The organism is Hydrogenophaga sp. UC242_50 (assembly GCF_042697355.1).
Classification (GTDB): domain Bacteria; phylum Pseudomonadota; class Gammaproteobacteria; order Burkholderiales; family Burkholderiaceae_C; genus Hydrogenophaga.
Genome location: NZ_CP170553.1, coordinates 299967 through 356647, shown reverse-complemented (window position 1 = coordinate 356647; position 56681 = coordinate 299967). Strand labels below are relative to the sequence as shown.

General features: G+C 68.2%; 48 protein-coding genes, 4 tRNA genes and 7 pseudogenes (1 of these 59 only partly in view). 45 read left to right on the top strand and 14 right to left on the bottom strand.

Annotated features, from left to right (window positions below):
* Both ACFJGX_RS01805 and ACFJGX_RS01800 read right to left on the bottom strand, forming a co-directional pair.
* Window positions 1-114, bottom strand: partial view of a molybdopterin guanine dinucleotide-containing S/N-oxide reductase gene (locus ACFJGX_RS01805; protein ID WP_382322916.1) — the 5' portion only. The gene continues 2193 nt to the left of window position 1, outside the view; only the first 114 of its 2307 coding nucleotides appear in the window; the start codon lies at window positions 112-114; the stop codon falls past the left edge of the window.
* A gap of 34 nt (window positions 115-148) precedes the next feature.
* Window positions 149-610, bottom strand: coding sequence for an Lrp/AsnC family transcriptional regulator (locus tag ACFJGX_RS01800; protein WP_382162782.1), 462 nt, complete (start codon window positions 608-610; stop codon window positions 149-151).
* 126 nt (window positions 611-736) lie between these two features.
* Between ACFJGX_RS01800 and metC the strand changes: the two genes are divergently transcribed.
* From metC to ACFJGX_RS01715, 17 genes and pseudogenes are all read left to right on the top strand, one after another.
* Window positions 737-1924, top strand: a complete 1188-nt coding sequence (metC, locus tag ACFJGX_RS01795) for a cystathionine beta-lyase (RefSeq protein ID WP_382327617.1) — start codon at window positions 737-739, stop codon at window positions 1922-1924.
* 125 nt (window positions 1925-2049) lie between these two features.
* Window positions 2050-2984, top strand: a pseudogene (locus tag ACFJGX_RS01790) (4-hydroxy-tetrahydrodipicolinate synthase family protein).
* Between the two features lies 1 nt (window position 2985).
* Window positions 2986-3766, top strand: a pseudogene (locus ACFJGX_RS01785) (SDR family oxidoreductase).
* A gap of 86 nt (window positions 3767-3852) precedes the next feature.
* Complete coding sequence (locus ACFJGX_RS01780; RefSeq protein WP_382322918.1) at window positions 3853-4866, top strand: Bug family tripartite tricarboxylate transporter substrate binding protein; 1014 nt, start codon at window positions 3853-3855, stop codon at window positions 4864-4866.
* A gap of 64 nt (window positions 4867-4930) precedes the next feature.
* The gene (locus ACFJGX_RS01775) at window positions 4931-6199 is read left to right on the top strand and encodes a D-amino acid dehydrogenase (protein ID WP_382327615.1); all 1269 of its coding nucleotides are present in this window, start codon (window positions 4931-4933) and stop codon (window positions 6197-6199) included.
* 78 nt (window positions 6200-6277) lie between these two features.
* A pseudogene (argS, locus tag ACFJGX_RS01770) lies at window positions 6278-7952 on the top strand (arginine--tRNA ligase).
* A 14-nt stretch (window positions 7953-7966) separates the two neighbouring features.
* On the top strand, window positions 7967-8668 hold the full coding sequence (locus tag ACFJGX_RS01765; RefSeq protein ID WP_382322920.1) for an SPOR domain-containing protein: 702 nt from the start codon (window positions 7967-7969) through the stop codon (window positions 8666-8668).
* Window positions 8669-8741: 73 nt separating this feature from the next.
* Window positions 8742-9395, top strand: a complete 654-nt coding sequence (locus ACFJGX_RS01760) for a thiol:disulfide interchange protein DsbA/DsbL (RefSeq protein ID WP_382322921.1) — start codon at window positions 8742-8744, stop codon at window positions 9393-9395.
* 122 nt (window positions 9396-9517) lie between these two features.
* The gene (lptA, locus tag ACFJGX_RS01755; RefSeq protein WP_382327613.1) at window positions 9518-10153 is read left to right on the top strand and encodes a lipopolysaccharide transport periplasmic protein LptA; all 636 of its coding nucleotides are present in this window, start codon (window positions 9518-9520) and stop codon (window positions 10151-10153) included.
* A pseudogene (gene lptB, locus ACFJGX_RS01750) lies at window positions 10150-10947 on the top strand (LPS export ABC transporter ATP-binding protein). The gene lptA and the pseudogene lptB overlap by 4 nt, the downstream one beginning before the upstream one ends.
* 4 nt (window positions 10948-10951) lie before the next feature.
* Window positions 10952-12567, top strand: a pseudogene (gene rpoN / locus ACFJGX_RS01745) (RNA polymerase factor sigma-54).
* Window positions 12564-13979 carry a class I SAM-dependent RNA methyltransferase gene (locus tag ACFJGX_RS01740; protein ID WP_382322923.1) on the top strand — a complete coding sequence of 472 codons (1416 nt, stop codon included), beginning with the start codon at window positions 12564-12566 and terminating at the stop codon, window positions 13977-13979. The pseudogene rpoN and the gene ACFJGX_RS01740 overlap by 4 nt, the downstream one beginning before the upstream one ends.
* Window positions 13980-13989: 10 nt before the next feature.
* Window positions 13990-14433, top strand: coding sequence for a putative toxin-antitoxin system toxin component, PIN family (locus tag ACFJGX_RS01735; protein ID WP_382322924.1), 444 nt, complete (start codon window positions 13990-13992; stop codon window positions 14431-14433).
* The gene (locus ACFJGX_RS01730) at window positions 14423-15547 is read left to right on the top strand and encodes a hypothetical protein (RefSeq protein ID WP_382322925.1); all 1125 of its coding nucleotides are present in this window, start codon (window positions 14423-14425) and stop codon (window positions 15545-15547) included. The genes ACFJGX_RS01735 and ACFJGX_RS01730 overlap by 11 nt, the downstream gene beginning before the upstream one ends.
* Before the next feature lie 20 nt (window positions 15548-15567).
* The gene (locus tag ACFJGX_RS01725) at window positions 15568-15957 is read left to right on the top strand and encodes a DUF488 domain-containing protein (protein ID WP_382162739.1); all 390 of its coding nucleotides are present in this window, start codon (window positions 15568-15570) and stop codon (window positions 15955-15957) included.
* Complete coding sequence (locus ACFJGX_RS01720; protein WP_382322926.1) at window positions 15954-16418, top strand: DUF1772 domain-containing protein; 465 nt, start codon at window positions 15954-15956, stop codon at window positions 16416-16418. The genes ACFJGX_RS01725 and ACFJGX_RS01720 overlap by 4 nt, the downstream gene beginning before the upstream one ends.
* 31 nt (window positions 16419-16449) lie before the next feature.
* Entirely contained in the window at window positions 16450-16806 is a 357-nt protein-coding gene (locus ACFJGX_RS01715) for a GFA family protein (protein WP_382322927.1), read from the top strand.
* A 6-nt stretch (window positions 16807-16812) separates the two neighbouring features.
* Here ACFJGX_RS01715 and ACFJGX_RS01710 read toward each other — a convergent pair whose 3' ends face one another.
* Window positions 16813-18432 carry an FMN-binding glutamate synthase family protein gene (locus ACFJGX_RS01710; protein WP_382322928.1) on the bottom strand — a complete coding sequence of 540 codons (1620 nt, stop codon included), beginning with the start codon at window positions 18430-18432 and terminating at the stop codon, window positions 16813-16815.
* A 67-nt stretch (window positions 18433-18499) separates the two neighbouring features.
* On the opposite strand from ACFJGX_RS01710, the gene ACFJGX_RS01705 reads away from it, so the two are divergent.
* The 4 genes from ACFJGX_RS01705 to ACFJGX_RS01690 all read left to right on the top strand — a co-directional run bounded on the left by ACFJGX_RS01705 (window position 18500) and on the right by ACFJGX_RS01690 (window position 22774).
* Window positions 18500-19309, top strand: a complete 810-nt coding sequence (locus ACFJGX_RS01705) for a UPF0149 family protein (RefSeq protein WP_382322929.1) — start codon at window positions 18500-18502, stop codon at window positions 19307-19309.
* A gap of 56 nt (window positions 19310-19365) precedes the next feature.
* Window positions 19366-19938 (top strand): TetR/AcrR family transcriptional regulator, encoded by a 573-nt coding sequence (locus ACFJGX_RS01700; protein ID WP_382322930.1) that lies wholly within the window; start codon window positions 19366-19368, stop codon window positions 19936-19938.
* A 98-nt stretch (window positions 19939-20036) separates the two neighbouring features.
* A complete protein-coding gene (locus ACFJGX_RS01695; RefSeq protein WP_382322931.1) occupies window positions 20037-20498 on the top strand; it encodes a (2Fe-2S)-binding protein in 462 nt (153 codons plus the stop codon).
* A gap of 11 nt (window positions 20499-20509) precedes the next feature.
* A complete protein-coding gene (locus ACFJGX_RS01690) occupies window positions 20510-22774 on the top strand; it encodes a molybdopterin cofactor-binding domain-containing protein (RefSeq protein ID WP_382327611.1) in 2265 nt (754 codons plus the stop codon).
* Window positions 22775-22784: 10 nt separating this feature from the next.
* On the opposite strand, the gene ACFJGX_RS01685 is transcribed toward ACFJGX_RS01690, so the two are convergent.
* A complete protein-coding gene (locus ACFJGX_RS01685) occupies window positions 22785-23456 on the bottom strand; it encodes a glutathione S-transferase family protein (protein ID WP_382162718.1) in 672 nt (223 codons plus the stop codon).
* 52 nt (window positions 23457-23508) lie between these two features.
* Window positions 23509-24399, bottom strand: coding sequence for a LysR family transcriptional regulator (locus ACFJGX_RS01680; protein ID WP_382322933.1), 891 nt, complete (start codon window positions 24397-24399; stop codon window positions 23509-23511).
* 102 nt (window positions 24400-24501) lie between these two features.
* Between ACFJGX_RS01680 and ACFJGX_RS01675 the strand changes: the two genes are divergently transcribed.
* Window positions 24502-25551: an NAD-dependent epimerase/dehydratase family protein gene (locus ACFJGX_RS01675; RefSeq protein WP_382327609.1), complete on the top strand. Its 1050-nt coding sequence runs from the start codon at window positions 24502-24504 to the stop codon at window positions 25549-25551.
* A complete protein-coding gene (locus ACFJGX_RS01670) occupies window positions 25551-26705 on the top strand; it encodes an Acg family FMN-binding oxidoreductase (protein WP_382322936.1) in 1155 nt (384 codons plus the stop codon). Before ACFJGX_RS01675 ends, ACFJGX_RS01670 begins: the two co-directional genes overlap by 1 nt.
* On the opposite strand, the gene ACFJGX_RS01665 is transcribed toward ACFJGX_RS01670, so the two are convergent.
* The 7 genes from ACFJGX_RS01665 to apaG form a co-directional block, all read right to left on the bottom strand.
* The gene (locus ACFJGX_RS01665; RefSeq protein WP_382322937.1) at window positions 26695-27207 is read right to left on the bottom strand and encodes a hypothetical protein; all 513 of its coding nucleotides are present in this window, start codon (window positions 27205-27207) and stop codon (window positions 26695-26697) included. The two genes, ACFJGX_RS01670 and ACFJGX_RS01665, sit on opposite strands and share 11 nt — an antisense overlap.
* Before the next feature lie 204 nt (window positions 27208-27411).
* Window positions 27412-27846: a hypothetical protein gene (locus tag ACFJGX_RS01660; RefSeq protein WP_382327607.1), complete on the bottom strand. Its 435-nt coding sequence runs from the start codon at window positions 27844-27846 to the stop codon at window positions 27412-27414.
* A gap of 5 nt (window positions 27847-27851) precedes the next feature.
* Complete coding sequence (locus ACFJGX_RS01655; RefSeq protein WP_382322938.1) at window positions 27852-28340, bottom strand: CinA family protein; 489 nt, start codon at window positions 28338-28340, stop codon at window positions 27852-27854.
* 2 nt (window positions 28341-28342) lie between these two features.
* Entirely contained in the window at window positions 28343-28861 is a 519-nt protein-coding gene (locus tag ACFJGX_RS01650; protein ID WP_382162700.1) for a phosphatidylglycerophosphatase A, read from the bottom strand.
* Window positions 28862-28883: 22 nt separating this feature from the next.
* On the bottom strand, window positions 28884-29855 hold the full coding sequence (gene thiL / locus ACFJGX_RS01645) for a thiamine-phosphate kinase (RefSeq protein ID WP_382327605.1): 972 nt from the start codon (window positions 29853-29855) through the stop codon (window positions 28884-28886).
* A complete protein-coding gene (locus tag ACFJGX_RS01640; RefSeq protein ID WP_382327603.1) occupies window positions 29848-31896 on the bottom strand; it encodes a site-specific recombinase in 2049 nt (682 codons plus the stop codon). Before ACFJGX_RS01640 ends, thiL begins: the two co-directional genes overlap by 8 nt.
* 41 nt (window positions 31897-31937) lie before the next feature.
* The gene (gene apaG / locus ACFJGX_RS01635) at window positions 31938-32333 is read right to left on the bottom strand and encodes a Co2+/Mg2+ efflux protein ApaG (protein ID WP_291117488.1); all 396 of its coding nucleotides are present in this window, start codon (window positions 32331-32333) and stop codon (window positions 31938-31940) included.
* Between the two features lie 104 nt (window positions 32334-32437).
* On the opposite strand from apaG, the gene rpe reads away from it, so the two are divergent.
* Window positions 32438-33127 carry a ribulose-phosphate 3-epimerase gene (gene rpe, locus ACFJGX_RS01630; protein WP_382322939.1) on the top strand — a complete coding sequence of 230 codons (690 nt, stop codon included), beginning with the start codon at window positions 32438-32440 and terminating at the stop codon, window positions 33125-33127.
* 122 nt (window positions 33128-33249) lie between these two features.
* A complete protein-coding gene (gene gph, locus ACFJGX_RS01625; protein WP_382325845.1) occupies window positions 33250-33885 on the top strand; it encodes a phosphoglycolate phosphatase in 636 nt (211 codons plus the stop codon).
* Between the two features lie 6 nt (window positions 33886-33891).
* Here gph and ACFJGX_RS01620 read toward each other — a convergent pair whose 3' ends face one another.
* Window positions 33892-35016, bottom strand: coding sequence for an ABC transporter substrate-binding protein (locus ACFJGX_RS01620; RefSeq protein WP_382322940.1), 1125 nt, complete (start codon window positions 35014-35016; stop codon window positions 33892-33894).
* 91 nt (window positions 35017-35107) lie between these two features.
* A complete protein-coding gene (locus ACFJGX_RS01615) occupies window positions 35108-35701 on the bottom strand; it encodes a chalcone isomerase family protein (protein WP_382162686.1) in 594 nt (197 codons plus the stop codon).
* 417 nt (window positions 35702-36118) lie between these two features.
* Here ACFJGX_RS01615 and trpE point away from each other — a divergent pair, with 417 nt between their 5' ends.
* From trpE to rpoC, 20 genes and pseudogenes are all read left to right on the top strand, one after another.
* On the top strand, window positions 36119-37633 hold the full coding sequence (gene trpE, locus ACFJGX_RS01610; protein ID WP_382322941.1) for an anthranilate synthase component I: 1515 nt from the start codon (window positions 36119-36121) through the stop codon (window positions 37631-37633).
* Entirely contained in the window at window positions 37630-38220 is a 591-nt protein-coding gene (locus ACFJGX_RS01605; RefSeq protein ID WP_382162681.1) for an anthranilate synthase component II, read from the top strand. Before trpE ends, ACFJGX_RS01605 begins: the two co-directional genes overlap by 4 nt.
* Window positions 38217-39374 (top strand): GntG family PLP-dependent aldolase, encoded by a 1158-nt coding sequence (locus ACFJGX_RS01600; protein WP_382322942.1) that lies wholly within the window; start codon window positions 38217-38219, stop codon window positions 39372-39374. Before ACFJGX_RS01605 ends, ACFJGX_RS01600 begins: the two co-directional genes overlap by 4 nt.
* Before the next feature lie 13 nt (window positions 39375-39387).
* On the top strand, window positions 39388-40026 hold the full coding sequence (locus ACFJGX_RS01595) for a LysE family translocator (RefSeq protein ID WP_382322943.1): 639 nt from the start codon (window positions 39388-39390) through the stop codon (window positions 40024-40026).
* A 20-nt stretch (window positions 40027-40046) separates the two neighbouring features.
* Window positions 40047-41096: an anthranilate phosphoribosyltransferase gene (gene trpD / locus ACFJGX_RS01590; protein WP_382162676.1), complete on the top strand. Its 1050-nt coding sequence runs from the start codon at window positions 40047-40049 to the stop codon at window positions 41094-41096.
* A gap of 14 nt (window positions 41097-41110) precedes the next feature.
* On the top strand, window positions 41111-41911 hold the full coding sequence (trpC, locus tag ACFJGX_RS01585; protein ID WP_382322945.1) for an indole-3-glycerol phosphate synthase TrpC: 801 nt from the start codon (window positions 41111-41113) through the stop codon (window positions 41909-41911).
* Window positions 41912-41918: 7 nt separating this feature from the next.
* Window positions 41919-42650 (top strand): uracil-DNA glycosylase, encoded by a 732-nt coding sequence (locus ACFJGX_RS01580; protein WP_382322946.1) that lies wholly within the window; start codon window positions 41919-41921, stop codon window positions 42648-42650.
* Window positions 42651-42717: 67 nt separating this feature from the next.
* Window positions 42718-42803: transfer RNA gene (locus ACFJGX_RS01575), tRNA-Tyr, on the top strand.
* Window positions 42804-42878: 75 nt separating this feature from the next.
* A tRNA-Gly gene (locus ACFJGX_RS01570) sits at window positions 42879-42952 on the top strand.
* Between the two features lie 75 nt (window positions 42953-43027).
* Window positions 43028-43102, top strand: a tRNA-Thr gene (locus tag ACFJGX_RS01565).
* Window positions 43103-43157: 55 nt separating this feature from the next.
* Complete coding sequence (gene tuf / locus ACFJGX_RS01560) at window positions 43158-44348, top strand: elongation factor Tu (protein WP_382162668.1); 1191 nt, start codon at window positions 43158-43160, stop codon at window positions 44346-44348.
* A 29-nt stretch (window positions 44349-44377) separates the two neighbouring features.
* A tRNA-Trp gene (locus ACFJGX_RS01555) sits at window positions 44378-44453 on the top strand.
* 158 nt (window positions 44454-44611) lie between these two features.
* Window positions 44612-44995 (top strand): preprotein translocase subunit SecE, encoded by a 384-nt coding sequence (gene secE, locus ACFJGX_RS01550; RefSeq protein ID WP_291121849.1) that lies wholly within the window; start codon window positions 44612-44614, stop codon window positions 44993-44995.
* Complete coding sequence (gene nusG, locus ACFJGX_RS01545; protein WP_291121848.1) at window positions 44992-45558, top strand: transcription termination/antitermination protein NusG; 567 nt, start codon at window positions 44992-44994, stop codon at window positions 45556-45558. The genes secE and nusG overlap by 4 nt, the downstream gene beginning before the upstream one ends.
* A 116-nt stretch (window positions 45559-45674) precedes the next feature.
* Entirely contained in the window at window positions 45675-46106 is a 432-nt protein-coding gene (gene rplK, locus ACFJGX_RS01540) for a 50S ribosomal protein L11 (protein ID WP_137922451.1), read from the top strand.
* A complete protein-coding gene (gene rplA, locus ACFJGX_RS01535) occupies window positions 46107-46802 on the top strand; it encodes a 50S ribosomal protein L1 (RefSeq protein ID WP_291121847.1) in 696 nt (231 codons plus the stop codon).
* A gap of 232 nt (window positions 46803-47034) precedes the next feature.
* Window positions 47035-47562 (top strand): 50S ribosomal protein L10, encoded by a 528-nt coding sequence (gene rplJ / locus ACFJGX_RS01530; protein WP_291121846.1) that lies wholly within the window; start codon window positions 47035-47037, stop codon window positions 47560-47562.
* 43 nt (window positions 47563-47605) lie between these two features.
* Window positions 47606-47986 carry a 50S ribosomal protein L7/L12 gene (gene rplL, locus ACFJGX_RS01525; RefSeq protein ID WP_291121845.1) on the top strand — a complete coding sequence of 127 codons (381 nt, stop codon included), beginning with the start codon at window positions 47606-47608 and terminating at the stop codon, window positions 47984-47986.
* A 308-nt stretch (window positions 47987-48294) separates the two neighbouring features.
* Window positions 48295-52419 (top strand): annotated as a pseudogene (gene rpoB, locus ACFJGX_RS01520) (DNA-directed RNA polymerase subunit beta).
* A 26-nt stretch (window positions 52420-52445) separates the two neighbouring features.
* Window positions 52446-56667: pseudogene (gene rpoC, locus ACFJGX_RS01515) on the top strand (DNA-directed RNA polymerase subunit beta').
* Window positions 56668-56681: the final 14 nt, after the last annotated feature.

Below are 56681 nucleotides of genomic sequence, written 5' to 3'. Positions count from 1 at the left end.
GGGGACCGGGTCGCGCGCGAAGGGCAGGCAGTCGACCACACGGCCGTTCTCGACCACGGCGGTGAAGGCGCCCCAGTGGGACAGGGAAGGAAAGTGCTGGCGCGGGTGTTGCATGGTCGGAAATGGAGGCCGCGTCTGGCACGGGAGGTCAGACGGCGTAGTTGAGCGGCAGCGCGGTGGTGTACTTGATCTCTTCCATCGCGAAGCTGGAGCTGACGTCGAACAGCTCCACGATCTGGATCAGTTTCTTGTAGACGACGTCGAAGCCCGCGATGTCGGGCACCACCACCTTGAGCAGGTAGTCGGTGTCGCCGCTCATGCGGTAGAACTCGACCACCTCGGGCAGGTCGCGCACGCCCAGGGCGAAGCGGCGCAGCCACTGCAGATCGTGGTGGCTGGTCTTGATGGACACGAACACCGTCACGCCCAGGCCGAGCTTGGCGCTGTCGAGCAGGCACACCTGCTGGCGGATGTAGCCCTGTTCGTGCAGGCGCTGCACGCGCTTCCAGCAGGCGGTGGTCGACAGGCTCACGCGCTCGGCGATCTCGCTGACGGGCAGCCGCGCATCGGTTTGCAGCAGGGCGAGGATGGCTCGGTCTTTCTTGTCCATGGGTGCTTCCGAGTGTCGGGTCGGCAATGGTAAATTTTTTTCACTTGCAAGGCGGATTGAGCGCCCATTTGGAAAAAAACGTCCCCGCCCCCGCTCCTAGACTGGCCGCTCAAGGAGTTCCCTCACATGCAAGAAAGCACCCGCCTGGCCTCCCTCGGCCGAGACCCCCAGCGCTTCGGCGGCCTGGTCAATACGCCCATCTTTCGCGGCTCGACGATCCTCTCGTCCAGCATGGCCGAATGGGAGCAGCGCAAGGCCGATCGCGCCGCCGACGTGCCGGGTGCCACCACCTACGGCCGTTTCGGCACCCCCACCACGCACGCGCTGGAAGACGCCATCGCGCAGCTCGAAGGCGGTCACCGTGCCCAGCTGTTTCCCTCGGGGCTGGCGGCCATCACCACCGTGCTCACCGGCCTGCTGCGCCAGGGTGACCACATCCTGGTGACCGACAGCGCCTACGGCCCCACGCGCGGTTTTCTCTCGCGCGTGCTGGCCCGCTTCGGTGTCGAGACGACGCTGTACGACCCGCGCATCGGCGCCGGCATCGCCGCGCTGATGCGGCCCAACACCCGGGTCGTGTACGTGGAATCGCCGGGCTCCGAGACCTTCGAGATCCAGGACATCCCGGCCATTGCGGAGGTCGCGCACCGCCAGGGCGCCCATGTGGTGATGGACAACACCTGGGGCACGCCGCTGTTCTACAAGCCCTTCGAGCACGGCGTGGACGTGTCCATCCAGGCCGCCACCAAGTACATCGTCGGCCACTCGGATGCGATGCTGGGCATCGCCACCTGCACCGCGCAGACCTGGCCGCTGATCAAGCAGGCGGCCCAGGACCTGGGCCAGACCACCAGCCCCGACGATGCCTACCTGGCGCTGCGCGGCCTGCGCACGCTGGGCGTGCGCCTGCGCCAGCACCACAGCGCCGGCCTGGAGGTGGCGCGCTGGCTGGAAGGCCACGACGCCATCGAGGCCGTGTTGCACCCGGCCCTGCCCAGCCACCCGGGCCACGCCCTGTGGCAACGCGATTTCCTGGGCGCCTGCGGGCTGTTCTCGGTGGTGCTCAAGACCACCTCGGTGCAGGACATGCACGGCTTCGTCGACGCGCTGCAGCTGTTCGGCCTGGGTGTGTCCTGGGGCGGCTTCGAAAGCCTGGTCATCCCCTTCACGCCAGGCGGCGACCACACCGCCGCGCGCTGGCCCTGGCGCGGCCAGGCCCTGCGCCTGCACGTGGGCCTGGAAGACCCGCGGGACCTGATCGCGGACCTCGATCAGGCCCTGGTGCGCATGTCGCGGCGCCTGCGCGCGGCCTGACATAAGCTTCTTTCCAATCTGTCTAAACGATCGGCTTCAAATGACCTTTCGGCGACTACCATCGTTCCCCTTGGGACATACTGGTTCGCCTTTTTTCTGTTCCACCCCATCCCAGGTATCTCCCCATGAGCAAGATGAAAATTGAGGGCTCCTTCGTCGCCCTGATCACGCCGTTCAACCAGGACGGCAGCCCCGACTTCGGCGCCTTTCGCAGCCTGCTGAAATTCCAGGAAGACCACGGCACCAGCGCGGTGCTCATCATGGGATCGACCGGCGAAGTCTCCATGCTCTCGCAGAAGGAGCGCGAAACCATCATCGCCGAGACCGCGCGTTTCAAGACCGGGAAGATGAAGTTCTTCTACGGTTGCACTGGCAACAACACCCAGACCACCATCGACTACCTGAAGTTCGCCCGTGCCAACGGCGCCGACGGTGCGATCCTGGCCGCACCGGCCTACATCTGCGGCCCCGAGGCCGATCTGGAAGACTATTTCCTGGAAGTGGCCGACGCCACCGACCTGCCGCTGGGCCTCTACAACAACCCGCCGCGCGTCAAGACCGACCTGCACTGGGACAACCTGCTGCGCATCTTCAAGCACCCCAACTACGTGGTGCACAAGGAGTCGACCACCCGCGTGGGTCAGGTCGCGCAGGTGCTCAAGGCACGCCCGGACGTGTCGGTGATGTGCTGCGACTCGCCCAACCTGGGCCTGGTCGTGCCGACCATGAGCCTGGGCGGCCACGGCACCGCGAACATGACCGGCAACATCGCCCCCGCCGAGCTGGTCACCATTTCCAAGCCCTGGACCACGCCGGACGTGTCGGTCAGCTTCCGCGACGCCTACCTCGGCCTGCTGCCCATGCTGCATTACTCCTACTCCGCCATCAACCCGGTGGCGTCAAGTCCCTCATGAAGGCCGTCGGCCTGCCCTCCGGCATCCTGCGCAAGCCGCTCAAGAACCTGGAAGGCGAAGCGCTGCTCAAGGGCCTGCGCATCGTCAAGGAGCTGGAGCTGGACAAGAAGTACGGCTGGAGCTCGCCCGAGCTGAAGGCGGTCTGACATGGACCTGGGCATCGCAGGGCGCAAGGCGCTCGTGTTTGGCGGCAGCAAGGGCATGGGCCGCGCCTGCGCGCGCGAGCTGTCGGCCGAGGGCGTCGAGGTGGTGATCGCCGCCCGCACGCCGGCCACGCTGGAACAGGCGGCGGCGGAGATCGCGGCCGAAACGGGCACCCCGGTGCGCTGGGTGTCGGCCGACATCACCACCGATGCCGGGCGCGACGCGGCCTTGGCCGCCTGCCCGGCGCCCGACATCCTGATCAACAACGCCGACGGCATGCCGCCCGGCGATTTCCGCGAGTGGACGCCGGCCGACTGGCACCGCGCGGTGGACTCGATGATGGTCGGCCCGATCGAAATGATGCGCCGCACCGTGGACGGCATGATCGAGCGGCGCTTCGGCCGCATCGTCAACATCGTCTCGCGCAGCGTCAAGACGCCACAGCTGGAGCTCGGCCTGTCCAACGGCGCGCGCTCGGGCCTGGTGGGTTTTCGTGGCCGGTCTGGCGCGCCAGACCGTGCGCCACAACGTGACCATCAACAACCTGCTGCCCGGTGTGTTCGCCACCGACGCGCAGCGCCACCACATCCTGGGCATGCTCGACACCACGGGCAAGACCTTCGACCAGCTCTGGCACGAACGCGGCACGCAGAACCCGGCCGGCCGCTATGGCGAGGCCCATGAGCTCGGAGCGCTGTGCGGCTTCATCTGCTCGGCGCGCGCGGGCTACATCACCGGTCAGAACCTCTTGATCGACGGAGGCGCCTACCCAGGCACCTTCTGACATCCGTTTTGCAAGCCGGCACCCGACCGGCGTCACCGGAGACAGCGTCCCCACCACCGTCCCATCGCCAACCATCCGAGGTCTCCATGAAATCGATCCATCGCCGCGCTTTCACCCGTTATGGCGTCGCCCTGGCCAGCCTGGCCGCCGCTGGTGCGCTTCACGCGCCCCTGGCCCAGGCCCAGGCGCCGTACCCCACCGCCAAGCCCATCGTCATCGTCGTGCCGCACGCGGCCGGTGGCGCGGTGGACGGTGTGGCCCGCACCCTGGCCGAGCGCCTGGCCGAGGATCTGAAACAAAGCGTGGTGGTGGAGAACCGCCCGGGGGCCTCGGGCCTGATCGGCGCCGCATCGGTGGCGCGTGCCGAGGCCGACGGCTACACGCTGTACTTCAACGCCTCCATCCACGCCGCGGCGCCCCTGCTCTACAAGAGCCAGGTCAAGTTCGACGCGATCAAGGACTTCACGCCGATCGGCATGGTGGCCGAAGGCGCGCTGATCTTCAGCGTCAACCCGCAGGTGCCGGCGAACACGGTGATCGACCTGGTCAACGTGGTCAAGGCCAACCCCAACAAGTACAGCTTCGTCACCAGCGGTTATGGCTCCGCGGGCCACCTGGGCATGGCGCAGTTCGTGTCCGACGTCGGCCTGGCCGACAAGGGCATCCCGATCGCGCTGTACAAGGGCGCCGCGCCCGCGCTGCAGGACCTGATCGGCGGCCAGGTGCACGCCATGATGGACCCCTTCCTGTCCTCGCTGCCCCATGTGCAGAGTGGTCGCTTGCGCGCCCTGGCCCAGACCGGCCGCGTGCGCAGCCCGCTGCTGCCCGATGTGCCCACCATGCGCGAAGCCGGCCTGCGCGACTTCGAGTTCTATTCCTGGTACGGCCTGTGGGCGCCGGCCAAGCTGCCCGCACCCGTGTTGAAGGCGCTGGAGTCCGCCACCGAGCGCTCCACGAAGTCGGCCGCGTTCAAGACCAAGCTCAACGGTCTGGGCTTCGACGCCACCTTCCGCAACTCGGCCGACTTCAACAAGTACATCATCAGCGAGACGGCCAAGTACCAGGCCATCATCGAGAAGGCCGGCATCAAGATCGAGTGACCACCCGGTCTTGCGCGGCCCCGGGCCGCGGAGCCGGTGGGCGCGCGAGCGGGCCGATCCGACGATGAGAGTCCTGGTGCTGGGCGCGGGCGTGGTCGGCATCGCCACGGCCTACTACCTCTGGCGCGATCGCCACGAAGTGACCGTGGTCGAGCGCAACGCCGGCGCGGCCGGCGAGACCAGCTTCGGCAATGCCGGCGGCCTGTGCCCCAGCTTCGCCGGCCCCTGGGCCGCGCCCGGCATGGTGTCCAAGGTGATGCGCATGCTGCTGCAGGCGGACGCCCCCATCCGCTTCCGGCCGCAGGCCAGCCTGCCCCAGTGGCGCTGGATCGCCCGCTGGGTGGCCGAATGCAACCCGGAGAGCTTTCGCCGCAACAAGCTGCGCATGCAGCGCGTGGCGCACTACAGCCTGGCCTGCCTGCGCAGCCTGGCCGACGAGGCGGGCCTGCACGACTTCGACTTCCACGCCGACGGCACCCTGTGGCTGTTCCGCACACCGCAGGAGGCCGAGCTGGGGCGGCTGGCCGCGCGGGCGCTGGACAGCTTCGGCGTGCCCTGGCGCTGGCTGGAGCCGCACGAGGTCGATGCCTGCGAACCCGCGCTGGCGCAGCGCAGCGCCCGCATCGCCGGCGCGCTGCAGCTGCCCGCCGACGCCTCGGGCGACAGCCACCGGTTCGCCCAGTCGCTGGCGCAGCTGCTGCGCGACCAGGGCGTGGCGCTGCGCTTCAACACCACGGTCGAGGCGCTGGAGACCGAAGGGGACCGCGTCACCGGCGTGCGCAGCTCGGCCGGGCGGCTGACGGCCGACGCCTGCGTGGTGGCCCTGGGCAACCAGGCCCCCTTCCTGCTGCGCCCGCTGGGGCTGAACCTGCCGGTCTACCCGCTCAAGGGTTATTCGATCACCGTGCCGCTCCTGGCGGACGCGCCCGACATCCGTCCCGCGCTGATGGACGAGCACAACAAGGTCATGATCTCGCGCCTGGGCGGGCGCATCCGCGCGGCGGGCATGGCCGAGCTGGGCGGCTATGGCCTGAGCGCCGACCCGGCCCAGCGCGAGATGCTGCTGCGCGTGGTGCGCGAGTTCATCCCGCGCGGCATGGACGAACAGCGGGTGGATTTCTGGGCCGGCCTGCGCCCCATGACGCCCGATGGCCCGCCTATCCTGGGGCCCACGCGCTGGCGCGGCCTGTTCCTCAACAGCGGACATGGCTCCAACGGCTGGACCCAGGCCTGCGGCACCAGCCGCATCGTGGCCAGCCTGGTGGCCGGGCGCACACCCGAGATCGACCTCGAAGGCCTCACCGGCGAGCGCTTCGGCATCAGCGCGCGCTGAGGCGGTGTGACCCCGACAGGGCGCCGCCAGGGCGCCGATCCCGCCGAGAAAGGCGGCCCCCGTAAAAATTCCGCCCCTATGCTCAAGATCAAACAGGAACTGTTGGACGGCCTCGCCGCCGCGCTGGAAAGCCTCTCGCCCGGTGCCGGCGCCAAGGCGGCGTTCGAATCGCCCAAGGTGGCGGCCCATGGCGACTTCGCCAGCACCGCGGCCATGCAGCTGGCGCAAACCGCTCAAGCTCAACCCGCGCCAGCTCGGCGAGAACCTGCGCGCCCTGCTGCTGGCGCAGCCGGTGTACCAGCGCTGGGTGTCGGAGATCGACCTGGCCGGCCCGGGTTTCCTCAACATCCGCCTCAAGCCCGAGGCCAAGCAGCAGATCGTGCGCGAGGTGCTGCAGGGCGGTGACGCGTTCGGCGTGCAGCCTTCCAACGGCCAGCGCCTGATGGTGGAGTTCGTCTCGGCCAACCCCACCGGCCCGCTGCACGTGGGCCACGGCCGCCAGGCCGCGCTGGGCGACGCGATCTGCAACCTCTACGGCACCCAGGGCTGGAGCGTGCACCGCGAGTTCTATTACAACGACGCGGGCGTGCAGATCGGCACCCTCGCCACCTCCACGCAGCTGCGCGCCCAGGGCGTCAAGCCAGGCGATGCGGGCTGGCCCGAGGCGGCCTACAACGGCGACTACATCCAGGACATCGCCAACGACTTCCTCGCGAAGCAGACCGTGAAGGCCGACGACCGCGAGTTCACCGCCAGCGGCGACGTGAACGACCTCGACGGCATCCGCCAGTTCGCCGTGGCCTACCTGCGCCACGAGCAGGACCTGGACCTGCAGGCCTTCGCGGTGAAGTTCGACCACTACTACCTGGAGTCCAGCCTGTACACCAGCGGGCGCGTGGCGGCCACGGTGCAGAAGCTGATCGACGCCGGCAAGACCTACGAGCAGGACGGCGCGCTCTGGCTCAAGTCGACCGAGTACGGCGACGACAAGGACCGCGTGATGCGCAAGTCCGACGGCTCGTTCACCTACTTCGTGCCCGACGTGGCGTACCACATCGCCAAATGGGAGCGCGGCTTCAGCAAGGTCATCAACATCCAGGGCACGGACCACCACGGCACCATCGCGCGCGTGCGCGCCGGCCTGCAGGCCGCGGGCGTGGGCATTCCCCAGGGCTACCCCGACTACGTGCTGCACACCATGGTGCGGGTGGTGCGCGGCGGCGAAGAGGTCAAGATCAGCAAGCGCGCGGGCAGCTACGTCACGCTGCGCGACCTGATCGAATGGACCAGCAAGGACGCGGTGCGCTTCTTCCTGCTCAGCCGCAAGCCCGACACCGAGTACACCTTCGACGTCGACCTCGCGGTGCAGAAGAACAACGACAACCCGGTGTACTACGTGCAGTACGCGCACGCGCGCATCTGCTCGGTGCTGGCCTCGTGGGGCGGCGATGCCGCCTCGCTGGCCGACGCCGACCTGTCCGCGCTCGACAGCGCGCCGGCCCAGGCCCTGATGCTGCTGCTGGCCAAGTACCCGGCGATGCTGAGCGACGCCGCGCGCGACTTCGCGCCGCACGACGTCACCTTCTACCTGCGCGAGCTTGCGGCCAGTTACCACAGTTACTACGACGCCGAGCGCATCCTGGTCGATGATGAGGCGGTGAAAAAAGCCCGCCTGGCGCTGGTGAAGGCCACCGCGCAGGTGTTGCACAATGGCCTGGCCGTGCTGGGCGTCAGTGCCCCGCAGAAGATGTGATGGTGAAACAAGCGATGAAAAAGAAATCCTCCACCAACCGAAGCAGCTTCGGCGGCACCCTCATGGGTTTCGTCATCGGCCTGCTCGTGGGCCTGGGCGCCGCGCTGGCCGTGGCGGTGTACGTGACGCGCGTGCCGATCCCGTTCGTGGACCGCAACGTCTCGCGCAACCCCGATCAGGACGCGCTCGAGGCCGAGCGCAACAAGGGCTGGAACCCGAACCGCAGCCTGGGTGGCGCCCCCGTGCCGGCCACCCCCGCGCCCGCCGTGCCGGCCGCGCAGGCGCCGGGCGCCATCGTGGTGCCCCCTGCCGATCGCCAGCCCCTGCCGGCGCCGGCCGCGCCCGCCACCGGCGCGGCCACCCGCCCGGCCGCCGACCCGCTGGGCGACCTGGTGCAGTCGCGCCTGGGCCAGCCCGGGGCCGCCGCGCCAGCGCCCACCGCGCCGGCCACCACGGCCGCCGCCGCCCCTGGGGCCGACCCGTTCACCTACTTCGTGCAGGCCGGTGCCTTCCGCACGCCGGAAGACGCCGAGGCCCAGCGCGCCAAGCTCGCCATGCTGGGCATCGATGCCGCGATCAGCGAGCGCGAGCAGAACGGCCGCACGGTGTTCCGCGTGCGCGTGGGCCCCTTCAACCAGAAGGCCCTGGCCGACCTGACGCTGGAGCAGTTGCAGGTCAACCACATCGAGTCGGCCCTGGTGCGCGTGCAGCGCTGAGGCGAACCTCCGGCGGGAACTTTTGCGGCTCCGGCCAGCCCCAACCGGGCCTGTTCCCCTGGAGTTTCATTTCATGCAACGTCGCGATTTCTCCCGTTCCCTGCTGGCCGCCGGCACCGCCGCCCTGGGCGCCGCCAGTGGCCTGACCCTCACGCCCGCCCTGGCGCAGCGCGTGGGCCCCAAGGAGGGCGTGGACTTCATGCGCCTGGCCCAGCCGGCCCCGGTGCAGAGCCCGGCGAGCCAGGTCGAGGTGCTGGAGTTCTTTGCCTACAGCTGCATCCACTGTTTCAACTTCGAGCCGATCTTCGAGGACTGGATCCAGAAGAAGCCGGCGCATGTGACGGTCAGGCGCATGCCGGTCGCCTTCAGCCCGCAGTTCGTGCCCATGCAGCGCCTGTACTTCACGCTGGAGGCCATGAACCTGGTCGACAAGCTGCACGCCAAGGTCTTCCAGGCCATCCATGTGGAGCGCCTGCCGCTGACCACGCCGCCGGCCATCATCGACTGGGTGCGCAAGCAGGGCGTGGACCGCGCGAAGTTCACCGAGATCTTCGACATCGCCGCGACCGGCCAGAAGGCCCAGCAAGCCGTGAACCTGCAGGATGCCTACGGGGTGGAGGGCACGCCCGCGCTGGGCATCGGTGGCCGCTACTACTTGCCTGGGCAGGGCCCGCGCACCCTGGTGGTGGCCAATGCCCTGATCGCCGAGCTGCGCGCCAAGGCCTGAAACCACCGCTTGCCCTGCTCCCAAGGCCCGCCCCGTGCGGGCCTTGTGGTTTGTGCGGCGCTTCCCCCGGGAAGCAGGTTGTCGCCGCTACAATGAATGCAAGTTTCGTGCCCTCAAATCCCATGCCCCTCCTTTCCACTTCCCGCCGCGCCGTTCCCTGGGCCCTCTGCCTGTCCGCCGCGCTGTGGTGCGCGGGCCCTGCCCAGGCCGAGAAAGCCGACCGCAACCTGCCCTTGAACGCCGAGGCCGATGCGCTGCGCCACGACGACGCGCGCCAGACCAGCGTGTTCACCGGCAACGTGGTCATCACCAAGGGGACCATCATCATCCGCGGCGACCAGGTCGAGGTGCGGCAGGACGCCCAGGGCAACCAGTTCGGCATCGTGCACGGCAAACCCGGCTTCTTTCGCCAGAAGCGCGACCTGGTCGACGAGTTCATCGAAGGCACGGGCCAGCGCATCGATTACGACGGCAAGGCCGACACCGTGCGCTTCACCGGCAACGCGGTGCTCAAGCGCTTCAAGGGCACGCAGCTGAACGACGAGACCACGGGCAACGTGATCGTCTACAACAACACCACCGACGTGTTCACCGTGGACGGTGGCGTGCGCAACCGCACGCCGCAGAACCCCACCGGCCGCGTGCGCGCCATGCTCACGCCCGTGCCCAAGGAGGGCGGCGCCCCCGCCACCCCACCGCCGCCCGCCCCGCCGGCCACGCTCAAACCCAGTCCCCAGCTCGAAGAGGGCCGCCAGTGACGGATGCCTCTCCCAGCCCGGCGGCCACCCCCAGGGGCCGCCCCGCCCCGGTGGTCAGCCGCCTCGAGGCGCGCGGCCTGCAGAAGTCCTACGGCAGCCGCAAGGTGGTCAAGGACGTGTCGCTCGCGGTCTTCAAGGGCGAGGTGGTCGGCCTGCTCGGCCCCAACGGCGCGGGCAAGACCACGTCCTTCTACATGCTGGTCGGCCTGCTGCGCTCCGACGCGGGCCAGATCCTGCTGGACAACCAGCCGATCGAGAGCCTGCCAATCCACCGCCGCGCGCGCCTGGGGCTGGGCTACCTGCCGCAGGAGGCCTCGATCTTCCGCAAGCTCAGCGTGGCCGACAACGTGCGCGCCGTGCTGGAGCTGCAGGAGGACGAGCAGGGCAAGTCGCTGGACCGCGCCACCATCGAAAGCCGGCTCGACGCCCTGCTGCAGGACCTGCACGTGGAGCACCTGCGCGATTCGCCCGCGCCGGCGCTCTCCGGCGGTGAACGCCGGCGCGTGGAAATCGCTCGCGCCCTGGCGCCGAGCCGCGCTTCATCCTGCTCGACGAGCCCTTCGCCGGCATCGACCCCATCGCCGTGATCGAGATCCAGCGCATCATCGGTTTTCTCAAATCGCGTGGCATCGGTGTGCTGATCACCGACCACAACGTGCGCGAAACGCTGGGCATCTGCGACCGCGCCTACATCATCAACGACGGCCACGTGCTCACCAGCGGCACCCCCCGCCGAGATCGTGGAAAACGCCGACGTCCGCCGGGTGTATCTCGGCGAACACTTCAGGATGTGAGGCCGTGAAACAAGGCCTTTCCCTGCGCGTCTCGCAGCACCTGGCGCTCACGCCCCAGCTGCAGCAGTCGATCCGGCTGCTGCAGCTGTCCACGCTGGAGATGGCGCAGGAAGTCGAGCAGATGCTCGACGACAACCCCTTCCTCGAACGCGCGGAGGAAATCGCCGAGCGCGAGACCTTCGGGCTGGAGCAGACCGATGTGCCGGTGAGCGCCGGCGAGCAGATCGCCGAGGCGGCCCTGCCCGAGGCGCCGGTGCCCTTGTCCTCATCCCTCGAATCCTCCAGCGCGAGCACCGACAGCGGTGACGGCGATGGCCTGGAAAGCAAGCTCGACGGCGCCACCCCGGTGGAGGAAAGCTGGGAGGGCGACGGCACGGTGGAGATGGCGCCCGACGACAGCGAGTGGGGCGGCGACGCGCCCGCGCGCAACAGCGGTTCGGGCGACAACGACGAGACCGCCAGCGCCGCCGACCTGGCGCGCGCCCCGGTCAGCCTGCAGGACCACCTGCACGACCAGGCGCGCTGCCTGCGCCTGTCGGACGAGGACCGCGCCGCGCTCTACTTCCTGATCGAGTCGCTCAACGACGACGGTTACCTGGAGGAAGACCTGGCCGAACTGGCCGACGCCTGGCTGCACCTCTCGGGCACGCCCCAGCTCGCGGGCGACCCGAACGACGCGCTGGAGGCGCGCGAGGCGCTGGAACAGCGCCTCGCGGTGGCGCTCCAGCTGCTGCAGCACATGGAGCCCTCGGGCGTGGGCGCGCGCGACCTGGGCGAATGCCTGCGCCTGCAGATCCTGGAGCTGCGCAACACAGCCGAGGCGCGCGCCGCGCTCGCCATCTGCAACCAGCCGTTGGAGCTCATGGCCAAGCGCGACGTGAAGCGCCTGTGCAACCTCTGCGGCATCGACGACGAGACCGCGCGCGCCGCGCTCGGCCTGATCGCGCGCCTCGAACCCAAGCCGGGCCGCCGCTTCGTCGACGTGGAGCGCAACGTGGTCGTGCCCGACGTGATCGTCACGCGCGCCGGCCGGGGCTTCAAGGTCATCCTCAATCCCGACGTGATGCCGCGCCTGCGCGTGCACGATGTCTACGCCAACGCCATGCGACAGAACCGCGGCGGTGGCGAGGCCGGCCACGCCGCCATGCAGCAGCGCCTGCAGGAGGCGCGCTGGTTCATCAAGAACATCCAGCAGCGCTTCGACACCATCCTGCGCGTCTCCAGCGCCATCGTCGAGCGCCAGCGCAACTTCTTCATGCACGGCGAACTCGCGATGCGCCCGCTGGTGCTGCGTGAGATCGCCGACGAACTCGGCCTGCACGAATCCACCATCAGCCGCGTGACCACCGCCAAGTACATCGCACGCCCTTCGGCACCTACGAGCTCAAGTACTTCTTCGGCTCTTCGCTGGGCACCGAGACCGGCGGCAACGCCTCCAGCACGGCCGTGCGTGCGCTGCTCAAGCAGTTCATCGCCGCCGAGGAGCCCGCCAAGCCGCTGTCGGACAACCAGCTCTCCGACCTGCTGCGCGAGCAGGGTATCGAGTGCGCGCGCCGCACCGTCGCCAAATACCGCGAGGCGCTGCGCATCGCGCCCGCGAACCTGCGCAAAGCACTGTGAACCAACTTCAAGTTTTTCTGCCCTGCGCCGCCGGCGTGGAGGACATGCTCGCCGCCGAGGTGCAGCGCATCACCGGCGAGGCTTCGCCCTACAAGGCGCGCGGCGGTGTCGCGCTCAACGCCTCGTGGCGCGATGCCCTGCGCCTGAACCTGCACAGCCGCCTCACGCAGCGCGTGCTGGTGCAGCTCTGGCACGGCGGCTACCGCAACGAGCAGGACCTCTACAACGCCGCCGGCGAGGTGGCATGGGAAATCTGGTTCACGCCGGCCGAGACCATCAAGGTCGAGATCACCGCGCAGCACAGCCCGTTGACCTCGCTGAACTTCGCCGCGCTCAAGGTGAAGGACGCGATCTGCGACCGCTTCCGCGCCAAGCGCGGCGAGCGGCCCAGCGTGAACACCACCTGGCCCGACGTGCGCATCTACGTGCACCTGACCACCGAGACGGTGAGCCTGTACATCGACACCTCGGGCGAGCCGCTGTTCAAGCGCGGCTGGCGCGAAGACAAGGGCGACGCACCGCTGAAGGAAACCCTGGCCGCCGCGATGATCGCGGCCACCGGCTGGGAAGCCGGCATCGACACGCCGCTGGACGCCATCGCGCCGCTGTACGACCCCTGCTGCGGCAGCGGCACGGTGGTGATCGAGGCCGCGCAGATCGCGCTGAACATCGCGCCCGGCCAGCTGCGCCGTTTCGCGTTCGAGAAGCTGCTGCCGTTCCAGCCGCACGTGTGGCAGGCCATCAAGGCCGATGCCGTGAAGCAGCAGCGCGAATGGCCGGCGGGCCATGCGCCCATCGTCTTCGGCAGCGACGTGTCGTTCCGCATGGTCGATTTCGCGCAGCGCAACGCCGAGCGCGCCGGTGTGGCCCATGCGGTGGAGCTGCGCGGCGGCGACGCGCTGCAGCGCACGCCGCCCACCGCGCGCCCCGGTGTGCTGCTGCTCAACCCGCCCTACGGCGAGCGCATCGCCGCCGCCGGCGTGGCCGGTGAAAACGCCAGTGCGCGCGCCCAGCGCATGGCCCCGCGCGCGCCGCGCACTTTCACCGTGGGCGCCCCGCCGCCACCCACCGCCGGCCAGGGCCGCGAGAGCGCCCAGATGGCAGATGGCGGCGACGGCAGCGACTTCTTCAACCAGCTCGCCGCGCACTGGAAGACCCACTACGCGGGCTGGAGCGCCTGGCTGCTCACGCCCGACCTCAAGCTGCCCGGCAAGATGCGCTTCAAGGAATCGCGCCGCGTGCCGTTGTGGAACGGCCCGATCGAATGCCGGCTGTTCCGCTTCGACCTGACCCCTCGCAAAAGTGAGGCACCCCCCGCCGCGCTCCGCGCGTCCCCCTCAAGGGGGCGATGCCTAGGACCGGCGGAGCCGGATCCTCGACATCTCTGGACTGAGACACTTCTTTCAACGTGAGAGGACTGCAGTGAGCGAGAACGTTGAAATGAACACGGTGGTGCTCGACACCAATATCACGCTCGACCTGTTCGTCTTCCAGGACCCGGTCACCGCGCCCTTGCGCGAGGCGCTGGAGCGGTCGGCCGGCGTCTGGCTGGCCACCGCCGCCATGCGCGAAGAGCTGGTGCGCGTGCTGGCCTACCCGCAGATCGCGCGCCGCCTGGCGGCGCAGGCCCGGCCCGCGCAGGACGTGCTCGATGCGTTCGACCGTTGCACCCGGCTCGTGCCCGAAGCCCCCAAGGCGGCCTTCACCTGCAAGGACGCCGATGATCAGAAGTTCATCGACCTCGCCGCCGCGCACCGTGCCACGCTGGTCAGCAAGGACGACGCCGTGCTCTGCATGGCCCGGCGCATGGAGCGCATCGGCGTGACCATCTGCCGCGAATGGAGGAGTCCTGCCCATGCGGTTTGAACGCCAGCTCCTGGGACTGAGCATCGCGCTGATGGTCTGTGCCCCGTCCTGGGCCGTGCAGCGCTGCGAACTCAACGGCGAGAGCGTGAACCCGAACAACGGCCACACCACGGCCGGCAAGAGCGGCGTGATGCGCTGCACCGACGAGGACGGCCAGGTGCGCCGGCGCGAGCAGACCCTGCGCGAGGGTCGTTTCGTCGGCCCGGTGGTGATGGTGCTGGCGGATGGCGAGCGGCGCGAGTACAGCGTCAACGAACGTGGCAACCGCCACGGTCTGGCGCGCACCTTCGATGCCAAGGGCACGTTGCGCAAGGAGGAGAACCTCGACAACGGCAGCAACGTGGGCGTGCAGAAGCACTTTGCCGAAGCCGGTTACCTGCAGGAGCTGCACTTCTCCGACGAGCGCCGCACGGTGCTCACCATCGCCTACCTGGCCGACGGCACGCTGAAGGAACTGCGTTGCGCGCCGACCAGCGTGCTGCCGCAGGACCGCGAGGTCTGCGGCCACGGCGGGCGCGCGAGCGAGGTCACGCTGTACCGCGAACCCGGCAAACCCTCGGGCACCGTGAGCCACCTCAAGGGCCAGATGCAGCGCCTGAGCGTGCTCGACCGCGAAGGCCGGCTGGTGCGCAACGAGGAGCTCAAGGATGGCCGGCGCATCAAGCGCGTGTTCTACACCTCGGGCCAGCCGCGTTCCGAAACCGACTTCATCGAACGCGACCCCAACGGCCCGGGCGGCCGCGAAGGCACGGCGCGCGAATGGGCCGAGAGCGGCCAGCTCACGCAGGAGACCACCTGGGCCCAGGGTTACGAGCAGCGCATCCAGCAGTGGTACCTGAACGGGAAACCGAAAATGCGCCAACAGATCCGGCGCGAAGGCCGCGAGCTCGAGCGCAACATCGAGAGTTTCTGGGACAACGGCAAGCCCGCGGCCGTCAACGCCGAGCGCAACGGCCGCCTCTGGGGCTGGCAGAAGTACTTCAACGAAGAAGGCGTGCTCGTGCGCGAGGACGAACACGGCGAACGCGGGCTGCTGCAGCGCCGCAAGCGGTACAACGAGCAGGGTGGGCTGGAGCGCGAAGAGCGCTTCCTGGAAGACGGCTCGCGCATCTGAAGTTTCACAAGGAGACGGCCATCGCCATTCGGGTGGTTCGACTGGGCAGCGACAGGGCGGCGGGCGAGGGCACCCGCATCGGCACGGTGCGGCGGCCGCCGCGCGGCGTGCCCAAGACCGAGTTCGCCTCGGGCAACTGGTACGACGTGTGGTACCCCAACCTCGCGCCCAGCGTGGAGACCATGAAGCTCGGCCAGTCCGCCGAGACAGCCGCGCAGTGGAGCGCCTTCACGCGGACATACCGCGCCGAGATGGCCGCGCCCGAGAACGCGCGCAACCTGGAGCTGCTCGCCGCGCTGTCGCACCGCTCGGATTTTTCCGTCGGCTGTTACTGCGAGGACGAATCGCACTGCCACCGTTCGGTGCTGCGCGAGCTGCTGCGGGAAAAGGGCGCGAAGGTCGAGCCATGAGCGGCACGGACCTGCTGGCCCTGCTCACCGCGCTCGGCGCGGCCACGGTGGGGGGCGTGTTCTACGGCTTCTCCACATTCGTGATGAAGGCCCTGGCGCAGTTGCCCGCCGCGCAGGGCGTGGCCGCCATGCAGCGCATCAACATCGTGGTGATCAACCCCTGGTTCATGGGGGCGTTCATGGGCACGCTGCTGCTGTCCATCGCCTGCGTGGTGGTGGCCGTGATGGCCGGGTCGGCCGCGCTGCTCGCCGGGGGCCTGCTCTACGCGCTCGGCACCTTCGGCGTGACCATGGCTTTCAACGTGCCGCGCAACAACCGCCTAGCGCGCCTGGAGGCGGCGTCGTCCGACGCGGCGGCTTACTGGCCGACCTACGTGCGCGAATGGACGCGCTGGAACCACGTGCGCACCGCGGCGGCGCTGGTGGCCGCGGCGTGTGCGGTCCTGGTTTGCTACAACTGACATCCCCCAACCATCACCGAGCGAGGTTCCCATGGCCAGCACACGCTATTCCGGCAGTTGCCATTGCGGCAAGGTCGCGTTCGACGTCGAGGGCGAGATCGGCAGCGCCCTGTCTTGCAACTGCTCGATCTGTTCCCGCAAAGGGTCCTTGCTCTGGTTCGTGCCCCGCGACCAGTTCACGCTGAAAACCCCCGAGGACGCGGCCAGCACCTACCTGTTCAACAAACACCTCATCAAGCACCGCTTCTGCCCCACCTGCGGCATGCACCCCTACGCCGAGGGGGTGGACCCCAAGGGCAACGCCATGGCGGCCGTGAACCTGCGCTGCATCGAGGGGCTGGACCTGAGCACGGTGCCGGTCCACGAGTACAACGGCCGGGACGCGTGACGGGCCTCAGGCCAGGCTGAACCGCTCCGCGCTGGCCCGCTCCCAATAGGTCGTGAACACCGCGTGCTGCGCCGCCAGGTCGGTCAGCAGCGCGCCGGGGGGCGTGGAGGGCAGCAGGTTGGCCAGCAGGCGCACCTCGTTCTCGCTCACGCGGCGCACCAGGTGGTGCGAGGTGATCTGGCGCGGGTGCTGCAGCCCGGCGGCCTGCACCAGTTCCTGCAGCGCCATCAGCGTGCTCTGGTGGAAATGGAACACGCGCTGGGCCTTGTCGGGCACCACCAGCGCCTGCTGGCGCACCGGGTCCTGCGTGGTCACGCCGGTGGGGCAGTGGCCGGTGTGGCAGCTCTGCGCCTGGATGCAACCCAGCGCGAACATGAAGCCTCGCGCGCTGTTGCACCAGTCCGCGCCGATGGCCATGGCGCGCACGATGTCGAAGGCGCTCACCACCTTGCCGGCACAGCCCACCTTGATGTGTTCCCGCAGGTTCACGCCCACCAGGGTGTTGTGCACCAGGCGCAGGCCTTCCTGCAGCGGTGCGCCCACGTGGTCGGTGAACTCCAGCGGCGCCGCGCCGGTGCCGCCCTCGGCGCCATCGACCACGATGAAGTCGGGCCGCACGCCGGTCTGCAGCATGGCCTTGACGATGGCGAACCATTCCCAGGGGTGGCCGATGCACAGCTTGAAGCCCACCGGCTTGCCGCCCGAGAGTTCACGCAACTGGGTGATGAAATGCATCATCTCGATCGGCGTGGTGAACGCGCTGTGCGACGAGGGCGAGACGCAGTCGATGCCCACCGGCACGCCGCGCGCCGCAGCGATCTCGGGCGTGACCTTGGGGCCGGGCAGCACGCCGCCGTGGCCCGGCTTGGCGCCCTGGCTGAGCTTGATCTCGATCATCTTCACCTGCGGGTCGATCGCGTTGGCCTGGAAACGTTCGGGGCTGAAGCGGCCGGTTTCATCGCGGCAGCCGAAGTAGCCCGAGCCGATCTCCCAGATCAGGTCACCACCGTTGAGGCGGTGCCAGGCCGAGATCGAGCCTTCGCCGGTGTCGTGCGCGAAGCCGCCCTTTTTCGCACCGGCGTTGAGCGCCTGGATCGCGTTGGCCGAGAGCGCGCCGAAGCTCATCGCAGAGATGTTGAAGATGCTGGCGTCGTACGGCTGGGTGCAGGTGTCGCCGCCGATGAGCACGCGGAAGTCGTGCGTGGCCAGGGTGCTGGGCTGCAGCGAATGGTTGAGCCACTCGTGGCCGTCGGCGTTCATGTCCAGCTGCGAGCCGAAGGGGCGCTTGTCGGTCTCGCCCTTGGCGCGCGCGTAGGCCAGGCTGCGCTGGCTGCGCGAGAACGGCGTGGCGTCGGTGTCGTTCTCCAGGAAATACTGGCGGATCTCGGGCCGGATCTTCTCCAGCATGAAGCGCAGGTGCCCGATGACCGGGTAGTTGCGCAGCACCGAGCTCTTGGTCTGCCGCAGGTCCCACAGGCCTACGGCCGACAGGGCCCCGAACACCAGGAACGTGAACCCGCCCACCCCGAAGGCCACCAGGGTAAACAGGCTCAGCAGCCCGAACAGCACGCAGAGCGCGAAGGCCGTGTAGCGCACGGGGTAGAGGGCGTTGAGGCGGTCGAGCATGCGGGCTTTCGTGGGTGCACCGGGGAATACACTGCGGGGCATCATAAAACCCCGGCTTCTTTGCACCATGACAACGACGAACACCCCCTCCGACCCGGCCGGCGCGCTGGACCACGACGATTACGACGCGCTCGACGCCATCCTGGACGACCTGCGCACGCGCGGCGACGAGGTGCCGCAGTGGGAGTTCTGCGAAGGCGCGATGGCCGCGCTGCTGTGCACGCGCCGCCCCATCGAGCCCGCCGAGTGGCTGCCCGTGCTGCTGGGCACCGGCCCGCTGCCCACCGCGCCGCAGGACGACGGCACGCATTTCAGCGACACCGCGCAGTACGAGCGCTTCATGGACCTGTGGTCGCGCCGCGAGGCCGAGGTGGCGGCATCGCTGGCCGCACCGGTGGACACGCTGGAAGACGAGCGCAGCTACCACCCCGAGCTGATGGATGTGCGCGGCGCCGTGGCCGCGCTGCCGGACGAAGAGCGCGCCGAGTTCCAGGACCAGGAGCTGCCGGCCTACGCCCAGGTGTGGGCGCTGGGCTTCATGTTCGTGGTGGAGAACTTCGGCGAGGACTGGGAGCCGCCGCGCGACAAGGAGACCGCCGCCTGGATCGACGAGGCGCTCGAGAAGGTGGTCAAGCTGACCGAGGACGACACCGACACCCCCACGGTGAACATGCACGCCGAGGACGGCCCGCCCAGCGTGAGCGACGACCGGCTCAACGCCTTCGGCGCCGCCATCTGGGCGGTCTACGACCTGCACCAGATCGGCAAGAGCCTGGGCCCGCGCGTGGAGCCGGTGCGCAAGGAGGCCACGCCGGGCCGCAACGATCCTTGCCCTTGTGGCAGCGGCAAGAAATACAAAAAATGCCACGGGGCCTGACGGCCGTCCGGGCGCGGTTGACGGATGAACATTCATTCGCTTAAGATCGCGCCCTCATGAAACCCAAGGACGACGACAAGCAGCAGGCCATCGCCAGCGCCACCCTGGCGCTGGTCGAGCGCGTTGGCCTGAGCGGGCTGACCATGGCCGGCATCGCGCGCGAGGCGGGCCTCGCCACCGGCACGCTGTACGTCTACCACCGCTCCAAGGAAGAGCTGCTCAACGCGCTGTACGAGCAGGTCAAGGGTGCGCTGAGCGCGCTGATCGACACTGGCATCGATCCGTCCGTGCCGTTCCGCCGCCGCATCCAGCAGAACTGGACCCGGCTGCTGCGCCACCGACTGGCGCACTACCCGGAGGCGGTGTTCATGGACCAGTACTACAACTCGCCCTGGTTCAGCGAGGCCTCGCGCCAGTTCTCGGCGCGTTTCGCCAGCGGCTGCCTGGGCTTTTTCGACGAGGCGCGGGCGCAGCAGATCGTGAAGGACGTGCCCACCATGCTGCTGGCCGCGAGCTTCTTCGGTTCGGTGCGCGACACCGCCAACCTGCTGCGCAGCGGCGACCTGCAAGACACCGAGGCCGCGCTGGCGCAGGCCTTCGGTCTTTGCTGGGATGGCATCAAAGCCTGAGAAAAGACTTTTCTTCGACACCGTTTTTCACTATAAAGCGAATGAACATTCATTCACTGGTGTACCGGCACTTCAACCCACGACAGGAGAACCCACGCATGCCCACCACGCTCAACATCAACGGCAAGGACGTTCGCGTCGACGCCGACGAATCCACCCCCATCCTCTGGGCCCTGCGAGACACCCTGGGCATGACCGGCACCAAGTTCGGTTGCGGCGCGGCGCTTTGCGGTGCCTGCACCGTGCACCTGAACGGCGCGGCCATCCGCTCCTGCGTCACCCCCATCGCCTCGGCCGTGGGGCAGAAGATCACCACCATCGAAGCAGTGGCGACCGACCGCGTCGGCCAGGCCGTGCAGCAGGCCTGGGTGAAGGCCGACGTGGCGCAGTGCGGCTACTGCCAGAGCGGCCAGATCATGAGCGCCACCGCGCTGCTCAAGGCCAACCCGAAACCCAGCGATGCCGAGATCGACGGTGCCATGGCCGGCAACATCTGCCGCTGCGGCACCTATGCGCGCGTGCGCATCGCCATCCAGGACGCGGCCCGCACGCTGGCCTGAAAGGACACCCCATGCACCTGCACACCCACACCGCCGACCAGATTCGCGCCCACCTGCCGCCCGCGCTGGCCCACCGCCTGGAGGACGCCGAGGCGCCTGAAGGCATCGCGCGCCGCAGCTTCCTGAAGATCGCCACCGCCTCCGGTTTCGCGCTGGGCGCCTACCCCCTCATCGCCAGCGCCCAGCAGGGTGCGGCCCCCGCCGCCACCGGTCTGAAGCCCGACCAGCAGCCCGCCGCCTTCGTGAAGATCGCGCGCGATGGCACGGTCACCGTCACCGTCAACCGCCTGGAGTTCGGCCAGGGCACGCACACCGGCCTGGCCATGGTGCTGGCCGAAGAGCTGGACGCCGACTGGAGCCGCGTGCAGGCCGTGCACGGCAACGCCGACCCGGCCTACAACGACCCGGCCTTCGGCATGCAGATCACCGGCGGCTCGACGGCGGTCAAGCACTCGTACACCCAGTACCGCGAGCTCGGCGCGCGCACGCGCGCCATGCTGCTGGCGGCCGCCGCGAAGCAGTGGAACGTGCCGGTGGCCTCGCTGCGCACCGAGCGCGGCGTGGTGATCGGCCCCGGCGGCAAGAAGCTCGGCTACGGCGCCCTGGCCGACGCCGCCATGCAGCAGCCGGTGCCGGTGCAGGTCACGCTCAAGGACCCGTCGCGCTTCAAGCTGATCGGCCAGCCCACGACGCGGCTGGACGCGAAGGCGAAATCCAGCGGACGGCAGGGCTTCGGCATGGACGTGCGCCTGCCCGGCATGCTCACCGCCGTGCTCCAGCACCCACCGGTGTTCGGCAGCAAGGTGGCCTCGGTCGATGACGCGGCCGCGCGCGCGGTGAAGGGCGTGAAGGCCGTGCTGCGTGTGCCGCTGCACGATGGCGGCGAAGGCGTGGCCGTGGTGGCCGAGGGCTACTGGGCCGCGAAGCAGGGCCGCGATGCGTTGAAGGTGCAGTGGAACGACGCCGGCCGCGAGAAGGTGGACAGCGCGCAGCAGCTCGTGAGCTACCGCGCCCTGGCCGCCAAGACCGGCCACATCAAGCACGACGCCGACATGGCGCCGCTGGCCAACGCGCCGCACAAGATCAGCGCCGAGTTCGTGTTCCCCTACCTGGCGCACGCGCCCATGGAGCCGCTGAACTGCACGGTGCAGCTCACCGGCAGCGGCGCCGCCGCCAAGGCCACCGTGTGGACCGGTACCCAGATGCCGGGGCTGGACACGGCCGCGGCCGCGCGCACGCTGGGCGTGAAGCCCGAGCAGGTGACGATGAACGTGCAGATGGCCGGCGGCGGCTTCGGCCGGCGCGGCCTGCTCACCAGCGATTTCGTGGTCGAGGCCTGCACCATCGCGAAAGCCGCGCAGGCCGCCGGCCTGAGCGCGCCGGTGCGCACGGTGTGGAGCCGCGAAGACGACGTGCGCGGCGGCTACTACCGCCCCATGCACCTGCACCGCGCCGAGATCGGCTTCGACGCGCAGGGCAAGGTGCTGGCCTGGGACCACGTGATCGTGGGCCAGTCCATCATGGCCGGCACCTTCTTCGAACCCATGATGGTCAAGGGCGGCGTGGACGAGACCATGGTCGAAGGCATGGGCAAGCCCTACAGCGTGCCCATGCGCCTCTCGGCCCACCACCCCAAGCTCAACGTGCCGGTGCTGTGGTGGCGCAGCGTGGGCTCCACGCACACCGGCTACGTGATGGAGACGCTGATCGACGACATCGCGCGCGCCACGAAACAGGACCCAGTGGCCTACCGCCTGAAGCTGATGGACGACAAGGCCGTGCGCCACCGCGCCGCGCTGCAGCTCGCGGTGGACAAAAGCGGCTACGGCAAGAAGGCCCTGCCCGCCGGCCGCGCCTGGGGCGTGGCGGTGCACGAGTCCTTCGACTCGGTGGTGGCCTACGTGGTCGAGGCCTCGGTGGTCGACGGCACGCCCAAGCTGCACCAGGTCACGGCCGGTGTGCACTGCAACCTCGCGGTGAACCCCAAGAGCGTGGAAGCGCAGATTCAGGGCGGGGCGCTGATGGGCCTGTCCATGTGCCTGCCGGGCGCGGCCATCACCCTGAAGGACGGCGTGGTGGAGCAGAGCAACTTCGGCGACTTCGCGGTGCCGCGCATCACCGACATGCCGGCCATCGCGGTGCACCTCGTGCCCAGCGCCGACGCGCCCACCGGCGTGGGCGAACCCGGTCTGCCGCCGCTGGCGCCGGCGTTCGCCAACGCCATCGCGAGCCTGACCGGCAGGCCGCTGCGCGAACTGCCGTTCAAGCTGGCGTGACGCGGCCGGTCTAGAACGTGCCGAGGTCGAACGGCCCGCCCTGTGCCAGCGCGCGCTGGTAGGCGGGCCGCTCGTGGATGCGGCGCAGCCAGTCCGCGAGCTTGGGCCGGTTCTTCAGCAGGCCGCGCGCGGCGGCGGCTTCGATGCCGAAGCTCATCTGCACGTCGGCCGCGCTGAACGAGCGTCCGGCGAACCAGGGTCCGTGTTCCGCCAGCTCGGCTTCGAGGTAGTCGAAGTGCCGCTTGAGGTTGGGCGTGACGAGCAGCTTCTTGACCTGGGACGAGATGCCCAGCGCCACCGGGCGCACGATGAAGGGGCTCTTGCGCTCGATCTGGTCAAACACCAGTTGCAGCAGCAGCGGCGTGGCCAGCGAGCCTTCCGCGTAGTGCAGCCAGTAGCGGTAGCGCAGGAAGGACGGTGTGCCGTGCGCGGGCGCGAATTGGCCTTCGCCGTAGGTCTCGACCAGGTACTCCAGGATCGCGCCCGATTCGGCCAGCGTGGCCTTGCCGTCGGTCACCACGGGCGATTTGCCCAGCGGGTGCACCTTCTGCAGCGAGGCCGGCGCCAGCATGGTCTTGGGGTCGCGCTCGTAACGCTCGATCTGGTACGGCACGCCCAGCTCTTCGAGCAGCCAGAGCACGCGCTGCGAGCGCGAGTTGTTCAGGTGGTGGACCGTGAGCATGAAGGGCTGCCTTTCAAATGGGGGTGGTGCCGTGCCAGTGTAGGGGCTGCGTTCAGGCCAGGGCCGGCGGCAGGGCCTGCGCCAGGAAGTCCCACACCTGGCGGATGCGCGGGTTGCTGCGGATCTCGCGGTGCACCGCGAGCCACACCGGCAGCGGCGGGATCGGCAGCATCGGCAGCAGCGGCACGAGGTCGGGGTTGCGGCGCGCCACATAGCGAGCCAGAAAGCCCACACCCAGTCCCGCGTCCACCGCGGCCTGGTAGGCGTTGAGGTCGTCGGTGCGCACGGCGAAGTTCTCGCGCTGCATCGGGTAGCCCATGGCCGCGAAGCCGCGCAGGATGTCGGTCTGGCGATCGTTGCCCACCAGGTCGTGCGCCAGCAGATCCTGCGGCGTGCGCGGCGTGCCCCGGCGGCGCAGGTAGTCGCGGTGGGCGTAGGTGCCCAGGGCCACCTGGCCGACCTTTTTGCACAGCAGGGTGGCCTGGTCGGGGCGCACCATGCGCAGCGCGATGTCGGCCTCGCGCTGCAGCAGGTTGCTCACGGCATTGCTCGACACCAGCTCCACCTGGATGTCCGGGTGGGCCTGGCGCAACTGCAACAGCACCGGCGGCAGCAGCACGCAGGTCACGGGCTGGCTCGCGCTGATGCGCACCGAGCCGCGCGCATCCTGCTGCGCGCCCGAAGCCTGGCGCGCGAGCTGGTCGGCCGCGCTGGCCATCGCGCGCGCCGCCTCGGCCAGCCGGTGGGCGTGCGCCGTGGGCACGAGGCCACGGCCGGTGCGCTCGAACAACACCACGCCGAGCTGCGTTTCGAGCTCGCCGATGTGGCGACCCATCGTGGGCTGGGTCGTGGCCAGGGCCCGCGCGGCGGCCATCAGGCTGCCCCGGTCGAGCGCCGCGAGGAAGGAGCGGATGAGGGTCCAGTTGAAATCACCGGTATTCATTTGTGCATGGCTGATGTTCAGTTTCATCCCATTGTGAATGGGGCGATCTGTTTCCACAATCGATGCCATGGCGCCGGTGGTCGGTGTTTCGCGGAGTTCCTCATGAAAACCATGCCCTCTTCTTCCTCCCCTGCCGGCACGGTGCTGGTGCTCGGCGGTCGCGGCCGCTTGGGCCTGGCCGCGGTGCAGGCCTTCGCGCGCGACGGCTGGCGCGTGCTGGCGCAGATGCGCCCCGGTGCACAGGCACCCACGGTGGCCGGTGTGCAATGGCTGGCGCAGGCGGTGGACACGCCGCAGGCCGTCGCCGACCTGGTGGCGCGGGTGCGGCAGGCGGGCGGCGCCACGGTGGTGGTGCACGCGCTCAACCCCAACCAGTACACCCGCCCGGCCTGGGAGCGGGAGAACGGGCCCCTGCTGCAAAGTGGCATGGCCGTGGCGCGCGCGCTGGCCGCCACGCTGATGCTGCCGGGCAACGTCTACAACTTCGGCCAGGGCATGCCGGCGGTGCTGCTCGAAGGCGCACCGTACCGGCCGACCATGGCCATGGGCCGCGTGCGCACCGAGATGGAAGAGCGGCTGGAGGCGGCCACGCAACGCGGGGAACTGCGCGCGGTGATCGTGCGCGCCGGCAATTTCTATGGGCAGGGCCAGGGCACCTGGCTGGACCGCGCGATGCTCACCGGCATCCGCCGCGGCAAGCTGGTGTTTCCCGGTCCGCTGGACGTTGCGCACGCCCTGGGCCTACCTGCCCGACCTGGCGCAGACCTTCGTCGCCCTGGCGCGTGTGCGCGAGACCCTGCCCGCGTTCGAGTCGCTGCACTTCAGCGGCCACACGCTCACGGGCCGCGATTGGGTGAATGCCCTGCAGCCACTGGCCCGCGAGCAAGGCTGGCTGCGCGAGAACGAGGCGCTGCGCGTGGGTGGCATGCCCTGGCCGCTGATCCGCGCGCTCGGCCTGGCATGCCGACCCTGGGCGCGCTGGCCGCCTTGCGCTATCTCTGGAACCAGACCCACCGGCTGGACAACCGCCGCCTGCGTGAGCGGATCGGCAGCGAGCCGCACACGCCCTGGCCGCAGGCCTTGGAACACACGCTGCAGGGCCTGGCGCTGCTGGGCGCCGAGGGCGTGACCGCGTTGCCCGCGCGGGCCTGATGTCCATGGACCGCCGGCGCTTCATCCGCCTTGCGGGCGGCGGCGCGGTCGCCGTCACCCTGGGCGCCTGCGACAGCGCGCTGCCGCCCGAGGCCATTGCCGCCTGGCAGGGGCCGGGCGAGCAGACCGACGTGCGCCGCTGGCTGGTGGGGCACGCGCTGCTCGCGCCGCACTCGCACAACCTGCAGTCCTGGCTGGTGGACCTGGGCGTGCCCGACGAGATCACCCTGTTCATCGACCGCAGCCGCCTGTTGCCCCAGACCGACCCGCATTCGCGCCAGATGATGATGAGCCAGGGCTGCTTCATCGAACTGCTCGACCTGGCGGCGCGAGAGAAGGGCCTGCGCGCGCAGATCGAGCTGTTCCCGCAGGGCGCCTTCGGCCCCGAGACGGTCGATGCACGGCCGACCGCGCGCATCCGCCTGGTGCCCGAGGCGTCGGTGGCGCCCGATCCACTGTTCGCGCAGATCTTCCACCGCCGCACGAACCGCGAGGCCTATGAGGCGCGCGAACCCGATGCCGCTGCCCTGGAGGCGATCAGCGCCAGTGTGCAGGCTTATCCGATGCGGGTCGGTTTCGTGGGTGCCGCGCAGTCGGAGGCGCTGGCGCGGCACCGCCGCATCGCCCGCGAAGCCTGGCGCATCGAGCTGGTCACGCCGCGCACGGTGATGGAGTCGCTCCAGGTGCTGCGCGTGGGCCCGCAGGAGATCGCGCGGCACCGCGACGGCATTTCGCTCAACGCGCCGATGGTGCGCGCGCTCGTGGCCCTGGGCCTGTTCGACCGCCGCGAGGTGCCCGCGCCCGACGGCACGTCGACGACGACCCAGATCCAGGACTTCAACACCCGGATCGAGCACACGCCCGCCTTCTTCTGGCTGGTGACCGAGGGCAACGACCGCTGCACGCAGATCAACGCGGGCCGCGCCTATGTGCGGGCCCAACTCGCCGCCACCGCCGCGGGCCTGTCGATGCAGCCGCTGTCGCAGGCGCTGCAGGAGTACCCCGAGCAGATAGGGCCATACAACGAGATCCATCGGCTGCTGGGTGCGCCGGCACCGCGCTTCACGGTGCAGATGTGGGCCCGGCTGGGCTATGCGCCGGTGATCGGGCCCTCGCCCCGGCGCGGTCTCGCGGCGCACATCCTCAAGGCTTGAGTTCGAACGCCGCCTCCGCGAGCGCCACGCCGTTGACCCGCAGGTCGATGAGGTGCGTGCCGGGGTAGAGCGTGCGCGTGGTCACGGGCTTGAGGCTGTGGCGCTTTTCCAGCGCGCGTTCTTCGCCGGGCGCGAGCGTGAGCTTCCAGCCCTTGAACACCTTGGGCGAGGCGCTGCCGTTGGCGCGCACGTGGTGCACGGCGTAATCCACGACCAGCGACTGGGGCTGGCGCGCGCTGGAGCGCAGTTGCACGCGCAGGCCGATCTCGCCGCCGACCGCCGCGCGCTTCGCCGTCAGCGCGAGCGTGGCCTCGCCCTGCAGGCCGCTGCCCAGGCCCCAGGCCGCCAGCGTGGGCGCGTGGCCGGCCTTGATCAGGCCGCGGCTGGCGTGGCGCAGCAGCGCGTTGCGCGCATCGGGCGCGTCGATCAGGTGGTCGCGCACCCAGCCCGCGACCAGGTCGGGGTGGTCCTTGGCGATGTCGTTGAGGTGGTTGCGCAACACTGCGGCGCACGTAGCTGCTGGGGTCGTCCTGCAGCGCGCGCAGCAGGGGCAGGGTGGGGGCCGGGTCCAGCACCAGCGCCTGCAGCCGCAGGCCCCAGGGCAGGCGCGGGCGGCTGCCTTCGCTCACCAGCCGACGCACGTGCGCGCTCGGGTCGTTCACCCACTGGCCCAGGGTGTCGAAGGCCAGGGCGGGGTGGCGCTGGATCAGCGGCCGGATGGCGAACTCGGCGGTAAAGCGCTGCGTGACCGCGTGCAGGCAGGCCAGGCCGCGCCGGGCCGCCGCTTCGTCGGCCACGCCCCGGCGCGCCACGAATTCGCCGACCGCCCACAGGGCCCAGCCGCCGATGCCGTGCTCGTCGCGCGCCTCGCCGAGCTTGAGCGGTTCGCCCTGGGCGTCCATGGCCAGGGGGGCGCGAGGCTGGCCTCCAGCAGTTCGCAGGCGGCGTTGAAGTCGTCGGGCAGTGTGGCTTCCAGCGCGTCGGCCAGCTGCATGGCCCGGGCCTTGAACTCCAGCTGTTCCAGGCCGGTGGCGGCCTGGGCCTCGAAGCGCTTGCGGTCGAATGTCGGCCAGGCGCGGCGCAGGTGGTGGCCGGCGTTGACGACGGTGGCCGGGCCGATGAGGTTCTTGAACGGTTCCATGGGCTTCAGGTGCGGGGCAGTCGTTGCAGGAGGCCGGCCAGCGCATGGCGCACCGTGGCCTGGCGCACGGCGGCGCGGTCGCCGTCGAAGCGCTGGTGCTCGGTGAACACGCCCTCGGGCGTGGCCCAGCCGAACCACACCGTGCCCACCGGTTTCTCGGCGCTGCCACCGGTGGGGCCGGCCACGCCGGTCACGGCCACGGCGAGCTGGGCCGGCGAGTGCGCCAGCGCGCCCGAGGCCATGGCGCGCGCCACCGGCTCGCTCACGGCGCCGTGCCGCTCGATCAGCAGGGCCGGCACGCCGAGCAGGCCGTGTTTGGCGGCGTTGGAGTAGGTGACGAACCCGCGCTCGAACCAGTCGCTGGAGCCCGAGAGCTCGGTGCAGGCACCCGCGATCAGGCCACCGGTGCAGCTTTCGGCCGTGGCGATCATCAGGCCGCGCGCCTTGAGGGCGGCGGCGAGTTGTTCGACCAGGGCGGTGGTGGTGTCGGGCATGTTCAGAGCCTCCACAAGGCGATGACGATGAGCGTGCAGAAAGCGGCGGCGAAGTCGTCGAGCAGGATGCCGAAGCCGCCGCGCGGGCCGAAGCCCTTGAAGGTCCGGTCGGCCCAGGCCATGGGGCCGATCTTGACCATGTCGAACAGCCGGAAGATCAGAAACGCCGCAAGCTGGGCCCAGAAGCCGCTGGGCGAGATCATCCAGAGCACCAGCCAGAAGGCGACCACCTCGTCCCACACGATGTGGCCGGAGTCGGCCACGCGCAGGTGCCGCGCGGTGACGGTGCAGGCCCACCAGCCCGCGAGCGTGGCCGCGGCGATCACGACCGCCCAGGTCAGCGGCGTGAGCAGCGGGTCCAGCAGCAGGAAGGCGACCCAGGCCCAGAGCGTGCCGGCCGTGCCCGGCGCCAGGCGGCTCAGGCCAGCGCCCGCGCCGAGCGCGAGGAAGTGGGCGGGGTGGGCAAGCAGGAAACGCCAGGTCGGGCGGGTGAGCGGCGCGTCGTTGGCGGTGTCGGGCATGCGGGGATTATCGGGCGGGCACTCAGGCGAAATGGTCGAAGCCTTGTGCGCCGAGTGGCACCTCCTGGCCCGCCGCGCCGAGCAGGCGCAGGCCCGGGGCGGCCGTGATGCGCCCGATGCGCGTGACCGGCGTGGCGCTGTCGGCCGAGGCCTGGGCAATGGCCTCGCGCGCTTCGGGCGCGGCGGTGAACAGCAGCTCGTAGTCGTCGCCGCCGGCCAGCAGGCATTCGAGCCACCGCGCCTCGGGCAGGCCTTGCAGCGCAGGGGCCACGGGCAGGGCCGGCAGGTGGATCTCGGCGCCCACGCCGCTGGCCTGCAGGAGGTGGCCGAGGTCGCCGGCCAGGCCGTCGCTCAGGTCGATCGCGGCGTGCGCGCCCGCCACGGCCGACAGCGCCACACCCAGGGCGTTGCGCGGTGTGGGCCGCTCCAGCCGCGCGCGCGCTTCGGCCTCCACGGCCGTGCCGGCCCATTCGGTGCCGCGCAGCTGCTCCAGCGCCAGCCGGGCTTCGCCGGTGCGGCCACTCACATACAGGTCGTCGCCCGCGCGCGCGGCGTCGCGCCGCAGCGCCTGGCCGGGTTTCACCTCGCCGAAGACGGTGATGCAGAGGTTGAGAGGGCCGCGCGTGGTGTCCCCCCCCACCAGCGGGCAGGCGTGCGCATCGGCCAGCGCGAACAGCCCTTGCGCGAAGCGCGCGAGCCAGTCGCTGTCGGCGTGGGGCAGGGCGAGCGCGAGCGTGAAGCCCAGCGGGCGCGCGCCCATGGCGGCGAGGTCGCTCAGGTTCACGGCCAGCGCCTTGTGGCCCAGCGCTTCGGGGTCCACGTCGGCGAAAAAATGCCGGCCCTCGACCAGCATGTCGCTGGAGATCGCGAGCTGGTGGCCGGGGCTGGGTTGCAGCAGGGCGCAGTCGTCGCCGATGCCCAGCACCACCGCGCCGTCCCCACCGGTCGCTGGCGCGCGCTGGAAATGGCGGCGGATCAGTTCGAACTCACCCATGCGCTTGGGGCGAACCGGCCGAGGGTGCCGGGGCAGGGGGTTCGTCGTCTTCGCCGCGGCGCGCGGCCCGGGGCGGAATCAGGAAGCTCAGCGGCGCGGCGCGGATGCGGCGCTTGATCGCGGCGCGGATCAGCTGGCGATTGACCTCGCTGATGTTCTGCGCCTGCAGCGCGAGGCGGAACGCGAGGTAGAAGCTCACGCCCAGGTTGAGCGGCCCGACGGCGAGCACACCGGCCACCGCCCACCAGAAGGCGGGCTCGGTGAACACGTCCCAGCCCAGCGCCATGGCCGCGGCCGTGACCTGGCCGGCCGAGAGGGTGACGTGGCGCACGTCCAGCGGCAGGCTGAAGAAGGCCGCGAACGCGGGCACCAGGCCGAGCATGAAGCCCAGCGAGATGTTGGCCGCCAGGCCCGAGATGTTGCGGCGCATGAAATCGGCCCAGCGCGCGGCGCGCTCGCGCCCGAGCACGGCGGTGAAGCGCGGGTTGTGCTGCATGGCCGAGTCCAGGTTGTGGAACACGTACCAGTTCTCGACCCAGCCGGCGATGATGCTGGAGGCGAACAGCAGCACCCCGGTGAAGGCCGCGAAGAACACGGTGGGGCCGAGCAGGTGGATGTCGTTGAGCACGTGGTGCGCCTTGTCCTCGTTCACCATGGCCTGGCCGGTGAGCAGCTGCAGGCCCAGGCTGATGAGCACCACCACGGGGATCACCAGGCCCACGTTGCCCACGATGGCGGCGATCTGCGAGCGGAACAGGTTCGCCACCTCGTCGACGAAGCGGCGCACCGCGCCGGGCGCCTTGATGTCGCGCAGCTTGGCGACCATGGCTGGCGCGGTCACGGCGGGCTGCTTGGCTGCGACCGTGAGGTGCAGCAGCATGATCAGCACGAACGAGGCGGCGTAGTTCAGGCCGGCGGCAAAGCCGCCCCAGAACGCGGTGAGGCCCAGCCCGTACAGCAGGAACTTGATCCAGGTCGTCAGGCCGATGATGGCGCCGCCGCCGGCCGCCTTGCGCACCATTTCGCGGTACTCGGCGGCGTTGCGGGTGATGTAGTGCTCGCCGCTCTCGGCGCTGCGCTCGGCCACCTTGGCCGCGGTGAGGTGCGAGCTGCTGGCGATGAGCGAGCGCACGCTGCGGTTGTCCAGCCCGACCTGGGCCAGGTCGGCCAGCAGCGCGGCGGTGGCGCGCTCGGGCTGCTCGGACTGCAGGCAGTCCAGCAGCTCCTTGACGCGCACGATGCGTTCGCGCAGCTGGCGCAGGCGGAACACGATGCCGACCGACACGCCGTGCTCTTCCAGGTGCGAGTACACGGTGTAGGCGGCGTGGCGGCAGGCGTCGAGCTGCTGGCGCAGCACATCGGCGGCGGCCAGGGCTTCGGGGCTGCGTGCGCCGTGGCTGTTCACGGCACGGCGCAGCGCCTCGAAATCGGCCGGCAGCTCGTGGAAGGGCCGCTGGGCCTGCGCCTCGGGCGACATGCGGATGCGGATTTCCGAGGCGAAGCCGGTGGCGCTGATCTGGCTCACGCAGAAGATCAGCGCGTCCATCAGCGCGGTCTGCCAGAAGCCGGCGGGCGAGTCGGCGGCCGGGGCCTCGTCGGCCGGCGCCGCGATCAGCAGGCTGCGCAGGCGCTTGAGGGTGTCGCTGTCGAGCGCCTTGAGCCAGCGCACGTCGAAGCGCGCGGACAGCAGCAGGTCGAACAGCTCGGCCATGTCGGTGGTCTCGGGCGTGCCCGGCAGCACTTTCTTGCGCAGCCGGTTGCCGAATTCGCTCAGAAAGGCGGTGCGCGGCGCGAAGCCGTGGTCGGCCAGCAGCGGCGTGAGGTCCACGGTGGCGATGAAGCGGCCCCACCAGCGGCGCCAGCGCGCCTGCACGGCGGGATCGCCCTGCACGGTGTCGAGGAACAGGCGCACGCGGCCGACGCTGGCCTGCACGTCGGCCTCTTCGCCGCGCACCCAGCGCAGCGCGCCGATCAGCCACAGGTGGCGCAGCGCCAGCGGGGCGTCCGGGTCCAGGGTGTCGAGCGGGGTGGAGGTGGGCATGCGGTCGTCGGAGTGGGGGCCGCGTGTCGGGGCGCCGGGTTTCAGTGCAGCACCCGCGCCGGTGCGTCGCCCGAGCCCGGGGCGCGCAGCGCGAACTCGGCCACCTCGGCCTCGAAACGCTCACCGTCTTCGGCCACGCAGAAGAAGCTGCCGCGCATGGTGCCCGTGGGCGTGGCCAGGCGCGTGCCGCTGGTGTACTGGAAGGATTCTCCGGGCCGCAGCAGGGGCTGGTGCCCGACCACGCCCAGGCCCTTGACCTGCTCGGTCTGCCCGCGCGCGTCGTCGATGATCCAGTGGCGCGCGATCAGCTGTGCCGGCACCTCGCCCGCGTTGGTGATGGTGATGGTGTACGCGAAGGCGTACACGTCTTCGTCGGGCGACGACTGTTCGCTCAGGAACTGGGGTTCGACCTCGCAGGTGAACAGGTATTTCGGCATGGGCGGCATGTTACCGCGCGCCTGCGTCAACGCGGTGGCCCTGCGAGAATGGGGGTCTTTGGCCCGATCCCGCGCCCACTCATTCCCCACCAGCCAGGTTGCCCATGTCCCAGCTTCCCGTCCAGCACCGCATCGCCCCCTCCATCCTGTCCGCCGATTTCGCCCGCCTGGGCGACGAGGTGAAGAACGTCATCGCCGCCGGCGCCGACTGGATCCACTTCGACGTGATGGACAACCACTACGTGCCCAACCTGACCTTCGGGCCCATGATCTGCCAGGCGCTCAAGCCGCATGCCAAGAAGCCCGACGGCACGCCGGTGCCGATCGACGTGCATCTGATGATCCAGCCGGTGGACGCGCTGGCCGGTGCCTTCATCGACGCCGGCGCCGATCTCGTGAGCTTCCATCCCGATGCGAGCACCCACGTGCACCGCAGCGTGCAGGCCATTAAGGCCAAGGGCGCCAAGGCCGGCCTGACCTTCAACCCCGGCGCGCCGCTGGACGTGCTGGACTGGCTGATCGACGACATCGACCTGATCCTGATCATGAGCGTGAACCCGGGCTTCGGCGGCCAGAGCTTCATCGATTCCGCGCTGCGCAAGATCGAGGACGCGCGCCGGCGCATCGAGGCCAGCGGCAAGGACATCCGCCTGGAGGTGGACGGCGGCATCAAGGCCGACAACATCCGCCGCGTGGCCGACGCAGGGGCCGACACCTTCGTGGCCGGAAGCGCGATCTTCGGCAAGCCGGACTACAAGGCCGTGATCGACCAGATGCGCGCGGCGCTCCAATGAGAAGCATCGACGACGCCCGGCTGGGCGCCGGGCCGCTCCCAAGCCCGGCCAGCCCCCTCGGGGGGCAGCGACCCGCGCAGCGGTGGAGCGTGGGGGCCTTGATCGTCGACCTTGACGGCACCATGGTCGACACCTTGGGCGACTTCGACGTCGCCCTGAATGAAGCCCTCAAGGACCTGGGCCGCCCGGTCGTCGCCCGCGCCGACATCGAGCGCATGGTGGGCAAGGGTTCGGCGCACCTGATCCGCTCGGCGCTGCTGCACGGCGGGCTTGGTGCCGACGAGGCCGCCCGCCTGCAGCCCGAAGCCTGGACGCGCTACCAGGCGCACTACCTGGCCATCAACGGCCAGCACAGCGCGGTCTACCCCGGTGTCGTCGAGGGCCTCGCGGCGCTGCGCGAGCGGGGCCTGCCGCTGGCCTGCCTGACCAACAAGCCGCTGAACTTCGCGCGCCCGCTGCTGCAAGCCAAGGGCCTGGCGGACTTTTTTGCCCACGTGTTCGGCGGCGACAGCTTCGAGCGCACCAAGCCCGACCCGCTGCCGCTGCTCAAGACCTGTGAAGCCCTGGGCACGGTGCCGGCGCAAACGCTGATGGTGGGCGATTCGCAGAACGATGCGCTGGCCGCGCGAGCTGCCGGCTGCCCGGTGGTGCTGGTGACCTACGGCTACAACCACGGCGAGCCGGTGCGCGGGGTCGACGCCGATGCCTTCGTGGACCGCCTCGACGGCCTGCCCGGCTTGCTGCAGGCAGGGGCCTGAAGACGATCAGTAAAGCAGCTTGCCGTCGCCGGACACCACACCGATGTCCACCCAGTTGCTGCCCAGGTTGCTCTTGGCGAAGTTGACGCGGAAACCGCCGAGGTCGACCTCGCCCATGGCGCGCAGCGACTGCGCGATGCCCGAGGGATTGAGGCTGCGGCTGCGTTTGGCGGCTTCGGCGAACACCCGGGCGGTGATGTAGCCCTCCATGTGGAAGGTGGTGTAGTCCATCAGCGTGGGGTGCACCTTGCGCATCGCTGCGCGGAAATCGCGCTGCAGCGGGAGCGTCGCGCCCATGGGGTTGGGGAAGGTCTGGGACAGGCCCACGCCGCGCGCGCCGGTGCCCGCGAATTTCATCAGCGCCGGTGCGGGCAGGTAGGACAGGCTGAAGATCTGCTGCGAGACCCCCGCCGCCCGCAGCGCGGCAATGGCCTCGCCCGAGAACTTGGGTGCGCCCACCACCAGGGCCGATTGCGGGTTGGCGGCGGCCAGGGTCTTGGCCGCCTGCGCGAGCGCCGCGGCGTCGGTGGCGGACTGCGCCTCCACGATCTCGATGCCACCCAGCTCGGCCGCCGCGCTGCGCGCCGAGGCCAGGCCGGAGGAGCCGATCGGGATGTTCTGGTGCAGCACCCCCATGGAGCGGATGCTCAGCGTGCGCGCGTGCGTCACGATCTTGTGGATCTGCTGCTCGTCGCCCGCGCGGATGTGGAACAGCTTGGGGTGCCCCGGCGAGCGCAGCACGCTGGCGCCCGGCACCGCGTTGAGGATCACGATGTCGGTGGTGTCCAGCAGTTTGCTGTCGAGCAGGCCCTTGAGGGTGGCGGAGCCCAGCGGCGTCAGCAGCGCCACCGGCTTTTGCGCCATCACCGTGCCCAGCTGCTGGCGGAAGCCGTCGAAGGTGTAGGTGTCGTCCAGCTTGACGAGCGAGATGCGCCGGCCCTGGATGCCACCGCGGCCGTTGATCTCGTCCAGCGCGGCGGTGATGCCTTCGTTAAGCTCCTTCGGGTCCGGCGCGGGCAGCACGGTGAACGGCCCGATCTGCGCCACCACGATGTCGCCGCTGTCCTGGGGCAGGCCGGTGACGGGCAGGAGGGCGGCGGCCAGGGCGGCCATCAGGTTGCGACGGATCATAGTGAATGCGGCGTAGAGGGGATGACCCGCATTCTGGCGGGCCGGACCGCCCGTTCGGCGGCGCATGGGGGCCGCGCGTCGCGCGGACGGGTCAGCGTGCCGGCTTGCCCAGCAGGGCGTCCTTGAGCAGGTGGTCGGCCGGTTTGGGGCCCAGCCAGATGCGCAGCAGGGCGTCGTAGAACTCGGGCTCCTTGAACGGCTCGCCTTCCACCTTGCCCTTGATGGTGAGCACGGCGCCGGTGCCGGGCACCCAGTCCACCAGGAAGTTGTCGCCGGCCTGCAGCTTCTTGTGGTCGCTGAACACCTGGCTCATGCGCAGCACACCCGGGATGAGCTTGGAGAAGGCGCTGCGGTCCATGTTGTCTTCCATGCCGCGCGAGAACAGCTTGCCCAGCTCGGCCGAGTCGATGTCGCGCAGCATGGTGATGCTGATGCGCTTGGGGCCCTTGGTCGCGAGCACCGCCTCGGGGGTGCTCGCCTTCTCCCCGAGGTACAGGCCGGCGGTGTAGACCTTGAACACCGCCTTGTAGCGGATGCCGGCGCCATTGAGCACCAGCGGGCTGCCGGCGACGGTGGCGCGGTCTTCGAGCTTCACGCCGGCGAGGTCGACGGTGGCGGCCTGCGCCGCACCCATGCCGAGCAGGGCAAAGACCAGGGCGAGGGTGGGCATCAACGGTGTTTTCATGGGGTGTGTCCGGGTGGGCGAGGGCGATGGCGCGTAAAAAAACGAACACCCGTTCGTTTCGCCAGGATTGTCCTTGCCGAGCCTGTGCCGGACATCAGGGTTTGGCCGTAGAACCAAAGCTTGGGCGCGTGATGTGGGACACGGTCATGGCGCTTTGCTACACTGCGCCTTCCATGTTCAACCCACGCACATCCTTTTCAGGTGGTCTGCCGAGCCGCAATGGCCGGGGAGCCTGGCCCTGGCGCAAGCCAGCGTAAACGTGCACCTTCCCCCGGGGTTTGCACAGTCCGCGCGCGTTCCACGCCGCCACTGTCACCCCACCCCGAACCCGGCGGATGTTTCCCCGGATGGCATGGACCCCAGCCCCACCCGATGCGTCGACGATGACCCGGCGTGTGGCCGATGGAAAGAACGAACATGATCACGGAACTCGAATTCAAGAGCCTGGCCCAGCAGGGCTACAACCGCATCCCGCTGATGGCCGAGGCCTTCGCCGACCTCGAAACCCCGCTCTCGCTCTACCTCAAACTCGCGCACGGGCGCGGTGACGGCAGACACAGCTTCCTGCTCGAATCGGTGGTGGGCGGTGAGCGCTTCGGGCGCTACAGCTTCATCGGCCTGCCCGCGCGCACCCTGCTGCGCGCCAGCGGCTTCGGCGCCGAGGCCAAGACCGAGGTGGTGCGCGACGGCGCTGTCGTCGAGACCGCGCACGGCAACCCGCTGGACTTCATCGCCGCTTACCAGAAGCGCTTCAAGGTCGCTCTGCGCCCCGGTCTGCCGCGCTTCTGCGGCGGCCTGGCCGGCTACTTCGGCTACGACGCGGTGCGCCACATCGAGAAGAAGCTGGAGAACAGCTGCCCGCCCGACACCCTGGGCTGCCCCGACATCCTGCTGCTGCAGTGCGAAGAACTGGCGGTGATCGACAACCTCTCGGGCAAGCTCTACCTCATCGTGTACGCCGATCCGGCCCAGCCCGAGGCCTACGCCAACGCCAAGAAGCGGCTGCGCGAACTGCGCGAGGCGCTGAAGTACTCGGTGAGCGCGCCGGTGGTCAAGCCCAGCCAGAGCTACCCGGCCGAGCGCGACTTCGCCAAGGCCGACTACCTCGCGGCGGTCGAGCGCGCCAAGGAGCTCATCGCCGCCGGTGACTTCATGCAGGTGCAGGTGGGCCAGCGCATCAAGAAGCGCTACACCGAGTCGCCGCTGAGCCTGTACCGCGCGCTGCGCTCGCTCAACCCGTCTCCCTATATGTATTACTACCACTTCGGGGATTTCCACGTGGTGGGGGCTTCGCCGGAAATTCTGGTGCGCCAGGAGCACACGCCCGAGGGCCAGAAGATCACCATCCGCCCGCTGGCGGGCACGCGCCCGCGCGGCGCCACGCCCGAGCAGGACAAAGCCACCGAGACCGAGTTGGTCAACGACCCCAAGGAACGCGCCGAGCATGTGATGCTGATCGACCTGGCGCGCAACGACATCGGTCGCATCGCCAAGACCGGCAGCGTGAAGGTGACCGAGGCCTTCGCGGTGGAGCGCTACAGCCACGTGATGCACATCGTGAGCAACGTCGAGGGCATCCTGGTGGAGGGTCCGGACGGCCAGCCCGTGGGCAGCATGGACGTGCTCAAGGCCACCTTCCCGGCCGGCACGCTCACCGGCGCGCCCAAGGTGCATGCCATGGAGCTGATCGACCAGCTCGAGCCGACCAAGCGCGGCATCTACGGCGGCGCCTGCGGCTACCTGAGTTACGCCGGCGACATGGACGTGGCCATCGCGATCCGCACCGGCATCATCAAGGACCAGACGCTCTACGTGCAGGCCGCGGCCGGCGTGGTGGCCGACTCGGTGCCCGAGATGGAGTGGAGGGAAACCGAACACAAGGCGCGCGCGCTGCTGCGCGCCGCCGAACTGGTCGAGGAGGGCCTGGAATGAAGCCGATCCGCTTGCTCATGGTCGACAACTACGACTCGTTCACCTACAACATCGTGCAGTACTTCGGCGAACTCGGTGCCGAGGTCAGCGTGTTCCGCAACGACGAGATCACGCTGGAGGAGATCGATGCGCGCCTGGCCGCCGGTCAACTGGATCGCCTGGTGATTTCGCCAGGGCCGTGTTCGCCCGCCGAGGCCGGCATTTCGGTCGCGGCGATCCAGCACTTCGCGGGCAAGCTGCCCATCCTCGGTGTGTGCCTGGGGCACCAGAGCATCGGCGCGGCCTTCGGCGGCAAGATCGTTCGCGCGCAGGAGCTGATGCACGGCAAGACCTCGCCGATCACCACCACGCGCCAGGGCGTGTTCGCGAACCTGCCCGAGCAGTTCACCGTGAACCGCTACCACTCGCTGGCCATCGAGCGCGCGAGCTGCCCCGATTGCCTCGAGGTCACGGCCTGGACGCCGGATGGCGAGATCATGGGCGTGAAACACAAGACACTGGCCATCGAAGGCGTGCAGTTCCACCCCGAGAGCATCCTCACCGAGCACGGCCACGCCATGCTCAAGAACTTCCTGGAGCAGGCATGAACACCACCGTCGACTTGCGCAGCGACACCGTCACCCAACCCACCGCCGCCATGCGCGAGGCCATGATGGCCGCGCCCCTGGGCGACGACGTGTTCGGCGACGACCCCTCGGTGCAGGCGTTGCAGGAGCGCATCGCCGCCATCACCGGCAAGCAGGCCGCGCTCTTCATGCCCAGCGGCACGCAGAGCAACCTGTGCGCGATGCTGGCGCACTGCGAGCGCGGCGATGAGTACCTGGTGGGCCAGAACGCCCACACCTACCGCTACGAAGGTGGTGGCGCGGCGGTGCTGGGCAGCATCCAGCCGCAGCCGCTGGCGCAGAACGCCAGCGGGCAGATGCAGCTGGCCGACATCGCCGCCGCCATCAAGCCCGACGACCCGCACTTCGCCCGCACGCGCCTGCTGTGCCTGGAGAACACCTGGAACGGCCACCCCATGCCGGCCGACTACCTCGACGGCGCCACGGCGTTGGCGCGCGAGCACGGGCTGGCGGTGCACCTGGATGGCGCGCGCGTGTTCAACGCGGCGGTGGCGGCCGGTGGTGACCCTCGCCTCGGCGCAGGACCGCTCCAAGCCGAGGCAGCCCCCTCGGGGGGCAGCGACCCACACGCAGTGGGGGAGCGTGGGGGCGACCCTTACCAGACGGTGCGCGGCATCGTCGACCGCTTCGACAGCGTGTCGGTCTGCTTCAGCAAGGGCCTGGGCGCGCCCGTGGGTTCGGCCCTGTGCGGCTCGGAAGACCTGATCCGCCGCGCGCTGCGCTGGCGCAAGATGCTGGGCGGCGGGCTGCGCCAGTCGGGCCTGCTGGCGGCCGCCGCGCACCACGCGCTGGACCACCACGTGCGCCGCCTGGCCGACGACCATGCGCTCGCGCTGCGCCTGGCCCAGGGCCTGGCCGGCATCGAGGGCTTGAGCGTGCGCTCCGCGCAGACCAACATCGTGTTCGTCGATGTGGCCGGCGGGCGTGGGCCCGACCTGCTGGCCCACCTCGCGAAGGATGGCGTGCTCGCCACCGGCCTGATCGGGCTGCGTTTCGTGACACACCTCGACGTGGACACGGCCGGCATCGACCGCGCGATCGCGAGCACCCGGGCCTTCTTCGCGCAGGGCGGCACCGCGCCCGCCGCGCGCGCCGCCGGCACCGCCGTCTACTGAGCCGGAGCGTCCCATGCCCGATTGGCCGCAACTCCTGCTCTTCATCGTGGCCGGCTGGCTGCTCAACCTCACGCCCGGCCCGGACGTGCTCTACATCGTGAGCAACTCGCTGCGCGGCGGCGTGCGCGCCGGCATGGTGGCCGCGCTCGGCATCTTCGCGGGCTGCTTCGTGCATGTGGCGATCGCCACCGTCGGCCTGGGCGCCCTGCTGGCGGCCTCGGCCACGGCGTTCACGGTCGTCAAGTTCGTCGGCGCGGCCTACCTGCTGTGGATGGGCGTGCGCCTGCTGCGCGCGTCCACCCCGGGCTGGGCGCCCGACGCCGCCCCCGCCGAGCCGGACCTAGGCCGCGTGTTCCGCCGCGGCTTCCTCACCAACGTGCTCAACCCCAAGGTGGCGCTGTTCTTCCTGGCCTTCCTGCCGCAGTTCATCGCGCCCGACGCCAGCCACAAGACCCTGGCCTTCCTGGCCCTGGGCGTGCTGTTCAGCTTCAATGCCCTGCCCGTGACCTTGGGCTACGCCTGGCTCGCGGCCTGGGCCGCGAACCGCGTGAGCCTGGTGCGCCGCGCCATGCACTGGCTCGACCGCGCCGCCGGCGTGCTCTTCATCGGCTTCGGCCTGAAACTGGCCTTGACCGACCATCCCGCCCCGTAAAGAGACCCTTGGAGACCTTCATGTCACCCACCTCCGCACACAAGATCACCCCGCAGGAAGCGCTGCAGCGCACCATCGAGCACCGCGAGATCTTCCACGACGAGATGCTGCACCTCATGCGCCTGATCATGAGCGGCGAGATGTCGCCGGTCATGATGGCCGCCTTCATCACCGGCCTGCGCGTGAAGAAGGAAACCATCGGTGAGATCACCGCCGCCGCGCAGGTGATGCGCGAGTTCTCCACCAAGGTGCACGTGGCCGACAAGACCCACCTGGTCGACATCGTGGGCACCGGCGGCGACGGCTCGCACACCTTCAACATCTCCACCTGTTCCATGTTCGTGGCCGCCGCGGCCGGCGCGCGCGTGAGCAAACACGGTGGGCGCAGCGTCTCGAGCAAGAGTGGCAGCGCCGACGTGCTGGAGAGCCTGGGCGTCAACATCAACCTGCCGCCCGAGGCCATCGCGCGCTGCATCGAACAGGTCGGCGTGGGCTTCATGTTCGCGCCCAACCACCACCCCGCCATGAAGAACGTGGCCCCGGTGCGGCGCGAGCTCGGCATCAAGACCATCTTCAACATCCTGGGGCCGCTGACCAACCCGGCCTCGGCCCCCAACATCCTCATGGGCGTGTTCCACCCCGATCTGGTGGGCATCCAGGTGCGCGCGCTGCAGCGCCTGGGCGCCGAACACGCCGTGGTGGTGTACGGGCGCGACGGCATGGACGAGGTCTCGCTCGGCGCCGCCACGCTGGTCGGCGAACTCAAGAACGGTGAGATCACCGAATACGAAATCCACCCCGAGGACTTCGGCATGACCATGGCCAGCAGCCGCGCGCTGCGGGTGGAAACGCCCGAGGCCTCGCGCCAGATGCTGATGGGGGTGCTCGAAGGCCGCGACGACCCGGCCTTCAAGGCCGCCAGCGAGATCGTGGCGCTCAACGCCGGTGTGGCGCTGTACGCGGCCAACGTGGTCGCCGACATGGGCGAAGGCATCGCGCTGGCGCGGCGCACGCTCGCCGCCGGCGCGGCGCTGGCGAAACTCGAACAACTCAAGGCCTTCGTGGCCTGATCTGGAACACCGTCATGAGCGACATCCTGCAGAAGATCGTGGCCGTCAAGCACGAGGAAATCGCCGCCGCCCAGCGCAAGAAGCCGCTGGATGCGGTGCGTTTCGATGCCGAGAGCCGCGTGCTCACGCGCGATTTCGAGGGCGCGCTGCGCGCCAAGATCGCCGCCGGCCAGGCGGCCGTGATCGCCGAGGTCAAGAAGGCCAGCCCGAGCAAGGGCGTGTTGCGCGAAGACTTCATTCCCGCCGACATCGCGCAAAGCTACGCCGAAGGCGATGGCCAGGTGAGCGCGGCCTGCCTGTCGGTGCTGACCGACCGCCAGTTCTTCCAGGGCAGCCCCGATTTCCTCAAGCAGGCCCGCGCCAGCTGCGACCTGCCCGTGCTGCGCAAGGACTTCATGGTCGACCCCTACCAGGTCTATGAGGCCCGCGCCATGGGCGCCGACGCCATCCTGCTGATCGCCGCCTGCCTGGACGACGCCCGCATGGCCGAGCTCGAGGCCGTGGCCCTGGGCCTGAACATGGCCGTGCTGGTCGAGGTGCACGACCGCGCCGAACTGGAGCGCGCGCTGCGGCTCAAGACCCGCCTGGTCGGCATCAACAACCGCAACCTGCGCACCTTCGAGGTGACGCTGCGGACCACGCTGGACATGCTGCCCGATGTGCCGGCCGACCGCCTGTTGATCACCGAATCGGGCATCCTGGGCCGCGCCGACGTGCAGACCATGCGCGCGGCGGGGGTCAACGCCTTCCTGGTGGGCGAGGCTTTCATGCGCGCGCCCGAGCCCGGGCTGGCGCTGGCCGAGCTGTTCAACTGAGGTGGCGATGCAAGCCGGTTTCGACTGGGACGGGCCCGCGGTGACCCCCCATCTGTTGTCGGCCCAGCCGGCCGACTGGCCGGTGCAGCCGGGTTGGGCCGGTCTGGTGGACCATTTCTGGGCCTCGTCCCCGGGGCGCGGGTTGCAGGACTTTCTGGCCGAGCGGCTGGCGCAGGGGGCGGTGGTCTACCCGCCCAGGCCGCTGCGGGCCCTTGAACTCAGTGCCCCCGAGGCGGTTCGCGTGGTCATCCTGGGCCAGGACCCGTACCACGGCCCCGGACAGGCTGAAGGGTTGGCCTTTTCCGTGGCGCCCGGCGTCAAGACTCCGCCCAGCCTGCGCAACATGTTCCAGGAGCTGCAGCGCGATCTGGGTACGCCTGTGCCAGCCGACGGCTCGCTGGTGCGCTGGGCCCGGCAGGGTGTCCTGCTGCTCAACACCGGCCTGACGGTGGAGGACGGCCAGCCCGCCAGCCATGCCGGCCGGGGCTGGGAAGCCTTGACCGACGCCGTCATCCAGCACTGCGGCCACACCGGCGACCCCAAGGTGTTTCTGCTCTGGGGCGCCCATGCCCAGAAAAAGACGCCTTTGATCGACGCCCGGCGCCATCTCGTGCTCAGCGCCAACCACCCGTCGCCGCTGTCGGCCCGGCGCGGCCCCGTACCGTTCGTCGGCTGCGGCCATTTCGGGCAGGCCAACGCCTGGCTGGCCGGGCAGGGCCGGGCGCCGATCGCCTGGTGACGGAATGGGCAGCGGGGAGCGGGCGCCAAGTGCCACAAATCCATGGCATAATCGCGGGCTGCGCTATGGAGGGGTGGCCGAGTGGTTAAAGGCAGCAGACTGTAAATCTGCCCGCTTACGCGTACGCTGGTTCGAATCCAGCCTCCTCCACCAGCGATCGATGTGACGTGTTAGCAAATGGGATGTTTCGCCCAGAGGGTCGGTGCCGTGTGGTGCCGGTTAGGTCAGGCGGGAGTAGTTCAATGGTAGAACCCCAGCCTTCCAAGCTGATGACGCGGGTTCGATTCCCGTCTCCCGCTCCATGTCCCGTCGGTGGTTGGATGTGTTTTTGACAGGCGTTTGAGTTTTCAGGGGTGTCCGGTCCGCCGGGTGCCTTTGCCCATGTGGCTCAGTGGTAGAGCACTCCCTTGGTAAGGGAGAGGTCGCGGGTCCGATTCCCGCCATGGGCACCAGTGATATTCCTGCATTGTTCTGGTGTTTCGGCAATTTTGATTTTGGAGCTGAAAAATGGCAAAAGAGAAATTTGAGCGGACCAAGCCGCACGTGAACGTGGGCACGATTGGTCACGTGGACCATGGCAAGACGACGCTGACGGCGGCGATCACGACGGTGCTGGCGGCCAAGTTCGGCGGCGCGGCCAAGGCCTACGACCAGATCGATGCGGCACCGGAAGAGAAGGCGCGCGGCATCACGATCAACACCGCGCACGTGGAATACGAGACGGCCAACCGCCACTACGCCCACGTGGACTGCCCCGGCCACGCCGACTACGTCAAGAACATGATCACCGGTGCCGCCCAGATGGACGGCGCCATTCTGGTGTGCTCGGCCGCTGACGGCCCGATGCCCCAGACCCGCGAGCACATCCTGCTGGCGCGCCAGGTGGGCGTGCCTTACATCATCGTGTTCCTGAACAAGTGCGACATGGTCGACGACGCCGAGCTGCTCGAGCTGGTCGAGATGGAAGTGCGCGAGCTGCTGGACAAGTACGACTTCCCGGGCGACGCCACCCCCATCATCCACGGCTCGGCCAAACTCGCCCTGGAAGGCGACAAGGGCAAGCTGGGCGAAGAAGCCATCATGAAGCTGGCTGACGCGCTGGACACCTACATCCCCACGCCCGAGCGCGCGGTGGACGGTGCCTTCCTGATGCCGGTGGAAGACGTGTTCTCCATCTCGGGCCGCGGCACCGTGGTGACGGGCCGTATCGAGCGCGGCATCATCAAGGTCGGCGAAGAAATCGAGATCGTGGGCATCTCCGCCACGCAGAAGACGACCTGCACGGGCGTGGAGATGTTCCGCAAGCTGCTGGACCAGGGCCAGGCGGGCGACAACGTGGGTATCCTGCTGCGCGGCACCAAGCGCGAAGACGTGCAGCGCGGCCAGGTGCTGTGCAAGCCCGGCTCGATCAAGCCGCACACGCACTTCACGGGTGAGGTGTACGTGCTGTCCAAGGACGAAGGTGGCCGTCACACGCCGTTCTTCAACAACTACCGTCCGCAGTTCTATTTCCGCACGACCGACGTGACCGGCTCGATCGAGCTGCCCGAAGGCAAGGAAATGGTGATGCCGGGTGACAACGTGTCGATCACGGTCAAGCTGATCGCCCCGATCGCCATGGAAGAAGGCCTGCGCTTTGCCATCCGCGAAGGCGGCCGCACCGTCGGCGCCGGCGTCGTCGCAAAAATCATCGCGTAAGAAAAGCCCTTTGTGGGGCAGAAGCCAGTAGGGGTATAGCTCAATTGGCAGAGCGTCGGTCTCCAAAACCGAAGGTTGTAGGTTCGATTCCTACTGCCCCTGCCACCCGACAGGATGTCGCCGGAACCTGAAGCCAGGAACCTGAATCCACCCTGTTGAGTGGTTAACAAGCCCACCGAAGTCGTGAAGACCTCTGGTGGGCTTGCGTGTCTCAAGCTTTCGGGTTTTGGACGCGCCTTTTGATACGAATTGTCTGGATCCTCATCGCCACTTCCGAAGTTCAAACCGTCCACACCGGCGCCGACAAGGCCAAGCTGGCGGCGGCGATCGCGCTGTTGCTGGGCTCGTTCGTGGCGTTCTACCTGCTGTCCTCGCGCGGTGCGCTGGCGCAATGGGGTGCGCTGATCGTGCTGCTGGGCGCGGCCGTGGTGGTGTTCGCGGTGTCCGAGTCGGGCAAGCAGCTGATCGCCTTCGGCCGTGACGCCTGGCGTGAGGTCAAGAAGGTGGTCTGGCCGGCGCGCAAGGAGGCCATCCAGATGACGGCCTATGTGTTCGCGTTCGTGTTCGTGATGGCCCTGTTCCTGTGGCTGACCGACAAGACCGTCGAATGGCTGTTTTACGACCTGATCCTGGGCTGGAGGAAATGATGACCGAGCAACACAGTCCCGTGGCCGCTGAAGGCATGCGCTGGTACGTGGTCCATGCCTACTCCGGCATGGAAAAGGCGGCCGAGCGCAACATCGTCGAGCGCATCAACCGCGCCGGCATGCAAGACAAGTTTGGCCGCATCCTGGTCCCCACCGAAGAAGTGGTGGAGATGAAGAACGGCCAGAAGCGCACCACCGAGCGCAAGTTCTTCCCCGGCTACGTGCTGGTGGAAATGGTGATGGACGACGACACCTGGCACCTGGTGAAGCACACCAACAAGGTGACCGGTTTCGTGGGTGGCGCGAAGAACCGCCCGGCGCCGATCTCCGAGGAAGACGTTCAGAAGATCGTCAACCAGATGCAGGAAGGCACCGACAAGCCGCGCCACAAGGTCGAGTTCGTGGTCGGCGAGTACGTGCGCGTCAAGGAAGGTCCGTTCACCGACTTCAACGGCACCGTCGAAGAAGTCAACTACGAGAAGAACAAGATGCGCGTGTCGGTGACCATCTTCGGTCGTGCCACGCCGGTGGAGCTGGAATTCAGCCAGGTCGAAAAGACCTGAATCTTTCGTGGCACAGGCGGGTCGGCCCGACGCCTGTGCCATTGTTTCTTTCCCGGGTCCCCAACCGCGAGGAGGTTGTCTTGATGGCAACCGTCTGCACTCGCAGGAGCTAAAAAATGGCGAAAAAAATCGTCGGCTTCATCAAGCTGCAAGTGCCAGCTGGTAAGGCCAACCCCTCTCCCCCGATCGGTCCGGCGCTGGGTCAGCGCGGCCTGAACATCATGGAGTTCTGCAAGGCGTTCAACGCCCAGACCCAGGGCGTCGAGCCCGGTCTGCCGCTGCCCGTGGTGATCACGGCCTTCGCGGACAAGAGCTTCACCTTCATCATCAAGACGCCGCCCGCGACGACCCTGATCAAGAAGGCCATCAAGCTGGACAAGGGCTCCTCGGTGCCCAACAAGAACAAGGTCGGCAAGATCACCCGGGCCCAGCTCGAAGAGATCGCCAAGACCAAGATGAAGGACATGACCGCTGCCGATGTGGACGCTGCTGTGCGCACCATCGCCGGTTCGGCTCGCTCGATGGGCGTGATTGTGGAGGGCGTGTAAATGGCCAAGCTGACCAAAAAACAGAAAGCCTTCGAAGGCAAGGTCGACAGCAACAAGCTGTACAGCCTGACCGACGCCCTGGCGATCATCAAGGAATGCGCGAACGCCAAGTTCGATGAGTCCATCGACGTGGCGATCCAGCTGGGCGTGGATGCCAAGAAGTCGGACCAGGTGGTGCGTGGCGCCGTCGTGATGCCCAACGGCACCGGCAAGACCAAGCGCGTGGCCGTGTTCGCCCAAGGCGCCAAGGCCGAAGAAGCCAAGGCCGCCGGTGCCGACATCGTCGGCATGGACGACCTCGCCGCCGACATCAAGGCCGGCAACATGAACTTCGACGTGGTCATCGCCTCGCCGGACGCCATGCGCATCGTCGGTACCCTGGGTCAGGTGCTGGGCCCGCGCGGCCTGATGCCCAACCCCAAGGTCGGCACCGTGACGCCCGATGTGGCACAAGCCGTGCGCAACGCCAAGGCGGGCCAGGTGCAGTTCCGCGTCGACAAGGCCGGCATCGTGCACGGCACGATCGGCCGCCGCTCGTTCGACGCCGACAAGCTCCAGGGCAACCTGGTGGCGCTGCTCGACGCGCTGACCAAGGCCAAGCCCGCCACCAGCAAGGGTGTGTACCTGCGCAAGGTGGCGGTGTCGTCGACGATGGGTGTGGGCGTCCGCGTGGACACCCAGTCCATCTCGGCGTAATCGCAAGAAATTCGGGCCCTTCGGGGCCTGGGTGTGGTGGGCCCCGGGCTGGCGAAAGCCGATCCGGGGGCCATCCAAGACCGTTGGTGCTGGTGCAAGCCGGCTTAATTGTGACAAGCCAACGCAGATGGCGATCCCGCTGCAGATGGAATCCGTTCCGAAACAGTTGAATCGCTGCAATGAGGCGTGCCCCAGGTCTTGAAGGACCGAGGGCACATTTAAGGAGTAGACCTTGAGTCTGAATCGCAGTGAGAAAGAAGCGGTCATTTCCGAAGTGACCAGCCTCGCCGCAAAAGCTCAAACGCTCGTGATGGCGGAATACCGTGGCATCACGGTCGCGAACATGGACAAACTGCGCGTGACAGCCCGCAGCAATGGTGTGAGCCTGAGTGTGTTGAAGAACACCCTGGCCCGCCGTGCGGTGGCTGGCAGCCCGTTTGAAGTGGCCGCTGACCAGATGACCGGCCCGCTGATCTATGGCTTCTCTGAAGACGCTGTGGCCGCCGCGAAGGTGGTGGCCGATTTCGCGAAAACCAACGACAAGCTGGTGATCCGCGGCGGTGTGTACGGAGGCAAGGCCCTGGACGTCAACGGCGTGAAGACGCTTGCCAGCATTCCTTCGAAGGAAGTCCTGTTGGCGCAGCTGTGTGGCTTGCTGATGTCGCCCATTTCGCGCACGGCCGTGGTGCTGGGCGCGCTGGCGGCCAAAAAAGGCGAAGGCGCTGCCGCACCGGCAGCCGAAGAAGCGGCTGCTGCCTGAGTGGCGCGGCACTTTCATTCAAACCAATTGTTAGGAAATCAAAATGGCATTCGATAAAGACGCATTTTTGACCGCGCTGGACAGCATGACGGTCATGGAACTCAACGAACTGGTGAAAGCCATCGAAGAGAAGTTTGGTGTGAGCGCTGCCGCCATGGCCGCTCCTGCTGCCGGCGGCGCTGGCGGTGGTGCTGCCGCAGCCGCTGAAGAGAAGACCGAATTCAACGTCGTGCTGGTCGAAGCCGGCGCGAACAAGGTCTCCGTCATCAAGGCCGTGCGCGAAATCACCGGCCTGGGCCTCAAGGAAGCCAAGGACCTGGTCGACGGCGCACCGAAGAACGTCAAGGAAGCGATCGCCAAGGCCGACGCCGAAGCCGCTGTCAAGAAGCTGGTGGAAGCCGGCGCCAAGGCCGAGCTGAAGTAATTCGCCCGGTTTCAGGGGCTGGAGTGCTCGACAAGGGCCTCCAGCCTTTGGTGCTTTCAGAGCACACCCAAAAGCCCGTCTCACGAAACGGCTTTTGAGTGTTTTGTTGAAACACCGCTAAGCAGATTTTTCGAGTCTTCTTAGCAGTGTTTTCTGACCCCGACTGCAGAAAACGACTTGGTTCGGGCCTGTGTGCAATGCACAGGCCGTCCGCCAATGGTTGGTAGAGGCCAGCCACCAAGAAAGCCACCAGGAATCCGTCCCTGGTAGGCAAGACAGTCGCCGCAGACCTCAAGCCCGGAGATCTCATGGCCTCAGCATCGAAATACTCATACACCGAACGCAAGCGCATCCGCAAGAGCTTTGGTACCCGCGAAAACGTCCTCGCGATTCCTTACCTCCTGCAAATGCAGAAGGACGCGTACACCGCGTTCCTGCAAGCCGACAGCGCACCGAAGAAACGCACCAACGAAGGCCTGCAGGCCGCGTTCGAGGCCGCTTTCCCCATCGTCTCCCACAACGGTTTCGTGGAGATGAAGTTCGTCGAGTACAACCTGGCCAAGCCCGCGTTCGACGTGCGCGAATGCCAGACCCGCGGCCTGACCTTCGCGTCCGCCGTGCGTGCTCGCGTCCAGCTGATCATCTATGACCGCGAGTCCTCGACCGCGCAATCCAAGGTGATCAAGGAAGTGAAGGAGCAAGAGGTCTACATGGGCGAAGTGCCCCTGATGACCGAGAAGGGCTCCTTCATCATCAACGGCACCGAGCGCGTGATCGTGTCTCAGTTGCACCGTTCGCCGGGTGTGTTCTTCGAACACGACAAGGGCAAGACGCACAGCTCGGGCAAGCTGCTGTTCTCCGCTCGCATCATTCCGTACCGCGGCTCCTGGCTCGACTTCGAATTCGATCCGAAGGACGTGCTGTTCTTCCGCGTCGACCGTCGCCGCAAGATGCCGGTCACCATCCTGCTCAAGGCCATCGGCCTGACGCCGGAAGCCATCCTGGCCAACTTCTTCGTCAACGACCACTTCCGCCTGATGGACAGCGGCGCGCAGATGGCCTTCGTGCCCGAGCGCCTGCGCGGTGAAGTGGCGCGTTTCGACATCACCGACAAGAGCGGCAAGGTCGTGGTCGCCAAGGACAAGCGCATCACCGTGCGCCACACCCGCGAACTCGAGCAGTCGGGCACCACGCACATCAGCGTGCCGGAAGATTTCATGATCGGCCGCGTCGTGGCGCGCAACATCGTGGACACCGACACCGGCGAGATCATCGCCAAGGCCAACGAAGAGCTGACCGAAGCGCTGCTGAAGAAGCTGCGCACCGCCGGCGTGCAGGACCTGCAGTGCCTGTACACCAACGAACTCGATCAGGGCGCCTACATCTCGCAGACCCTGCGCATCGACGAAACCGCCGACGAGTTCGCCGCGCGCGTGGCATCTACCGCATGATGCGCCCCGGCGAGCCGCCGACCGAAGACGCCGTGCAGGCCCTGTTCCACCGCCTGTTCTACAACCCGGACACGTACGACCTGTCGCGCGTGGGCCGCATGAAGTTCAACGCCCGCGTGGGCCGCGACGAATCCACCGGCCCCATGGTGCTGTCCAACGACGACATCCTGGCCGTGGTCAAGATCCTGGTGGACCTGCGCAACGGCCGTGGCGAAGTCGATGACATCGACCATCTGGGCAACCGCCGCGTGCGCTGCGTCGGCGAACTGGCCGAAAACCAGTACCGCACCGGCCTGGCCCGCATCGAGAAGGCCGTGAAGGAACGCCTCGGCCAGGCCGAGCAAGAGCCGCTGATGCCGCACGACCTGATCAACTCCAAGCCGATTTCCGCGGCGCTTAAGGAGTTCTTCGGTGCGTCGCAGCTGTCGCAGTTCATGGACCAGACCAACCCGCTCGCCGAGATCACGCACAAGCGCCGCGTCTCGGCCCTGGGCCCGGGCGGTCTGACCCGCGAACGCGCCGGCTTCGAAGTGCGCGACGTGCACGTGACCCACTACGGCCGCGTCTGCCCGATCGAAACGCCGGAAGGCCCGAACATCGGTCTGATCAACTCGCTGGCCCTGTACGCGCGCCTGAACGAATACGGCTTCATCGAAACGCCGTACCGCCGCGTGATCGATGGCAAGGTGACGAACCAGATCGACTACCTGTCGGCCATCGAAGAAGGCAAGTACGTCATCGCCCAGGCCAACGCCGCGCTCGACGCCGAAGGCCGCCTGACCGGTGACCTGATCTCCGCGCGTGAAAAGGGTGAATCGATCCTGACGCCGGCCGACACCATCCAGTACATGGACGTGTCGCCCGCGCAGATCGTCTCCGTGGCCGCCTCGCTGGTGCCGTTCCTCGAGCACGACGATGCGAACCGCGCGCTGATGGGCGCCAACATGTCGCGCCAGGCCGTGCCCGTGCTGCGTCCCGAGAAGCCCCTGGTGGGCACCGGCATCGAGCGCGTGGCCGCGATCGACTCCGGCACCGTCGTCACCGCCAAGCGCGGCGGCGTGGTCGACTACGTGGACGCGACCCGCATCGTGATCCGCGTGAACGACGCTGAAGCCGTGGCCGGTGAAGTGGGTGTGGACATCTACAACCTCATCAAGTACCAGCGCTCCAACCAGAACACCAACATCCACCAGCGTCCCATCGTCAAGAAGGGCGACAAGCTGGCCTCGGGTGACGTGATCGCCGACGGCGCGTCGACCGACCTGGGTGAGATCTCGATCGGGCAGAACATGCTGATCGCCTTCATGCCCTGGAACGGCTACAACTTCGAAGATTCGATCCTGATCTCCGAACGCGTGGTCGCCGACGACCGCTACACCTCGATCCACATCGAGGAACTGGTGGTCATGGCGCGCGACACCAAGCTGGGCGCGGAAGAAATCACCCGCGACATCCCCAACCTGGCCGAGCAGCAGCTCAACCGCCTGGACGACTCCGGCATCATCTACGTGGGCGCCGAAGTGCTGCCCGGCGACGTGCTGGTGGGCAAGGTCACGCCCAAGGGCGAGACCACGCTGACGCCCGAAGAGAAGCTGCTGCGCGCGATCTTCGGCGAGAAGGCCTCCGACGTGAAGGACACCTCGCTGCGCGTGGATCAGGGCTCGCAAGGCACCGTGATCGACGTGCAGGTGTTCACCCGCGAGGGCATCACGCGCGACAAGCGCGCCCAGCAGATCATCGACGACGAACTCAAGCGCTTCCGCCTGGACCTCAACGACCAGCTGCGCATCGTGGAAGCCGACGCCTTCGACCGGATCGAGAAGCTGCTGACCGGCAAGATCGCCAACGGTGGCCCGAAGAAGCTGTCCAAGGGCACGACCATCGACAAGGCCTACCTGGACGACGTCGAGAAGTACCACTGGTTCGACATCCGCCCGGCCGACGAGACCGTGGCCGCCCAGCTCGAGTCCATCAAGAACTCGATGGAGCAGACGCGCCACAGCTTCGACCTCGCGTTCGAAGAGAAGCGCAAGAAGCTCACGCAGGGCGACGAGCTGCCCGCTGGCGTGCTCAAGATGGTCAAGGTCTACCTGGCCGTCAAGCGCCGCCTGCAGCCGGGTGACAAGATGGCCGGCCGCCACGGCAACAAGGGCGTGGTCTCCAAGATCGTGCCCGTGGAGGACATGCCTCACATGGCCGACGGCACCCCCCGCCGACATCGTGCTCAACCCGCTGGGCGTGCCTTCGCGCATGAACGTGGGCCAGGTGCTCGAAGTCCACCTGGGCTGGGCCGCCAAGGGCCTGGGCCAGCGCATCGGCGACATGCTGCAAGCCGAGGCCAAGGTGGCCGAGCTGCGCAAGTTCCTCGAGACCGTCTACAACTCGGCTGGCAAGAAGGAAACCCTGGCCGCGCTGAGCGATGCCGAGGTGATCGAGATGGCCGAGAACCTGCAGACCGGCGTGCCGTTCGCCACCCCGGTGTTCGACGGTGCCTCGGAAGACGAGATCCGCGCGATGCTCAAGCTGGCCTACCCGGACGACATCGCTCAACTCAAGGGCCTGACCGAGACCCGCACCCAGGCGCAGCTGTACGACGGCCGCACGGGTGACGCCTTCGAGCGCAAGACCACCGTGGGCTACATGCACTTCCTGAAGCTGCACCACTTGGTCGACGACAAGATGCACGCCCGTTCCACCGGCCCGTACTCGCTCGTGACCCAGCAGCCGCTGGGCGGCAAGGCGGAGTTCGGGGGCCAGCGCTTCGGCGAAATGGAAGTGTGGGCGCTGGAAGCCTACGGCGCTTCGTACATCCTGCAGGAAATGCTCACCGTCAAGTCCGACGACGTGCAAGGCCGCACCAAGGTGTACGAATCCATCGTCAAGGGCGAGCACACGATCGACGCGGGCATGCCCGAGTCGTTCAACGTGCTGGTCAAGGAAATCCGCTCGCTCGGTATCGACATCGAGCTGGAACGTTCCTGATTCACCGAACTTAAGGAAAGCAACCCATGAAATCTTTGCTCGACCTGTTCAAGCAGTTCACGCCCGACGAGCACTTCGATGCGATCCGCATCGGCCTGGCCTCGCCGGAAAAAATCCGCTCGTGGTCCTTCGGTGAAGTCAAGAAGCCCGAGACCATCAACTACCGCACGTTCAAGCCCGAGCGCGACGGCCTGTTCTGCGCCAAGATCTTCGGTCCCATCAAGGACTACGAATGCCTGTGCGGCAAGTACAAGCGCCTCAAGCACCGCGGTGTCATCTGCGAGAAGTGCGGCGTTGAAGTCACGCAGACCAAGGTGCGTCGCGAGCGCATGGGTCACATCGACCTGGCCGCGCCCTGCGCCCACATCTGGTTCCTGAAGTCGCTGCCGTCGCGCCTGGGCCTGATCCTGGACATGACGCTGCGCGACATCGAACGCGTGCTGTACTTCGAAGCGTATGTGATCGTCGATCCGGGCATGACCCCGCTGAAGAAGTTCGCGATCATGAGCGAGGACGACTACGACGCCAAGCGCAAGGAATTCGGCGACGAATTCATCGCCAAGATGGGCGCCGAGGGCATCAAGGAACTGCTGCAGGCGATCGACCTCGACATCGAGATCGAGAAGCTGCGCAACGACCTGACCGGCTCCGAACTCAAGATCAAGAAGAACGCCAAGCGCCTGAAGGTGCTGGAAGCCTTCAAGAAGTCCGGCATCAAGCCCGAGTGGATGGTGCTCGACGTGCTGCCCGTGCTGCCGCCGGACCTGCGTCCGCTGGTGCCGCTGGACGGCGGCCGCTTCGCGACCTCCGACCTGAACGACCTGTACCGCCGCGTCATCAACCGCAACAGCCGCCTGCGCCGCCTGCTCGAACTCAAGGCGCCCGAGATCATCGCGCGCAACGAGAAGCGCATGCTGCAGGAAGCCGTGGACTCGCTGCTGGACAACGGCCGCCGTGGCAAGGCCATGACGGGCGCCAACAAGCGCGCGCTGAAGTCGCTGGCAGACATGATCAAGGGCAAGAGCGGCCGCTTCCGCCAGAACTTGCTGGGCAAGCGCGTCGACTACTCGGGCCGTTCGGTCATCGTGGTCGGCCCCACGCTCAAGCTGCACCAGTGCGGCCTGCCCAAGCTGATGGCGCTCGAACTGTTCAAGCCTTTCATCTTCTCGCGCCTGGAAGCCATGGGCATCGCGACCACCATCAAGGCCGCGAAGAAGGAAGTGGAAGCCGGCACGCCGGTGGTGTGGGACATCCTGGAAGAGGTGATCAAGGAACACCCGGTGATGCTCAACCGCGCACCGACGCTGCACCGCCTGGGCATCCAGGCGTTCGAGCCGATCCTGATCGAAGGCAAGGCGATCCAGCTGCACCCGCTGGTCTGCGCGGCCTTCAACGCCGACTTCGACGGTGACCAGATGGCCGTTCACGTGCCGCTGTCCGTGGAAGCCCAGCTCGAAGCCCGCACGCTGATGCTGGCCTCGAACAACATCCTGTTCCCGGCCAACGGCGAACCCTCCATCGTGCCGTCGCAAGACGTGGTGCTGGGTCTGTACTACGCCACCCGCGAGCGCATCAACGCCAAGGGCGAAGGCATGTACTTCGCCGACCTGGCCGAGCTGCAGCGCGCGCTGGACAACGGTGTGGTCGAGATCACCTCGAAGATTGCCGTGCGCCTGACCCAGCACACGCTGGACAAGGCCAGCGGCGAATTCGTGGCCTCCACCTCGCTGGTGGACACCACGGTCGGTCGTGCGCTGCTGTCCGAGATCCTGCCGCGTGGCCTGCCCTTCGAGGTGCTGAACAAGGCGCTGAAGAAGAAGGAAATCTCGCGCCTGATCAACACCTCGTTCCGCAAGTGCGGTCTGAAGGAAACCGTCGTGTTCGCCGACAAGCTGCTCCAGAACGGTTTCCGTCTGGCCACGCGCGCCGGCATCTCGATCGCCGTGGACGACATGCTGGTGCCCAAGGAAAAGCCGGCCATCATCGACCGCGCCGAAAACGAGGTGAAGGAAATCGCCCAGCAGTACGCCTCCGGTCTGGTGACCGCGGGCGAGCGCTACAACAAGGTGGTGGACATCTGGGGCAAGGCCGGTGACGAGATCTCCAAGGTCATGATGGCCCAGCTGGCCAAGCAGAAGACCACCGACCGCAGCGGCAAGGAAGTGGACCAGGAGTCGTTCAACTCCATCTACATGATGGCCGACTCGGGCGCCCGCGGTTCCGCGGCGCAGATCCGCCAGCTGGCCGGCATGCGCGGCCTGATGGCCAAGCCTGACGGCTCGATCATTGAGACCCCCATCACGGCGAACTTCCGTGAAGGCCTCAACGTGTTGCAGTACTTCATCTCCACCCACGGCGCCCGAAAGGGTCTGGCCGACACGGCGCTGAAGACGGCCAACTCCGGCTACCTCACTCGCCGTCTGGTGGATGTGACGCAGGATCTGGTGGTCAACCAGCAGGATTGCGGCACGTCCAATGGCACGCTGATGCGCGCCATCGTCGAGGGCGGTGAAGTGATCGAGTCGCTGCGCGACCGCATCCTGGGCCGCACCACGGCCGAGGAGGTGATCCACCCGGAAACGCGCCAGATGCTGGTGCCCGCCGGCGAGATGCTCGACGAAGACCTGCTCGACGTGCTCGAAGCCGCCGCGGTGGACGAAGTGAAGGTGCGCACCGCGCTGACCTGCGAAACCCGCTTCGGCATCTGCGCCAAGTGCTACGGCCGCGACCTGGGCCGCGGTGGCCTGGTCAACATCGGCGAAGCGGTCGGCGTGATCGCCGCGCAGTCGATCGGCGAACCCGGCACGCAGCTGACCATGCGCACCTTCCACATCGGTGGTGCAGCGTCGCGCGCGGCGGTGGCCTCCAGCGTGGAAGCCAAGTCCAGCGGCGTGATCGGCTTCAACGCCACCATGCGCTACGTGACCAACACCAAGGGTGAGCTGGTCGTGATCGCGCGTTCGGGCGAGATCGTCATTCACGACGAACACGGCCGTGAGCGCGAGCGCCACAAGGTGCCTTACGGTGCGATCCTGTCGGTCAAGGCCGACCAGACCATCAAGGCCGGTGCGATCCTGGCCAACTGGGATCCGCTGACGCGCCCGATCATCACGGAATTCGCCGGTCAGGTGAAGTTCGAGAACGTCGAGGAAGGCCTCACCGTGCGCCAAGCAGGTGGACGATGTCACCGGCCTGTCCACCCTGGTGGTGATCGATCCGAAGCGCCGCGGCGTCGCCAAGGTGGTCCGTCCGCAGGTCAAGCTGATCGACGGCTCGGGCAACGAGGTGAAGATCCCCGGCACCGACCACTCGGTGACCATCGGCTTCCAGATCGGTTCGCTGATCCAGGTGCGCGACGGCCAGGACGTGGGCCCCGGCGAAGTGCTGGCGCGCATCCCGGTCGAAGGCCAGAAGACGCGAGACATCACCGGCGGTCTGCCGCGGGTGGCCGAGCTGTTCGAAGCCCGCAGCCCGAAGGACAAGGGCATGCTGGCCGAGATGACCGGCACCGTGTCGTTCGGCAAGGAGACCAAAGGCAAGGTTCGCCTGCAGATCACCGATCCCGAAGGCAAGGTGTGGGACGACCTCATCCCCAAGGAAAAGAACATCCTGGTGCACGAAGGCCAGGTGGTCAACAAGGGCGAGAGCGTGGTGGACGGCCCGGCCGATCCGCAAGACATCCTGCGCCTGCTGGGCATGGAAGAGCTGGCCCGCTACATCGTCGACGAAGTGCAGGACGTCTACCGCCTGCAGGGCGTGAAGATCAACGACAAGCACATCGAGGTGATCGTTCGCCAGATGCTGCGCCGTGTGGTCGTCGACAGCGTGGGTGATTCCAGCTACATCGCCGGTGAACAGGTCGAGCGCTCGGAAATCCTCAACACCAACGACGCGCTGCGTGCCGATGGCAAGCTGCCGGCGGTGTACAGCAACATCCTGCTGGGCATCACCAAGGCCTCGCTGTCCACCGACTCGTTCATCTCGGCCGCTTCCTTCCAGGAAACCACCCGGGTGCTGACCGAAGCGGCCATCATGGGCAAGCGCGACGAACTGCGTGGTCTGAAGGAAAACGTGATCGTGGGTCGTCTGATCCCGGCCGGTACCGGCATGGCCTACCACGAGGCGCGCAAGGTCAAGGAGAAGATGGACGACGAAGAACGCCGTGCCATCGCCGAAGCCGACGCGATCTCGCTGGCTGCCGACCAGGCCGATCAGGCCGACGCATCGAGCACCCACGACGCCGAGTAAGCAAGCCCACCCCT

Coding starts and splice junctions, on each gene's coding strand:
- nusG (WP_291121848.1), top strand. CDS start 44,992: ATGATGACCGAGCAACACAGTCCCGTGGCCGCTGAAGGCATGCGCTGG.
- ACFJGX_RS01720 (WP_382322926.1), top strand. CDS start 15,954: ATGAGCGGCACGGACCTGCTGGCCCTGCTCACCGCGCTCGGCGCGGCC.
- ACFJGX_RS01715 (WP_382322927.1), top strand. CDS start 16,450: ATGGCCAGCACACGCTATTCCGGCAGTTGCCATTGCGGCAAGGTCGCG.
- ACFJGX_RS01680 (WP_382322933.1), bottom strand. CDS start 24,399: ATGAATACCGGTGATTTCAACTGGACCCTCATCCGCTCCTTCCTCGCG.
- ACFJGX_RS01775 (WP_382327615.1), top strand. CDS start 4,931: ATGAGAGTCCTGGTGCTGGGCGCGGGCGTGGTCGGCATCGCCACGGCC.
- ACFJGX_RS01670 (WP_382322936.1), top strand. CDS start 25,551: ATGTCCATGGACCGCCGGCGCTTCATCCGCCTTGCGGGCGGCGGCGCG.
- ACFJGX_RS01580 (WP_382322946.1), top strand. CDS start 41,919: ATGCAAGCCGGTTTCGACTGGGACGGGCCCGCGGTGACCCCCCATCTG.
- tuf (WP_382162668.1), top strand. CDS start 43,158: ATGGCAAAAGAGAAATTTGAGCGGACCAAGCCGCACGTGAACGTGGGC.
- rplA (WP_291121847.1), top strand. CDS start 46,107: ATGGCCAAGCTGACCAAAAAACAGAAAGCCTTCGAAGGCAAGGTCGAC.
- ACFJGX_RS01685 (WP_382162718.1), bottom strand. CDS start 23,456: ATGCTCACGGTCCACCACCTGAACAACTCGCGCTCGCAGCGCGTGCTC.
- ACFJGX_RS01640 (WP_382327603.1), bottom strand. CDS start 31,896: ATGCCCACCTCCACCCCGCTCGACACCCTGGACCCGGACGCCCCGCTG.
- ACFJGX_RS01660 (WP_382327607.1), bottom strand. CDS start 27,846: ATGGAACCGTTCAAGAACCTCATCGGCCCGGCCACCGTCGTCAACGCC.
- ACFJGX_RS01600 (WP_382322942.1), top strand. CDS start 38,217: ATGAACACCACCGTCGACTTGCGCAGCGACACCGTCACCCAACCCACC.
- ACFJGX_RS01655 (WP_382322938.1), bottom strand. CDS start 28,340: ATGCCCGACACCACCACCGCCCTGGTCGAACAACTCGCCGCCGCCCTC.
- ACFJGX_RS01690 (WP_382327611.1), top strand. CDS start 20,510: ATGCACCTGCACACCCACACCGCCGACCAGATTCGCGCCCACCTGCCG.
- ACFJGX_RS01620 (WP_382322940.1), bottom strand. CDS start 35,016: ATGATCCGTCGCAACCTGATGGCCGCCCTGGCCGCCGCCCTCCTGCCC.
- ACFJGX_RS01800 (WP_382162782.1), bottom strand. CDS start 610: ATGGACAAGAAAGACCGAGCCATCCTCGCCCTGCTGCAAACCGATGCG.
- rplL (WP_291121845.1), top strand. CDS start 47,606: ATGGCATTCGATAAAGACGCATTTTTGACCGCGCTGGACAGCATGACG.
- trpE (WP_382322941.1), top strand. CDS start 36,119: ATGATCACGGAACTCGAATTCAAGAGCCTGGCCCAGCAGGGCTACAAC.
- ACFJGX_RS01700 (WP_382322930.1), top strand. CDS start 19,366: ATGAAACCCAAGGACGACGACAAGCAGCAGGCCATCGCCAGCGCCACC.
- ACFJGX_RS01615 (WP_382162686.1), bottom strand. CDS start 35,701: ATGAAAACACCGTTGATGCCCACCCTCGCCCTGGTCTTTGCCCTGCTC.
- ACFJGX_RS01780 (WP_382322918.1), top strand. CDS start 3,853: ATGAAATCGATCCATCGCCGCGCTTTCACCCGTTATGGCGTCGCCCTG.
- trpC (WP_382322945.1), top strand. CDS start 41,111: ATGAGCGACATCCTGCAGAAGATCGTGGCCGTCAAGCACGAGGAAATC.
- thiL (WP_382327605.1), bottom strand. CDS start 29,855: ATGGGTGAGTTCGAACTGATCCGCCGCCATTTCCAGCGCGCGCCAGCG.
- rplK (WP_137922451.1), top strand. CDS start 45,675: ATGGCGAAAAAAATCGTCGGCTTCATCAAGCTGCAAGTGCCAGCTGGT.
- ACFJGX_RS01675 (WP_382327609.1), top strand. CDS start 24,502: ATGAAAACCATGCCCTCTTCTTCCTCCCCTGCCGGCACGGTGCTGGTG.
- gph (WP_382325845.1), top strand. CDS start 33,250: ATGGTCGACACCTTGGGCGACTTCGACGTCGCCCTGAATGAAGCCCTC.
- ACFJGX_RS01650 (WP_382162700.1), bottom strand. CDS start 28,861: ATGCCCGACACCGCCAACGACGCGCCGCTCACCCGCCCGACCTGGCGT.
- metC (WP_382327617.1), top strand. CDS start 737: ATGCAAGAAAGCACCCGCCTGGCCTCCCTCGGCCGAGACCCCCAGCGC.
- rpe (WP_382322939.1), top strand. CDS start 32,438: ATGTCCCAGCTTCCCGTCCAGCACCGCATCGCCCCCTCCATCCTGTCC.
- ACFJGX_RS01695 (WP_382322931.1), top strand. CDS start 20,037: ATGCCCACCACGCTCAACATCAACGGCAAGGACGTTCGCGTCGACGCC.
- ACFJGX_RS01595 (WP_382322943.1), top strand. CDS start 39,388: ATGCCCGATTGGCCGCAACTCCTGCTCTTCATCGTGGCCGGCTGGCTG.
- ACFJGX_RS01605 (WP_382162681.1), top strand. CDS start 37,630: ATGAAGCCGATCCGCTTGCTCATGGTCGACAACTACGACTCGTTCACC.
- ACFJGX_RS01730 (WP_382322925.1), top strand. CDS start 14,423: ATGCGGTTTGAACGCCAGCTCCTGGGACTGAGCATCGCGCTGATGGTC.
- ACFJGX_RS01705 (WP_382322929.1), top strand. CDS start 18,500: ATGACAACGACGAACACCCCCTCCGACCCGGCCGGCGCGCTGGACCAC.
- ACFJGX_RS01765 (WP_382322920.1), top strand. CDS start 7,967: ATGAAAAAGAAATCCTCCACCAACCGAAGCAGCTTCGGCGGCACCCTC.
- apaG (WP_291117488.1), bottom strand. CDS start 32,333: ATGCCGAAATACCTGTTCACCTGCGAGGTCGAACCCCAGTTCCTGAGC.
- lptA (WP_382327613.1), top strand. CDS start 9,518: ATGCCCCTCCTTTCCACTTCCCGCCGCGCCGTTCCCTGGGCCCTCTGC.
- ACFJGX_RS01760 (WP_382322921.1), top strand. CDS start 8,742: ATGCAACGTCGCGATTTCTCCCGTTCCCTGCTGGCCGCCGGCACCGCC.
- trpD (WP_382162676.1), top strand. CDS start 40,047: ATGTCACCCACCTCCGCACACAAGATCACCCCGCAGGAAGCGCTGCAG.
- ACFJGX_RS01710 (WP_382322928.1), bottom strand. CDS start 18,432: ATGCTCGACCGCCTCAACGCCCTCTACCCCGTGCGCTACACGGCCTTC.